Raw genomic sequence first — 57,671 nt, forward strand, 5'->3', positions numbered from 1 at the left:
GCTTGTGGGCTGCCATTGCCTGATAGTATTTTGCAGTAATACCAAGCGGACGGTTTTTGTAAAAGTCCGTAACATAAGGAACCATAACTACGCTGCAGTTTGTAATCCATGCTGGAACCTGGGACGGAGAAATACCGGGAACATAAAAGAGGTTAGGCGTCTCTTCTGCACGTTTCTGGATTTCTGCGCTGGGAAAGTTTGGAAGAACTACAATGTAATTAAAGTCCGGGCTTTCTGCAGCTGCCTTAAATAAAAGTTCCCATTCAACTTCCCATGCACCAACGTAAAGAATTGTATTTTGCTTTTTTAGAAGCTCCGGACAGTCGTAAGTCTTTGTGTAAGAGTCAATATCAACACCGTTTGAAAGCAGAACATATTTAGCCTTGCTATCAAAATCAGGTATTTTTCGGCGATAAAGTTCCAGACCGTCATTATTTACAAGAATGTTGAGGTTGGCGCCGAGCACCATACGAGTTTCATTTTCAACATAGCGGGAAAGCGCCCCGTCAAACATCATAGGGTCGCTGGGACGGTAAATCATTTTTGCCCCAGGAAAAAGTTTTCGCAATGCATCAAGATAGAGCATCCCGTCACAGGATTCAAAAACAAAAACTTCCGTGCCGGTAAACCATTTTTTTGCGAAACGTTTAAAAGAAAGGAAGGAAGCCCGCTCCAGTGCGTTCATCATCTTATTGGTAAGGATTTTGTTAGCGGCATTCGGGAGTTTGAAAGTCGGGAAGGTAACGTTTGTAAGCTTCTGTCCCGCAATTTCGTATTCAATCCCCTTAGAAAGTTCTTTTATCGACTTGTAATTATAAAGCTCCTGCTTCATAAAATAGCTGTAATAAGGCCGCGGAAAGCTGAAAAAAACAACTTCGTGTCCTGCTTTACATGCAGCCTCTGCAAATTTATGAAAGCCCCCGAGTCGATTTGATTTCCAGTTATGCCCTGTGATGAATGTGTATTTACTCATAGTTTCAACATTTCTCCCCATTCAGAATCAGTCTGAGGGTTTTCAAAGTTGAAAATACCGCTGTCAGGGGTGAAGGTAAGTTCACCAAAATAGATATCGCCGTTCAAAATATAAAAATCAACCCTTACATAAGAAAATGGAGCTGACATTTCTTTTGCAAGTTGCAGCATTTCGTCAAGTTTTTCCGGTCGAGGGTATTCATCTTTATAAACTGCATGATTATTATAGGTGATGTCAGTTTTATTCCAGTCTGGTGTATAAAAACTTAAAAAATAGTGATGGCTGTTTGGAATGCGGTCTCCAATAAGCTGACAGAATTTGGGCTGACCGTTAAAACAATGGAATTTATAATCATGAAGATTACCATCCATTTCCTGAATGAATTCCTCTGCAATAATTTTTCGTTCTATGTAAGTATAATGATTTTCGAACATTCCGTTCATTGTTGCATAATCAAGCTTTAACCAGTCATTAAGCTTTTTGATTGTTTTTTTGATATTCAGCTTGCTCTTATCTTTTACTAGGATATTCATAGCAGATCCATGATTGCATTTTAAGGCAAACTGATCTGGCAGGGCGTCAAAATCAATATCATTTGCGTCTGTCCAGACACCAAGCTGTTTTACAGTTTTTATTCTTCCTGAATATTTTTCTTGTATTATTTTTGCAGCAGCGTATTTATCAGAGAGCAGGGCTTTTTCTTTTGTTGAATCATTGAATTTAAGCCACTGAAGCTTTTCTGAAAAAGTTTTCGGATTTGTAAGATTCAAATCTTTTCCTGTGGAGTTTTTATAAAAATCACACAATTCTTTTTCTGCTTTTTCTTTTGAAAGAGAATCATAGTAATGCTGTTTATTAAGCATGAATTTTACAGGTATGTCAATTTTGAATCCGACTTTCTGTAAAGTAAAAAAGAAAGTATAGCCCAGACCAAAGCATTTTATATTTTTAACTATTCTGTTAATCATTTTTATCTCCAAGATTGTTGATTTTGATATTCTGTAAATAAAGATAGCGTTCTACCGCATAACGATGACTTTCAATCTGAATGTTATGCAGAAGTAGAGTTTCGTTTAAATCCTTTTGAAATCTGCTTCTAAAAAGATATTTTTTTGCAAAATATTTAATCAGGTTTTTTATAAAGTGATTTCGCGCATTTATGAAATTTGGAACAGCATCATAAAGTTCTTTGTAAGTAGAATTCCATAATTTTGTTACCATTTCTATAACTTTATCATTGTATTCCTCTGGATTTTTTAGAATCTCAGAGCGCTTTTCAAAAGTAGTCTTTACAGAAGCATCATTGCATAAATCAACTTTTTTGCCATCGTAATAAATAAAGTTTTCTGATGTGATTCCTGATTCTGTATCAAGGCTGACAAGAAGCCCTCTGTTCCATTCCTTATCATCAAGCTTGTTTTTATTATAGAAAGAGAAATTTCCAAGACTGTAATAAATCGACTTTCCTTTATAGACTTCTTTTCCCTGAATAATGTGAGGGTGGCTTCCAATTACAATATCTGCGCCTAAATCAATAAAGCTCTGATAGCGTTCACGCCATTCTGGAAGTGGAAGCTCTTGAAATTCAACACCGGCATGAGGAAGGACGACTACATAATAACCGTCATTTTTGCATTTTATGATTTGTCTGTCTATTTCCCTGCTGTTTATCCAGGCGTATCCGGCTTTTAGAGGAAGATTTTTATCTTTATAAACTCCAAATTCCGCATGACAGCAGTTGATGAACGCGATTTTTTGATTATTTTCTTCAATAATAAGCGGAGCATAGCAGTTCTCAAATGAAGTTCCTGCACCCAGATATTTGATATTCTCATCATTGATTTTTTTCAGACTTTCAATACAGCTTTCAGTTCCAAAATCAACAATATGATTATTTGCGAGCGTAAAACAGTTAAAGCCGCTTTCTTTCAACAGGGAAATTGCTTCGTCGCAGTTATAAACATTCGGACCGACTTTTTTTATTGGCGAAGGTGTCCTGCCTTTTATGGTGCCTTCAAAATTTATAATATTAAAATCATTAGTTTTGATAAAATCAGAAAGTGAAGGTGAAATTGAGAAATTATTTGTGGACTGAATTACTGCGTCACCGCAAAATAAAAGTTTCATATTTTTATTTTAAATAATCGGCTAAATTAATTCTAGTTGCTTTTTCCAAAGCCTGTAAGGCAAGGTCATTTCTGTTTCCTTCCTGATAATTTATATGAAAAAGTCCTGAATCCTGAGTGTTTCTAACGCTTAAATCTTTTTCATATTTTGATGGAACAAAAACTACCTTTCTGTCATTTTTTACTTCAAGATATTTAAGATAAATATCATCTGTGTTCAGGCAGGTTTCTTTAATTAAATCTGCATTAAAATCATCTTTTGTAAAAGCTTCCGGAGGATACAAAACTCCACCGCATCCTATTGCCAGCAGAGAGTGACTTGGTGTAAGAAGAGATTTATATTTGTATTCAAATTTGGCATATTCATTCAGGTTTCCATTTTCAGAAGTCAGCTTTGTAACTCTTCTTGCCTGTACGCTGTCTGGATATTTTTTATATGAATTGTATAAGTCTTTGAGAAAATCCTTGTGATACATTATATCGTCATCAACTGTAACAATAATATGTTCAGGATATTCCTGCATGGCAAAAAAATATTTTTTATGAGGTTTTATATCTTCATAACCGGTGCGGATTTCAAAATTATATTTTGTAAGATCTTTAAGTCGTTGAGGAATGTCAGAATCCTTTGTATCTGTGCCTAAATATAGAATTATTTTTTCTGCCTGTAAGGATTGTTTTAAAAGTGAACGGATAACAAAATGCAGGTTTGAAAGTCGTGCAGGGTAGGAAGTTAGTGATATTATTATCCCTTCGCTTGGTTTTTGAGGTTTTAGAAAATATAAAGGTAGTTCAGTAAAAATACGTCTTAATAATCTGGGAAAAATATTTAATATATTCATATTTATCTCCAAATTTTTTTTATATATTTTTTTGAATGCGGATAAATTTTAGGATTTATCATTGATAAAAATGTAAATAAACGTATTAAAAAGAGTCTAACAGGTGCATTATAGTTTTTCTTTACTAAAATGATTGTCGAAACCATTTGATTTAACTTAGAGAAACTTGTGTAAAATTGTAAAGGATCTTTTAGTTTATAAAGTGGGGAATCTGAAGATGCTCCTTCAAGATGTATGATTTGGGGAGTATCCAGTACATAACGTATTTTTCCAGCTCTTTGCATTTGTAATTGTAAATCTGCCTCTTCACAATACATAAAAAATCTTTCATCAAATCGCGCAAAAGAATCATTCTTTACAAAAAGTGCAGAACCTGCGATAAAATCTGTTTTTCCCCGATATGGAACTTTTTTTTCAGAATTAATATTTGTAAATGTTTTGTATTGATATTTTTTCTTTGTTTTTAATAGAGAATTTTTTGTTATTCTAAGAAAATCAATAAAGGCAATTTTTAATTTATGATTAACACTTGTAAAATTTGCGCCATAACCAAGATAGTTCATTTTAGGAGAAAATAAAGCACCACCTAAAGCACCTATATTATCTTTTTCACCATTTTCTTCAAAATAATCAAATAGAATTTTGATTGCATTATTTATAAGAATTGTATCGCTATTTAAATAGAAAACGTATTTTCCTTTTGCTAAGTCAAGTCCACGATTATTTGCAGTTCCAAAGCCAAGATTAGCATTATTTTCAATAAGTACTACTTGTGGAAAATTTGATCTTAGCATTTCTATTGAACCATCAACAGAACCGTTATCACTGACAATAATTTCAAAATTAAGATCTGTCGTCTTTTCATATATTGATTTTAAACAATCTGATAAAACATCTTTAGTATTATAATTTACAATAATAATAGAAACATCCATATAAAACCTTAAACTAATATCTTATCATTAAATAATTTTAGCTACCATACTTTTTTAGAATCTTTATAGGCCTTAAAAAAGATAGCAAAATGAGAAAAAGGGTGAATTGTATTTAAACAAAAATCTACAAAACGCATATGAATGATTTTTCTATATTTGTTTTTGTATTGAGGAAATCTTTTTTTTTCAATAAACAAATTTCTGAAAACATAATACATTCTTGTATTGTTATACCATGGATAATTTTTCTTAAATAAAGCAAAAACTCTTTTTCCAAAAAATTGATTAAGAGTAACTGTATTAAATTTTACAATTTTATATCCATTTTTAATAAGATTATGACACATATCATAGTCAACTTGTTCAATAAAAAGTTGTTCATCAAATTTTCCAACTTTTTCCCATACCGGTAGATTTATAATATTTGCGCTTGCAATAACTTCTGTAGGAAATGTGATTTCAGGAAGTGATTCTAAACTTATATGAAGCAATTTTCTTTTTAATGGACCTAAGATATGTTTTCGAAGAAGATGGGTCCAATATTTAGATTCATTTAAATCGATTATTCTAGGAGCAAATGATGCTGCATCATTTGTCGTATTAATGTATTTGTTAACCAATTGAATATAAGTTTGAATTTGCATGTCTTCAAAAAATGAATCTTGGTCCATGGTCATCGCCCATTGATATCCATCTTTAAGGGCTGCTTCACATCCAAGATTTTGAGCGCCAGCAATTCCACCTTTGTTTGAATTTAAAAGATAAACCGAATTTGAAAGATTTGAAAATAATAAAGAATTATCAGCAGGACTGTTATCAACAATATATAGCTTATCACAATATTCTTTATAACTGGTAATGTTTTGTAAAATTTTTTTAATTCCAAAATCAATTGGATTATATATGACTATAATGACAGCAATATTAATAGATATATTTTCCATATAGTTTTACCCTTTTTATTATAATTTTCTTTTTTTTGTAATATTAGAATATAAATATATGAATGACTTGTTTTTTAAAACTATAGAAATAAATAAATAAATAATCACTCCCAAAATAATATCTGATAATAACTGAAAGAGATTTGATAATGTTGTAAATCTGTTAAAAAGTTGAATTAATACTCCCATTATAAAAGCTACTATAAGAGAAGGAAGTAAGTCTTCAAGTTGTTCTTTATATGTATAATTTAAAAGTTTTTTATTTGGATAAGCATTTATAAATGAAAATAAAATATTACAAGCTGCCTGACTTGCAGCTAGTGCAAAAATACCGAATGGTGTAGCTGCAATTATAGACAGAATAGTAATAGATCTTTTTACAATTTCCAACTTCATGTATATATCACTTCTGCCAACTGCATTAATAGCAGTAAGGTTTGCTGATTGAATTGGAATAAAACCAAAGCCAATACATGCAATCTGCATAAAAATAATGCTGTCCTGCCATTTTTCGCTTAGTAAGGTTAAAACTAAAGGTTTTGCGATAGCTGCCATTCCAAATATACAAGGCAATAAAATAAATGCAGAAAGTGAAATAGATTTTCGCATTGTATTTTTTACGTATTCCTTATCATCATTTTTGTTTGATAAGGTAGGGAATAGAACGCTTTGAATTGAACCATCAAGCGTATTAGTAATAATTTGCGGAAAGTTCTGTCCTCTGTTGTAAATTCCTAATTGTGATGTACTGTAATTTTTCCCGATAATAAGACTTTGTAAATTGTTACAGAATGTTCCAATCAGATTTGATGCCAGAAGTTTCCAACTGAATAAAAAAAGTTTTTTTAATTTTGAAATAGAAAATAAAAGCTTTGGTTTCCATTCTACAATAAAACATAAAATTAGAAAAATCAGAAAACTATAACTGAGATTTTGTCCTACAAGAGCCCAAATTCCAAAATTATTGTATGCCATAATTATACCAATTAAGCCTGAAAGTGATATGGCAAAAATACTTCCAATAAAGTTTTTTTTGAAGTTCAATTTTTTTGATAAATAGGCATTTTGGATACAAACAATAGAATTAAATAGAAGAGAAATACTTAAAATTCTTATTACTTTTATAAGAATTGGAGTTTTATAAAAATGGGCAATTGGTATAGCTGCAAAAAATAAAATGATATAGAAGAGAATCGATGCAAAAATAGAAAAATAAAATACTGTTGAAAATTCTAAGTCTCCAGACTCCTTGTCCTGTATTAAAGCGGTTCCGAATCCGCTCTGAACAAAAGCATTTGCTAAATTAATGAAAACAGTAATAAGAGCAAGTACTCCGTAATCTGATGGAGTAAGCATGCGTGCAAGAATTATGGAAACAACAAATTGAATAATCTGGGCTCCGCCTTTTTCCATTGTTTTCCATATAAAAGAGGTTATTACTTTACGTTTTGTTAATTGGATTTCTGCCATAATTAATAAATAGTTGTTTCTACAAGTTCTTTAATTTTTGAATTTGCGTTTTCCTGTGTAAATTGTTGAATGAAATTATTTCCATCTTTAGCTAATTTTATACGTAAATCATTGTTTTGTATTAGTCTAAGAATATTATCAGCAAGTGCTTTTACATCATAAACAGGAGATAATAAAGCATATTTTTCATTGACGGCATAATCGGAAAAAACCCCTATCTCTGTGCATGCTAGTGCTGCGCCACATTGCATTGCTTCTGCTGGTGGTAAAGCCCAGCCTTCTCTTTCAGATGCAGCAACAAAAATAGCTGCATCATTATATATCTTGTTATGAGTTTCCTGGTCTGGTGTTTTATAATAAGAATACCATTCAGGTAAATCTTTAGGTTTATCAGGTGTACCAAATATGCTTACATGTAAATCCGGGATTTGCTTTTTTACAATATCAAGAGCCGCCATAGAGTCGCAACAACGTTTTCTTTCATCAGTGTGGTAAAGCATAGCAATTTCAGTAGGTTTTCGTTCTGAAATTGGTGTTGTCAATTTAAAATAATCAAAATTTAAGCCATTCGGAATTATTGTTGCTGTACTTCCTGCCTTTTCTACCTCTTTTTGAAGCCATTTTGAGATAACAATTTTTGTTAGAGGTAATTTATAAGAATTATAAACAAAATCATCACTCTTTCCATTCCAGTTTTCAAAATCCTGGATTAAGTAGAATTTATTTTTATCTGGTGTTTTTTTTATGTTAAATGCGTCATAAGCCGTTTGAACTGCGGTTGCAAAAATTATTGAATCTGGTGAAAATAATTTATTAATAAATTTTGGACTCAAAGAAAAAACAATATGATTTGTTATTTGATTTTTAAATTGATACCAATATGAGAAATCCAGTTGATTCCGGAAGTTTCTGTAATAAAAACCAATAAAAGTTTTTAATCTAAAAAGAAATGAATAAGTTTTATTAGATAAAAAATCACTTTTTGCATAAGGGTATACTAAATGAACTTTGTATCCCAAATTTGCAAAGAAATCTGCATATTGGTAGGCGATTTTATAACCTCCTGCGGGTGTTTTGGGAAGACTTGGAAGTAAAAAAAACAGATTTCTATTCATCATTTCTCCTAGAAATTGTAGGCAAATGTAAGATTTATAATAGCATTATGGAGCGTTTCTGTACTTGTTACTTTATTTTCGCTGTCATATGTAAAATATTTCGAATTGACTATATGTTGATAAGCAATTCCTGTTTTGATTGTAAAACTTGGAAGAAAGTAATGAAGATTTTCTAGTCCAATTATATAAAATCCTTTATATGTTTGATTTTCGTTATTCAGGTTTATGTAGGAGTATGTATTGTCAGGATTTGCTCGCTGAAGCAATATTGAAGATTTTCCTTTTGGATATATAAGTGAAAAACTTAATGTTTGTGAATTACCACCGTTTGCTAACGCTGAACCAATATATTGTCCTTTGTTTGTGTAGCCCTGAGTTACTTGATGGTGCATATTAAAGCAATAAGCAGCTTTTGCAGAAACTTTATTTCTTGCAAGTTCCATATCAGAATATTCAAATATAACTTCACCATAAATATTTTTCTTTTTAGAGAATGTTATTGATTTCTTTAAGCCTGCAGTCCAGATAAGAGTATCGAACGGGTATCGTGTAAGTCCTTCAATCCAACCACCCTGTAAATAATCATCTAGTCCAAGTTCTCCATATAATTCAAGTCCGACTCGTGGAATTATTAAGTCTATATAGCAGGACATTTTTTGATCTTCACCAATTTCTTCTCCAATTCCACTGTTTGAATCATAAAACGGATTTAGATATCTGATGTCAAATGAATTCCATTTTGATATACATACTTTTGTTACTCCAAATGAAAGACCTGGAATGAAAGATGGGTTATAAGAGAAGGTAAATCCATTAATTCTATTGTGGTCATTTGAAGAATTATTATCAAAAAAACTTGATTCTGTAAGATATCCCATCCAGATTCGACTTTCTATGTCCCCAATGTACCAGTTGCAAAATGGTAAAAATACTTTAGTTTTTCTAAGTCCAATGTCAAATTTTGGATATGTTGGCGCATTATTTGAATGTAATATCGGATTATATTGTGAAGGTCCTAACCATAGTGCTTGTGTTCCTGCTCCTAGTGAAAAACTTCTCCATGTGTAACGGAATTCTGAATCTCCCCAATCAAAAGTCCAGAAGGCAGCATCTCCAAAGCGCTGTGGTGCATCAAGACCATATCCCCAGTAATACCCATATTGATTAGGGTATACAGAAGTCATCATTTCAAAACTCAAATTCTGGCTAAAACTCAACTGCGGCTTCAATGTCACCTCAAAACCGTACATTTCAAATCTGGCGCCGCCGGTTAAACTTGAGTTATAGCCTTTTCCCTGCCAGAGAGCGCCGTCATTCTGACCGTATGGGGCTGCAGTATTATAGCTGTTGAACCATTCAGGTCCGTAAACCTTGCATTTAATGTTGTGGTCGTAGCCGCGGGTGAACCAGTTTTTACCCTGATTCTGTGACTGCCAGAGTGTGTATTTTTTTCCTAAATTGTTGTTCTGCCATGGATGTGAAGGCAGAACTTTTGTCGTTACTGGATTTCCTTCTTCATCCAAAAGAGGATTGCCGTTTTCATCAAGAACGTTGACAGTTTCTTCTATAAATTTCCATTCTGAATCACTTAGTGTGCGGTAGCCAAGAGTAGGGCGTTCAACAATACCCTGAAGCGAAAGAAAATCATAATATTCTTCTTCTGTAGATTTAAGAGCTTCCTGTGCAAAAAGTGCTGCTGAAAATAAAAAGGCAGCTGTGGCAAAAATTATTTTTTTCATAAACTATACTCTATCACAAAGCCACCTTAAGAGCAAATATCATTTTGCCCATCCTTTATTGAACTCAAGTCTAATATTCATTAAAATTAATAGACTTTGTTTTTTGGATATTAATTAATGATGTTTTTTAAACTGGCTCTTAAAAATATTATTTCGCGGAAAACTTCAATAGTTATTGTGCTTTTTATTGCTTTTTCAGTGGCTCTGCTGGTTCTTACCAACGCAATTTTTGACAGTACCGAAAACGGAATTCAGGAAACTTTTATTACAAGCTTTACCGGCGATATTGTAATCAGGCCTAAACATGAACCGGCCCTTAGTCTTTTGGGAGATGAATCACCTGTTACAGGAACTTTTACTGAAATTCCTTTGCTGACTCCATATGAAAAAATTAACAGCTATCTGAAAGAGCTTCCTGAAGTAAAACTTACTAATCCTCAGCTATTTGGAATGGTAGCCCTTGATTATAATGGTCAGAAAACGCCAGCCGCTTTGTTTGGAACTGAAACTTCTGATTATCTTAAAATGATGAGCGGAATAAAAATTGAAAAAGGGCAGGCTTATTCTGAAAATCAGAAGGGAATAATGCTTTCGACTCAGATTGCTGAACTTATCGGCGCTGATGTAGGCTCTGAACTTCAGTTTATTGTAGCTGAAGGCCTTTCCGTGCGAATCCGTTCGGCTCCTGTTACAGCAGTTTATTCTTATCCTGTTAAAAACAGAATTTTTGATGATATTATCGTAATTTCGCCTCAGACTGTTCGTGAACTTTTTGAAATCAATTCAATGTATTCTGCAGAAGATCTTGTGCTTGATAAGGGAACACAGGAACTTCTTTCTGATTATGATTTGGATTCTCTTTTTGATGAAAGTGATGATAATCTGGATGATTATATTTGTTATGAAACTGTAGATGCTGACGAAGAATGTTTTGCAGAAGATTCTTTCAATGACGCTGCAGTAATATCAGAAAACTCTGCTGATACAACCTGGAATTTTATTATCTGTAAGCTTGACCAGGAAGCATCCGTTAAAAAAACAATCAAAAAAATGAACCGCTTCTTTAAAAAATCAGGCTGGAATGTAGAAGCTGTCGGCTGGCGAAATGCTGCCGGAAACCTAGCAATGTACCTTTACTTTTTGCGCCTGATTTTCAATATTGGTATTTTTATCGTACTGTTCGCCGGATTTATCATCATCAATAATACTCTTGTTATTAATATTCTTGACCGTACTCAGGAAATCGGAACAATGCGGGCTATAGGAACTTCAAAACTTTTTGTAAGTCTTCAGTGCATGTCAGAAACTTTTATTCTTGCAGTGGCGGCTGGTATTATTGGAATGATTCTGGGCTGTATTTTCAGTAGGGCAGTTTTAGCCCTTCATATCACATTTTCTAATACATTTTTGATTCAGCTTTTCGGCGGAAATACTCTTGTAACAGTTATCAAGGCTTCAAGTCTGTTAAAATGCTTTGGCGTTTCCCTTATTTTGGGAATGGTTGCCTGGATTTATCCTGTTCATACTGCCCTTAATACAAGCCCGGTCGTAGCAATGAGAGGTGCTAAATAATGTATCAGCTTATTCTTGGATTCCGTTCACTTTTTTACCGCAAAAAGCAGTATATTTCTCTTTTCTTGATTTGCTTTTTCGGAACTGGAATTTCGCTTTTCAGTCTTTTTATAAGCAAGGGGATGATTGCTTCCCTGAATGAAAAAGCTGAAGTTTATTACGGCGGCGATTTTTGTTTTATGAGCTGTAACTGGGATGAAAGATATCTTGGCGATTACGAGAAAATTCTTGAAACTGCAAAAGCTCTTCTTCCTGAAAATGTTTCAATTTCCATCCGTTATGATTTTGATGCCCAGAATAAGGTTTCTTTCTATTATGAAGGTGAGGAAGTTCTTCAGCGTGTTATAAAAGGCGTTACATTTGATTCTGAAAAAGCGCTTTTTGATAAATTTAACTTCCTCTGCGGTAGTGCTGATATTAAAAAAGGCTCTAACGGAGTCTTAATCAGTGAGCCGATTGCAAAAAAACTTGGCGCAGGCCTTGGTGATGAAATTACCCTTTATCTTAGAAACATAAACGGTTATATCAATACAGTTCCCCTTGTAATAAAAGGCATCTTTCAGGATTCAAGCGTTTTTGGTCTTTATACAACCTATATGGATTTTGATTTTCTGCGTACAGCATATGGTCGTGATTCAAGCTTTTCAAACCGTCTTTGTGTAGATTTTCCCGGAAGAAGCGGAATTTCAAAAGAAGAACTGGAAAAGATTCAGTCTGCTTTTGAAACTGCATTTAAAATGCATCCTCTTGTAGATAATAAGCTGGATTTTTACTTTGACCCGAATAATACGCCGGATACATACGGAATTATCCCTTTGAGTGCCAACCTCAATGATGTAAATATCCTGAAAAACGCTATGAATGTTGTAATTTCTCTTATAATCGTTTTTCTTGTCCTTATTATTGTTGTTGGAATTGGAAGTACTTACCGCGTTCTTGTAATGAAGCGTATAAATGAAATTGGAATTTATATGGCAATCGGCATGAAGAAAAAGGCAATTATGGGAACTCTCCTTATTGAAAGTCTTTTCCTCTTGCTTACCGGTTGCGCCGCAGGTTTTATTCTTGCAGAAATTTTGTGCAGGGTAATTTCTGGAATTAAGTTTACCTTTATTCCGATGTTTTCAATTTTTCTTACAAAAGGATATCTGCACCCGCTTTTTGATGCAAAAGGATTTTTCATGCTTACGGGCTGTGTAATTTTTGTAACTCTTTTAGCGGTATTTTATTCTGTAAAAAAATGTGTTAATATTATGCCTTGTAACGCAATTGCGGCTAATGAATAAATGTCAACTTTGCTTGCAAAGTTGATGTTCAGCCTGTTATAACTGATAGTGGTAAGGTTGATTTTTAGGCTGAACAGGTTCTAGGTGATAGGTGATAGGGAGTTTTTTTATGAAAAAGATATTTGTATGTTTAATTTCTAGTCTAATTTTTATGGGCAGCCTGTTTTGCGAGATTTCCAGAAGTGATGCTGAAAAACTTTTGCAGAAAGCACAGGACAATACATGTTTTTATAATACTGATATGAAGGGTGATTATCAGATTGTTCACGATAAGCCTGGCAGCGGCCGCAGTATGCTTAATGCGATTCTTTATCGCCGTGATTCTCAGAAAAAGTGGACAATTTTGATTACAGGTCCTGAAAAAGACAAGGGTAAAGGCTATCTTCAGTTTGATTCTAATATCTGGTTTTATGACCCTGCAGATAAGCGCTTTACTTTCTCTTCTGCCCGAGATAAATTCCAGAATACTAATGCCAATACAAGCGATTTTACTCCTCAGCTTTATGTTTCTGATTATCAAATTGATTCCTATGAAGAAACTAAACTTGGAAAATTTGACTGCGTTCTTTTCGTACTTAAAGCATCTTCAAAAAATGTAACATACCCTGAGTTAAAATTGTGGCTTAGTAAAGACGATGGCCTTATGCGAAAACGTGAAGATTATTCACTTTCCCAGCAGCGTCTTAGAACAATTGCCGTGCCTTCCTATCAGAAAGTTATAGGTTCAGACGGAAAAGAGTATTCAATTCCTGTAAATATGGTAATTCAGGATCATCTTCGCGGTAAAAAAATCAATGATAAGATGGAATATGAAAAGACTGTAATTGGAATCAGTAACGTAGTATTTGCCCCTGTTGAAGATATCGTTTATACAAAGCCTTATCTTGAAACAATGAGTGTTAAATAATGAAAAAAATCTTTACTGCAGCTCTCTTTTCTGGACTTCTCTTTACTTCTTTTAATAATGCATTTGGTCAGGAAGATGATATAGATTCCATGTTTGATGATGCCCAGGATGTGGAAGCTGTTCAAACTGAAGCTGAAAAGCCAAGTGAAAAAGTGAATGACGGCACTTTTCCTTTGAAACTTTCTGGTCATCTGGACAGTGAAATTGGTGCTGCCTACATTTACTGCCATGATGATACAAACAAGCCTTCCGGATATTTTTCTTTTAATAATTATCTTTATCTTGATGCACGACCGACTAAGGAAAGCCTGATTCACGGTGTGGTTGGAATTGCTTTTCCTGGTTATGATTTTGGAATCAATGAATGTTATTTTGACTATATTATAAAAAACAGGCTTTATATCACTGCCGGTAAAAAATCTACAACCTGGGGATATACAAGACTTTTTTCTACTGCATCAAATGCTACTCAGACACAGCAGGATGAATCTATCGTAAAAGCTCTTGGCGCAGAAAATACTAACATTTTATACGACAGCGGAAAAGGAACGACTGTTATGTGCCGTATTCCTGCCGGAACCGGGACCCTGACAGGTTTATGCCTTTACAAGGGAACTTTGAATAAGCCTGGGATGTCTGATTTGATTTTTGCTGCTTCTGCAGAGCTTATTGTTGAAAAAACTTCCGTAAACGTTTTTGGACGCGGCGGACAGAGTGAAACTGACAGTAATGATAATGTAGTCGGCCCTTTAATCGGCTTAGAGGTAAAACGTACAATTTTAGGCGCTGATGTTTACGGACAGGGGCTCTGCCGTTTTGATTCAAATAAAAAGTTTCTGAAGGTTTTTGAATGCAATAATTTTTATGAATCATCATTTAAGACTCTTGTATTTACAGGCGGTTTTTACAAATGGTGGGATGAAATCGATTATCCTATTGGATTTAATGTTGAATATCAGGGAGTTCGTTCAATTACCAATACGGCTGATGAAAGTTATTCCGGCTCAAATACAAACAGCTTTGCTTTTGAAGGCGGAATCAGAAGGCTTGGAAAGAGGCATAATGTAAAGCTTGGAGCAGAGTGGACTCATTGTATTGAAACAAAAACAGGCTTTATAAAGCCTGGTATTATAGTAAGCGGAATATTCCCTAATGTAGACTGGAAAAACGGCGTTAAATGGGAATACGGTCAAAATCTTCCTGCCACTGGTAAATGGACGATAGGTACATATTTTACTTTGGCGCTTAATTATTAGACCGCCTTTTTATTGAATGCTTTCTTATTTTAAGATATAATTAAATAGTTATGATTTTGTTCGTTATCCTGGCTTTTTTAGTTTCTGCACTTTCAATGCCAGTTATTATAAAAATATGCAAAAAACTTTCCTTGTATGATTATATCGATTCAAGAAAAATTCATTCAGGAAATATTCCCCGTTTAGGCGGCCTTGGAATTGCATTTTCTTTTTTCCTTTTTGCAGGTCTTTATTTAAAAGCAAATAGAAATATCAGTCTTGTTGCAAACTTTCCAGTTCTTTTTGGCGCAATGATTATTTTTATCTTTGCATTTATAGATGATATTTTTAATCTTCATGCAAGTGTAAAGCTTCTGGCTCAGCTGGGAGCTTGTGCAATTGTTATGATTCATAACTTCCGTTTTACGCAGATTTTCTACTGGAATCTTCCTGATTATTTAAGTTATATTCTTACTTTTGTCTGGATTCTGGGCCTTATCAATGCCTTTAATCTTATAGACGGCATGGACGCGCTTTGCGGATCTCTTGCTTTTTTATCAGCCGTAACACTGGGAATCGTAAATGATTTATATGGAAATCAGATTTCTGGTGTTAATTATATTTTTGCAGCAGCAATTCTTGGTTTTATCGTTTTTAATAAACCGCCTGCAAAAATATTTATGGGAGACTGCGGCAGTCAGCTTATAGGATTTTTGATAGCAATTCTTCCTCTTTATCCTACAACACGTGATATCGAATTTAATAAGTTTATTATCATGGTTGCTTTAGTTTCTCTTCCTGTTTTTGATACTATTGCAGCTGTATGGCGCCGTATTCGTGATAGAAAACCTGTTATGCAGGGGGACAGCGCTCATCTTCATCATAAACTTATTCATATGAACTATTCAAAGTATAAGGCTTTGATTTTAATTGATTTAATTCAGTTCTTTATTTGTGTTTCCGTTGTTATCGCTTCTCAGCTGGAAAAACGTCTTGCAACAGCACTGCTTGCTGAGACAATTGTACTGGTAACTATGTTCTTTACAATCGTACATTTTGAGCATCGCCGCCAGTACAGAAAAATGAATCAGAATCAGGCTGAGTAAATAAAGTTTAAGTAATTTTAAGCTGAAAGAATATGTCCGTCGCTTATTTTGATAACGTGATTTGACATTTCTACAATCTTTGAATCATGAGTAGAAAACACAAAGGTTGTTTTTAATTCTTCATTAAGTTTTTTCATTAATTCAAGAATCTGGTCGCCGTTTTTTGAATCAAGGTTTGCTGTCGGTTCGTCGGCAAGAATTATCGGAGCTTTTGTTACAAGGGCACGGGCAATTGCAACTCTCTGTCTCTGTCCGCCTGAAAGTTCACTTGGCTTATGAGTTTTCCACTGGGTGAGACCGACTGTTTCAATCAGGAAATCAATCCATTCGCGTCTCTGCTGAGCATTGAGGCTGTCAGTTGCCGGAGAAGAGCCTATTTTAAGCGGAAATTCAACATTCTCGAAAACGTTAAGTACTGGAATAAGATTAAAAGTCTGAAAAATAAATCCGAGGTTTTTACGGCGCAGTTCTGTAAGGGTAACGTCAAGTTTGTGAGGAAGTCTTGTAGTTTTGGAAAGTTCCATATCTTTGTAAACATCGTTACCGTTAAGAATGATTTTTCCTCTTGTTGGAAGATCGATAAGTCCTATCATATTCAAAAGAGTTGATTTTCCAGAGCCGGAAGGACCTGAAATTGCTGCAAAATCTCCCTCCTGAATGGTAAAACTTGCCCCATCAACTGCATGAACTTCAACTTTTTCCATCTGATAGGTTTTAAATACATTCTGTAACTCTATAACTGCTGACATAAATAACAGTATATCACAAAATCAAAGCTGTTACCATACAGGGCAAAAAGTTATTTATTAATCTAAAAAAACATAATATACTATATATTATGAAATTAATTCCGATTATTCTCAGCGGTGGAGCAGGAACTCGTCTCTGGCCGCTTTCTGTAAATGATCATCCAAAACAGTTTTTACCACTTGTAACTGAAAAAACTATGATTCAGGAGACTCTTCTTCGTCTTCAGGGTCTGGAGCTTGGAAATCCTATTGTTTCCTGTGGAGAAGGACATCGCTTTCTTGTTGCCCAGCAGGTAGGCGAGGTAAGTGGGGCAAAGCCAACTATTATACTCGAACCTATGGCAAAAAATACAGCGCCTGCCATTGCAGCTGCCTGCGTCTCGGCTTTGAAACAGGATAAAGATTGTGTTGTAATTGTTCTTCCTAGTGACCATGTTATTCGTGATGTAAAGGCTTTCCAAAGGGCTGTCGAACTTGCCTCTAAAGATGCATATGAAAATAATACTCTTGTTACTTTCGGAATAGTTCCGACTTTTGCTTCAACCGGTTATGGTTATGTAAAAGCTGGAGATTCTGAGTCTAATGGCGTTTTTCAGCTTGAGCGCTTTGTAGAAAAGCCATGTCTTGAAAAGGCCCAGGAATATCTTGCAAGCGGTCAGTATTCATGGAACAGCGGAATGTTTGTATTCCGTCCTGGCATATTTCTTGAGGAACTTAAAAAACTCAGCCCGGATATGGCAGAACTTTCTATTGAATCATTTGAAAAGGCAAAAAGTGACGAAGATTTTATCCGCCTTGATGCGGCTTCTTTTAGCCAGATTAAAGGTGATTCAATTGACTATGCCGTTATGGAAAAAACAAAGCTTGGCCGCATTGTAAAGCTTGATGCCGGCTGGGATGATGTAGGTTCCTGGTCTGCTCTTTATGGAATCAGCAGCAAAGATGAAAATCAGAACGTTACAAAAGGGGATGTTATCGCTCTTAATGTAAAGAACTCTTATATTCGTGCAGAATGTGAACGACTTGTAGGAGTAATCGGTCTTGAAAATCTTGTAGTTGTAGACAGTCCTGATGGTCTTTTGATTTCTGATATTAATAAAATTCAGGATGTAAAGAAGATAGCAGAGACTTTAAAATTGAGGTATAATAAATAATTATGAAAGGAATTATTCTTGCAGGTGGAAGCGGAACCCGCCTTTATCCAATTACAAAAGCTGTAAGTAAACAGATTCTTCCGCTCTATGATAAACCAATGATTTACTATCCGCTCAGCGTTCTTATGCTGGCTGGAATCCGCGAAGTTTTGATTATTTCTACTCCACGCGATATAAAATGTTTTGAAGAGCTTTTTGGTGACGGTGCCTGGCTTGGTATGAAGTTTGAATATGCCGTTCAGGATAAACCCCGTGGTCTTGCAGACGCATTTATCGTAGGAAAAGATTTTATCGGCTCTGATGATGTTGCCTTAGTGCTTGGTGACAATATTTTCTATGGTCAGAGTTTTTCTTCAACCCTGAAAAATGCAGCAGAAAAAATCAGAACTCAGAAAGGCGCTGTAATTTTCGGGTATTACGTTGCAGATCCAACTGCCTATGGTGTCGTAGAATTTGATAAAAAGGGAAATGCTCTTGGCATCGAAGAAAAGCCTGCAAATCCAAAATCAAATTATGCTGTTCCAGGCCTTTATTTCTATGACAATTCAGTTGTGGAAATTGCCGCTAATGTAAAACCTAGCGCCCGTGGTGAAATTGAAATTACTGCCGTAAATAATGAATATCTTGCAAGAAAGCAGCTTAAAGTTGAACTTTTGGGCCGCGGTATGGCATGGCTTGATACAGGAACTTATGACGGACTTCTGGAAGCAAGTAACTTTATTGCCACAATTGAAAAACGTCAGGGACTTTATGTAAGCTGTATTGAAGAAATTGCCTATAAAAACAGCTGGCTTTCTAAAGATCAGCTTCTTGAACTTGCAAAAGGCTATAAAACTGATTATGGTCGTTATCTTGAATTTATTGCTAACAGTAAATAAGAGGAACTTATGTCATTTGAATTTAAAAAATGCGGTATAGAAGGGCTTTATGAAATTCAGCCTAAACTTTTTGGAGATAACCGCGGCTACTTTTTAGAAACTTACAGTGAAAGAGATTTTTTTGCAGCCGGACTTAAAATGAAGTTTGTTCAGGATAATCAGTCTAAATCTACAAAGAACGTTCTCCGTGGTCTTCATTTTCAGAAACAGCACCCGCAGGGAAAGCTTGTACGTGCCCTTGAAGGAAAAGTTTATGATGTTGCAGTTGATTTGCGTCTTGGAAGCGCCACTTTTGGTAAATACTATGGCGTAATCCTGGACACCGAAAAACAGAATATGTTTTATATTCCGGAAGGTTTTGCCCACGGCTTTTGTGTTCTTACAGATACAGCAACCTTTGCTTATAAGTGTACAGACTTTTACCACCCGGAAGATGAAGGCGGTCTTATGTGGAATGATCCTGCTATAGGAATTGAATGGGAAAAAATCTGTCCAGGTATTACCCGGAACGCAAACCTGAGCGAAAAAGACACCCGGCACCCAGCATTTTCTCTGGAGAATAAATATTTCGATCTGAATGGTAAGTGGATATGCCGATAATCGAAAATCCGTTATAAAATGAGCTGCGACAGCGGCTCATTTTAGGATTATCGAAAAAAACGGCTCGTGGCGAGACTAGCGAGCCACGTTTAAAGCGGATTAAACCTTTCATTTTTAATAAACTTTTCAAGGCTAACCTGCCATTCCGGAATCTTAATTTTCAATTCCTTAATAATCTTATCCTTACTAAGTACTGAATATGCCGGACGCTCAACCTTAGCTCCGTATTCTTCTGTACTACAGCCATTTACCTGACAATCCTGAGTAATTCTTCCGTATTTTTTTCCAAGTTTATAAATTTCACAGGCAAATTCATGCCAGTTTGTCTGCCCAAGATTTGTAAAGTGGTAAACTCCGTAAGAAGGTGCACTGTGTTTTCCAAAAAGCGATTTTGCCCCTTCATTCTTTTCTATCAATTTCAAGAGTGCTTCTGCCAGATCTGACGCGCAGGTTGGAGTTCCTCTCTGGTCATTTACAACCTTAATCTGGTCATGAGAGTTCATAAGCTTTGTCATAGTATAAACAAAGTTTTTACCATCAAAGCCATAAAGCCAGGCGGTACGAACTATGTAATAGGTATTCATTTCCTTTTGAATAGCGACTTCACCTGCAAGTTTTGTCTTACCGTAAACACCGAGAGGATTTTTGTGACCGTCTTCTGAGTAAGGGCTTGTGCCGGCACCCCCAAATACATAATCTGTAGATATGTGAATCAGCTTTGCCCCTATTTTTCTTGAAATCCGAGCAATGTTTCTTGGCCCGACTTCATTCAGTTTTTCTGCAAGTTCTGTTTCTTCTTCAGCTTTTTCAACATTTGTATAACCTGAACAGTTGATAATCCAGGTAATTTTTCTTTCCTTGTGAGAAATCTTTGAAGGGAAATATGCGTTTGTTTCAACCGATTCTGCAAAATTTTCAAGCGCGTCTATACTTGTAATATCAACTTCCCGGTCTGTTCCAACCCAGTTAAATTTCTTTTCTTCCAGCTGGCGGCAAACTTCCTGCCCCAGCATTCCCTTGTTTCCAATCACCCAAATCATATTTTCCCCCAGATTTAGAACTTCTTAAAGATATAATTACAGAAAGTATTGATTCTGTTCATAAAAGAACGACGGATTCTTTCTGTAAAAAAAGGAATATGAGGGGCATTTACACCACCAACAGCGTAGAAAACCCAGTTTTCTCCTTCCCTGAAAAGATATATGCAGGTAAGCATTTTTCCAGGTCCAAGACAGTCAAATTCATCTCTGTAGCGGAGTTTATTTGTATTTTTAGCAGTATAAAGAAGTACCTCTTCTCCCTTATAAATATCCATATCCTGATAAACATTAGCAAAAGGATCCATGTAAATGCGTACCTTAAGCTTTGTCATGTTTTCAGATTTATTTTCTTCAAGAATTTCTGCACTTTCATAAAGATGATACTGCCCACCGCTGCTTGTCACATAAGGAATATCAGTAAAGTCTTCTACATGATAAAGCATTTCTTCAAGAACTTGTGCGTAATTTTCATTTCCTTTATATGGTTTATACTGAATTACTTCAGCAAGATATTTTGGTTTTACGTTTTTTGTAGTATCAATAAGCATTTGCGCATCTTTTGAAAAGCCAGAAAGGCACATATTTTTGGGAGAGTCAATATTTTTTATTACAATTTCACCCTTGTTTAGGCTGTCTTTTTCTTCATCTGTAAGCTTGTCATTAAAGGGATTTGCAAAAAGTGATGATGCTGTAATAATCAAGGAAATTATAATTTTTATTTTTTTCATGCTTCTATTATAAAATAATACTAACTTCTGTTCAATTCTGTGCTATAATTATTCATCATGATTTCGAGCAACATTAAAAGTTTAGTTGAAAGTCCGTCCAGCGGTGTAATCCGCAAGATGTTTGAAGAAGGCGCTGCGCTTAAGAAGAAATTCGGTGCAGAAAATGTATATGATTTTAGTCTTGGTAACCCTGATTTAGATCCACCGGCTAAAGTTCTTAACGCAATTAAGGAAGTTTGTGCAGAAGAAACTCATCTTTGCCATGGATATATGCCGAATGCCGGTTACCCTGAGACTCGTGCCGCAATGGCTAAAAAAACTTCTCTTGAGCAGGGTGTTGAAGTTCCTTTTGAAAATGTAATTATGCAGGTTGGAGCTGCCGGCGCTTTGAATTCTACTCTTAAGGCTCTTTTGAATCCAGGTGATGAAGTAATCGTTCCTGCGCCATATTTTGTTGAATACGATCATTATATTCATAATCACGGCGGCGAAATTGTTCGTGTAAAGACAAATGATGATTTTTCGCTTAACGCGAAAAATGTAGCTGCAAGGCTTTCTGCCAAAACTGCAGCAATCATTATAAATTCTCCAAATAATCCTACTGGCCGTATATATTCTGATGCTGAAATTACGGAACTTGCCCAGGTTCTTAAAGAGCACGGTAAAAAAACAGGCCGCTATCCTTATATCATCTGTGATGAACCATATCGTGCAATTACCTATAACGGAGCAAAGGTTGCTTCAGTTTTTGATAAATACGAATACAGCGTAATCGGAACAAGTTTTGCAAAAAATTTAAGCCTTCCAGGTGAGCGAATAGGCTATGTTGCAGTAAATCCTGCCTGCCCAGAAGCAAAGGAACTTACTAGTGCCATTATTTTTGCAACCCGTATTCTTGGTTATGTAAACGCCCCGGCCTTTTTCCAGCGGGTCCTTACAAAATCCTGGGATGCTGAGTGTGATTACAGCCTTTACGAAAAACGTTCCCGCGAAATCTGCGAAGTAATGGATTATGCAGGTCTTAAATATGTAAAGCCTGAAGGAGCCTTCTACCTGTGGGTAAAGTGCCCCGACAAATGGAATGACGATGATATGGCTTTTGTAAATCACCTTAAAAGCTATAACATTCTTTGCGCCCCAGGAAGCGGATTCGGCGGAAAAGGCTGGTTTAGAATTGCCTATTGCTGCAGCGAACAGACAATTCTGAACAGTAAGGAAGCATTTAAAAAGGCTGCTAACGATAATTAAGTAAAATTGGCGCTAAGGAGCAGAGTAAGGGGCAAAAACATTCTATTTTTGTCTGCCGCGCTAGCGGCGTGTCATATAGTTTCATTACAAAAATAGCATGTAGCGCGGTACCGCGCGGTTTTGACCCTTGCTCTGTGACTGACAGCCAATTTTAGTGAAGAGATATTAGGAGGTTTATAAATGAAGATTTTAATGGTTACTTCGGAAGCTGTTCCTTTTGCAAAAACCGGCGGACTTGCCGATGCTGTTTCAGCTCTTTCATTAAACTTAAAAAAAATGGGACACGATGTTCGTATTGTCATGCCCCGATATTATAAAATTGACCGTGCCAAGCTTAAGCCTATTGAAGCCGCAATCAAGGTTCACGCAGGAACTGAGCCAACCTGGGTAAAATTCTATGAATCACTTTTACCTGACAGCAAGGTGCCTGTTTATTTTATTGACCACGAAGGCTGCTACGGACGCGACGGCATTTACGGAACAAAATGGGAGCCTGATTTTGGAGACAACCCATACCGTGCCGCAGTTCTCTGCCACGGCGCTTTTGAGCTTTGCCGCTATCTTGGCTGGTACCCTGACATTATGCATGCTCACGACTGGTTTACCTGTCTTATTCCTGTTCTCTTACGTAATGTCTGCCGTAACGGTTATTTTGCCCACACAGCTTCTGTCCTTACAATTCATAATCTTGGCTACCAGGGCGTTTATGGAAAAGATAAGTTCCCGGCCCTCGGCCTTGACTGGAATCTTTATTATGGCGCTGGTCTTGAGCACAACGGAGCCTTTAACTTCCTGCAGGCCGGTATTTCCTGCGCAGATATGATTACCACTGTTTCTCCTACCTATGCCTGGGAAATGAGTACTCCTGAAGGCGGCTTCGGACTTGACGGGCTTATCCGTGTGAGAAGTGATGCCGTTCGCGGTGTTCTTAACGGATGTGACCTTGAAACCTGGAATCCTAAAACTGATAAACTTCTTCCTGCAAATTTTGATCACAAAGATTTAAGCGGTAAGGCTATATGTAAAAAGGAACTTCAGAGCGTATTCGGACTTCCTGAAGTGCCAAATCTTCCTGTTGTTGGAATGGTTACCCGCCTTGCAGATCAGAAGGGTATTGCAGAAGTATTCGGCCCTGGCTATGGCTGTCTTTACAGTCTTTGTAATAACCTTGGCCTTCAGTTTGTTCTTCTTGGAAGCGGCGAAAAATGGTGTGAAGATGAAATTCAGGCTCTTGAAGCAAAACTTCCAAACTTTAAGGCAAAGCTTGGATATGATGAAAAACTCAGTCATTTGATAGAAGCAGGATCTGACTTCTTCCTTATGCCAAGCCGCTACGAGCCTTGCGGATTAAATCAGATGTACTCAATGCTTTACGGAACTCTGCCGATTGTCCGCAGAACCGGAGGTCTTGCCGATACAGTAGAACAGTACAACGAGCAGACAGGAGAAGGAACAGGCTTCCTCTTTGATGCTCTTACACCTGGCGCTATCTATGACACTGTGGGCTGGGCAATGTATGCCTATTACAATCAGAAAGACCACATCAAAAAGATGCAGAAAAAAGGCATGCAGAAAAACTTCAGCTGGGAACAGAGCGTAAACGGTTATTTAGACGTATACTCACAGGCACTTATGAACGGGTGTGGTATTAACACTGCAGACTGGAAATAAAATTATAGAAAAATAATTGCGTTAACAAAAACAATGCTCCCGCTATGATGCGTATTTCAAAGTGCCAGCGCAAGGTATTTGGTATTTGACTCGCTTCGCTCGCTCCTTGCGAAGCACTTTGAATCCGCATCTTCGCTCGCGCATTGTTTTTGTAAAAAAAATTATTTTTATTATACAAACAGCATGTAGCGCGGTACCGCGCGGTTTTGAAATTCCCATCTCGACTGGGAGTTTTTTTTTAATTTAAACTGCAGTTGTTTGCAAGACGCATCATAGCGAAAGCATTGTTTTTTTCTTGGTGTTAAAATTCAAACCACTGTTCATCTGAGTTTAAGTACCAGTCGGCCTGCAATACCTGGCTGGTAGGCGAACACCAGGAAATACTTCCGTTACTGTTCAAAATTACAACCTGATTCTTATTCTGGCAGATATCAACCGGAATACTTGCCGAACGGTTATATGCAAAACGTCTCTTACTGGAAATGTTATAGCAGTAAACCTTGTTCTTTCCGATATTTGTAAATAGGTTTCCGTCTTTTAAGTAAGTAAATACATCAGAATCTTCATTAGAAAAGCGAAGAATATTTGTCAGCATTTTTGATTCAATGTCAAAACTGAAAACATATGTTGTTTTTCCTGTCTCATCAGAAACAAGGTTAATTCCATATATCATATTATCTTTTATGCTGAGCGCGTATGCAACATTACCTTTAACCCCAAGAGGAACTGTTTCCAGAGTATCCGGATTTACACATAATAGCGGAACCTGGGGATTTGATGCAGCAGATTTAGCAACATAAAGATTTCCGTTTCTGGCCAGTACTGCATCCTGAATACCTGTTCCAGAGTATACCTGCTTCATGTTTTTGCTTTCAAAATTATAGATATTTACATAACTGTTGCTTTCAATTTCAACGATGTATTCTTTATCATCAATTTTAAAATATCTTACATTCTGAAGTGATGATTTTGGCGTAAATAGAGCTTCTTCTGCCTGTGTGTTCAGATTCTTTTTTATAACCGGTGAACGTGAAGATTTAGTCCAAAGAATTACATTTGATTCATCCAGCGAAATAACCTTGTTCTGTCCCTGTGTTGTACATACAGTTTCTGGAATTCCAGTTGCATAATCTGAACGATAGAGTTTTGTTTCTGTAAGGAAGAAGAAGTCTTTTCCTGTTTCTGTTATATCGTAAATCTTTTTATATTTATTTTCTGTAATCTGATTCAGGTTTTGTGTGGTTATTGTCGGTTCAATATCAGCCTTGTAAACAGAACCGTTCCTGCCGCCAAAATATAAATCAGCAAGATGTTTTGTTCCTACACAAAGAGCAGCATCCCCTCGTGGTCCTTTGAAAGTTTTAACAAGACGAGGATTTGAAAGTTTATTATCATCCTGGACTTCAAGCATCTTAAGTTCATAATTATTTCTTCCATCATATTCAAGATAATAAAAATTCCTGTCCTTTTCAGATGAAAGAATTATAGGATTCTGTGCCTGAATTGATGTAGTTGTTGTTCCCTTAAATGCATTTAAAACGTAAATCGTATTATCTTTAATTCCAGCTAGAAAGACATTGCTGTTAAACATAACAGGATTTGTCAGTCCCTGAATTACAGAAAATTTCTGTTTTAAAGTGCCGTTTAACAAATTATAGTAAGAAAGAGTTCCTGCAGGGGAATAGAATACGATTGTTTTTTCCGAATCTGAAGTATTAATATAGTTTACAATACTTGTGTTTGCCTTAATTTTATCAATAATAGTCCAGCTGGCAGTTCGGATGAAAATTGCTCCGTCTACAGTTGCTGTTCCAATAATCAAATAATTACCCTTTGAAGAAAATTTGAGGGAAGTAATGGAATCTGTGAAATTTTTCTGATATTTTCTTGATAAAGTTTTCCAGTCCCAGACACTTACCTTGTTTACAGAACCTCCGTCAGTTTCATAAACTGCAATATCGTTTCCGTTTGGAGAAACAGCAATAAGTTTAATACCAACATCACTGATCTGATAGTGTTCTCCATGATTATCTTCGCCCCAGCGGATTAAAAAACCGTCCTCTCCTGAAGTAAAATATGCCGTATCCCAGCCGCTTGTGTTTTGAACAGGCTGAATATTTGTAACCTGATCCTGATGGGACTGGCTTGAATTATGAGACTGTGAAAATCCATTTGTAAAAGTAAATGTCAGGGCAGTAATAGCAATTAGAAACTTTTTCATCTTTTCCTCTATTTTTTTGCTGTAAAATAAGAAATATCTCCTGTGAGTCCAACAAGAAATATTAAAACTATAAATACAATTCCCACTACTTGAATATAGTATTGGATTTTTGGCTTTATTTTGCGATGTGTAATAAATTCAATTAAAGCAATAAGTATGAGTCCGCCGTCCAGAACTGGAATAGGAAGCAGGTTCATAATGAATAGTGAAATACTTATGATGGCTAAAAGACTTAATGTGCTGATAATTCCAGTTTTAGCACCTTCTGAAAAACCGTCTTTTATGGTTGAACCAAGCATGTCAGTAACGCGGGCAGGGCCGCTTACCGCATTGCGGACTTCAATTCCCATAAAAAGAACCCTTAAGCTTTTTAAAGTCAGCCCTACGGCAGAAAATGCCTCTTTACAGCCTGCAATTAAAGCTCCAGGAATATTGTATTCAGGTGTCTGTACTTCTATGATATTTTTGGAATCTGCAACAACTCCGATTTTTCCGGTTCCAGTTTTTTTGTCCAAATCTGAATGAACCGTAAATGCAAGAATTGTACCGTCGCGGTCAACTTCAATATTTAAGTCTTCATCCGGGCGGGATGAAATTTCTAACAGTAAATCATTAAAATTTTCTGTCTTTTTTCCTGCAACAGAAATGATTTTGTCCCCTGTCAATAAACCTGCTTCTTTTGCTGCAGAATGCATTTCTGGATAAATTTCTGATGCAATAGTAATTTTGTTTGAATATGTGTAGTATTTATATCCGATTCCTGCAATTACGCTAAATGCGATTATGGCAAATAAAAAATTAAAGAAAGGTCCTGCAAAGCCAATCAAGGCTCTTTTTACAGGATGAACTCCGTAAAGTGAGTCAGCTTCTGCTTCAATCTGAGTAAGGTTTTCATCAATTGCCTTCTGAAAATCTTTTTCACCCTTCATGCCGCAATAGCCGCCAAGTGGAAAAAGTGAGATTCTGTAATCCGTGCCGTGAAACTTTTTATGCAGCAATACAGGTCCAAATCCAACAGAAAAACTTTCAACCTTTACGCCGAATAATTTTGCCGCAATAAAATGCCCGAACTCATGGAAGATGATTAAAAATATAAGGCAAAGGAGTCCCAAAATCCACTTCATTTACAGGCTTTCCTTTAAAAGTTCTTTTGCAAGGCTGCGGGCTTTAGTGTCTGTTTCGAATACAGCATCAAAAGTTTCTGGCGCATGAGTAAAATCCTTATCCAAAACGGCGCGTACGGTCTTTGCAATATCAAGATATCCGATTTTCTGTTCCAGAAAGGCTCCTACTGCAACTTCGTTTGCTGCATTAAAAGCAATCGTGTATCCAAGTCCCTTTCTTACACATTCAAAAGCATAATCAAGAAGAGGGAATACTTCTGTACTAGGTCTGAAGAAGGTCATTGTCTTATCAAAAAGACTGAATGGTTCAAGATATGTTTCCTTATTTTCAGGGTAGGTAAGGGCACCAAAAATAGGATGCTTCATATCAGGATCACTTATCTGGGCATAAAGCATTCCGTCTTTTGTCTGTACTAAAGAATGAATAAGACTCTGAGGATGAACTACAACCTGAATTTCATCTGCCTTTGCATCAAAAAGATATGCTGCTTCAATTACTTCAAGTCCCTTGTTTGCAAGAGTAGAAGAATCAATGGTAATCTTTTTTCCCATTTTCCAGGTCGGATGATTTAAGGCCTGCTCAAGAGTAACGTTTTTCAGCTGTTCGGCAGTATATTCGCGGAAAGGACCGCCGCTTGCAGTGATTACAATTTTTGCAATATTTTTCCGTCCGCACTGATTTACAAGATTAAAAATAGCCGAATGTTCTGAATCAACAGGAAGAAGTTTTGCCCCTGTTTTTGCTGAAAGCGCCTTGATTAAAGGGCCTGCCATTACAATTGTTTCTTTATTTGCAAGGGCCAGGTCTATTTTATTTTCAAGAACTATTTTACTTGGAAGAAGTCCAGATGCACCTGCAATGCCGTTTACAACAATATCAGGCTTTGATTGTTCAATAAGCTTTTGAAATACAGCTTCAGAATTATCTTCACATGTAAGAAGGGTCGGGCAATTATATTTTGAACCTAAAGCTTTGAGTTTTTCTTTACTTGATGCAGAATGAGCTTGTAATCCACAGATCTGAAAATCCTGCGGCATATTTTCTGCAATTTTAATTGCATTTGTTCCGATTGAGCCTGTAGAGCCTAATACTAATACCTTTTTCATTTGAATAAGAATTGAACTGCAATATAGAAAACTGGTGCAGCTGCAAGAAGTGAGTCGATGGAATCTAGTACGCCACCGCGGCCTGGAATTAAGGTTCCACTGTCTTTGCAGTCCAAACTTCTCTTAATTACAGATTCAACTAAATCTCCTATAATTGCACTCAATGATGTTATGAGAGAAATAATTATCAGATTTGCATATGAAAGGAAAAATACATCAGGGAATATAAGCTTTACAACTATTGCGCTGGCAATTGATGCTGCAATTCCTCCAATAAATCCAACAAGGCTTTTGTTAGGACTTGCTGCTAAAACGCCCCGTGTTGATTTTCCAAAAAGCACGCCAAAGAACCATGCTCCTGAATCGCACATAAAAACAATAATTAAAAAGAGAGTAAGCATAAATGAAGGTTCATTTAATGTCGTAATTCTTGAGATAAAAGTGATGAAAAATCCGCAGTAAAGAATTATAAATGCAGAGTTTGTAAATTTTTCGAAAGATGCTTCAAAGGATTTTGCCTGTAAAGCTTCAAAACCCAAAAGAATCAGGATTTCAAAAATATATGCCCAGAAAATAATTTCAAGATTTAGTTTTGTTAAAATTGCCAGATAGCAGATTTCCTGCAATAAACCGATACAGATAAGGACTAGGCTTCTTCTAAAAAGAGGCTTACCTTTTTCTGATGCCATTGTATAAAATTCATGTCCTGCAAGAACAGAAAAAATCGCAATTAATAACTGAATTACAAAGTGATTTAAATATGAAAAAGAAACTAAAAAAAGAATAAGAGGAACGCCAATAAAAAATACACACAATCTCTTAATTACTTTATTCATTTTTTAGCTTTCTCCGCACCAAATCGTCTTTCTCGCGTTGTAAATGATTCAATATGACTGATAAACTCTTCGTTCGAATAATCTGGCCAAAGTGTATCTGTGAATATCATTTCAGCATATGCAACATGCCAGAGTAAAAAATTACTTAATCTAAGATCACCGCCAGTTCTGATAAGCAAATCTACATCAGAACATTCAGGCATATCTAAATATTTTGAAAAATCAGCTTCATTAAGACTATTAAAATCTACGCCCTGTGATAAGGCATTTTTTACACCACGTAAAATTTCATCTCTTCCGCCATAATTAATAGCAAGATTTAATTTTATTTTAGTGAAATCCTTAGTATCTTCCATACATTCTTTTAAATCTTTCTGAATGTTTTTAGGAAGGGCAGACATATCTCCGATGTGATTGATTCTGATTTTATTATCTTTATAGAACTGAAGTTCACCCTTAAGGTGAGTATGAATAAGATTCATCAAAAAGCCGACTTCCTGTTCAGCGCGTTTCCAGTTTTCTGTAGAAAAAACATAAAGGGTCAAGCTTTCAATTCCTAAGTCTGCCGCAGCCTTTACAATGCGTTTTGCAGTTTTAAGGCCTTCATTATGTCCGCTTGTACGAGGAAGTTTTCTTTGTGTTGCCCAGCGTCCGTTACCATCCATTGTGATGGCAACGTGCTTTGGCAATTTACTTGAATCAATAGTCATTAGTTAGCCAAAATGTCCTTTTCTTTAGCGTCGTAAATCTTATTGATTTCTTCAATGTATTTATCTGTAAGCTTCTGAAGCTTGTCTGTTTCTGTTTTAAGTTCGTCTTCTGTAATTTCTCCACCTTTCTGCTGCTTTTTAAGAGCATCGTTTCCGTCACGGCGAAGGTTACGGATAGAAGTACGAGAGTTTTCTGCAACAGTTTTAGCCTGTTTTACAAGTTCCTTGCGGCGGTCAGCTGTAAGAGCCGGGATCTGAATACGGATAACTTTACCGTCGTTAGAAGGGTTCAAACCAAGATCACTTGCCTGAATTGCCTTTTCAATTTCCGAGATAAGAGACTTATCAAAAGGAGTAATGATTACTGAACGTGCTTCTGGAATTGCAATTGTTGCAACCTGGTTCAAAGGAGATTTTGTTCCGTAATAATCTACACGTACTTTGTCAAAAATGGCCGCACTTGCACGTCCAGTTCTGATTGTATTGAATGAATCTTTAAGAGATTCTACTGTTTTCTGCATTTTTGGTTCGATATCTGCCATTTTAAGTTTTCCTTTGATTAAATTAATTAAAAAGTTGTGACTCCCAGACATCTGAGAGTCACAATATTATTTACTTTCCAAGAACGTACAATTTAGCTGTTGCAAAGCTCAAAGAAGCTCCTACAGCTTTACCTGTTTCTGCGAGTTTAGCAGATACAGATTTTTTGTCATCCTTTACGAACATCTGATCTTCAAAACAGATTTCTGCAAGGTGCTTGTTAACTTTACCCTGAAGAATACCGTCTTTAACGTTCTGTGGTTTTGAAGCCATTTTTTCGTCCTGATCCATCTGAGCCTGGAAGATTTCTTTCTGCTCGTTGATGTAAGACTCTGGAACGTCTTTCTTTGTAAGATAAGATGGTGTGAATGCTGCAATGTGGAGACAGCAGTCTTTTGCAAATGTTTTAACGTCATCGGCATTTGAACCGTTTACTACTACAACGGCACCAGTTTTGTTGTCTGAGTGTACGTAGTAAGCACCTGCTGCATTTGCAGGAACGTCAATAACTTCTACTTTAGAAACTGACATGTTTTCGCGGAACTTTGTAGCAACTTCTGTAAGAAGATCTTTGTGTTCCTGTGTAACTTCTGTGTAACCTTTAGAAACTGTAAGGTCAAGAAGTTTTTCACCCATAGCAACAAATTCAGCGTTGTTAGCAACGAAGTCTGTTTCACTTGTCATTTCAACAACGTAGATTTTGTCTGCTGTCTGGCGCATAAACAAACGACCTTCAGAAGTAGCGCGTTCTGCACGTTTTGCTACTGCTGCAAGTCCTTTTTCTTTCAATAATTTTTCTGCTGCGTCAGCATCACCGTTACATTCTGTGAGTGCTTTTTTACACTCCATCATTCCGGCACCTGTTCTGTCGCGCAAAGCTTTTACGTCTGCTGCTGTAACTGCCATTTTTTAGTCCTTATAAATTTTGTCTTCGTCGATGAGGCTGTCTTTTTCGTCAGCTTCAATATCTTCTTCTTTCTGCTCTGTTGGCTGATAGTTAGAATAATCTACGATTTCTTCGTCTTCATCCTTCTTTGCAGCATCTGTAACGATTTCTTCGTCATCGTTAAGGTTTTCAAGAATCTTAAGTCCAGCTTCGTTGTCTGATTCAATTACTGCGTTAGCAATGATTGAAGTGAACAATGTGATAGCGCGGATAGCGTCATCGTTACCAGGAATAGGGAAGTCGATTCCTTCTGGGTTACAGTTTGTATCAACAACAGCGATGATTGGGATACCCATTCTGCGTGCTTCTGCAACTGCAATCTGTTCTTTGTGTGTATCGATTACAAAAAGAGCACCTGGAAGTTCTTTCATTTCTTTAATACCACCAAGGTTCTTTTCGAGTTTAGCCTTTTCCTTCTGGAGAGAAGCTACTTCTTTCTTTGTAAGGTTTTCGAATGTGCCGTCAATTTCCATCTTTTCGATTTTCTTGAGGCGCTGAAGTGATTTTTTGATTGTAGAGAAGTTTGTAAGCATACCACCAAGCCAGCGGTTGTTTACATAGAACATGCCGCATCGTTCTGCTTCTTTCTGAACTGCCTGCTGAGCCTGTTTTTTAGTTCCGACGAACAGGATAGATTTTCCTGCAGCTGTTACTTTACGAACTTCGTCGTATCCGTCTTTAATTGCAGCGATTGTTTTCTGCAAATCGATGATGTGGATTCCATTGCGTTCTGCGAAGATGTACTTCTTCATACGTGGATCCCAGCGTTTTACCTGATGTCCGAAGTGAACTCCAGATTCCAACAGGTTTTTCATTGTTACTACTGCCATGAGTAACGCTCCTTCACGGGGGATGATTTCTTTGTCGATTTTGTTACGGCAAAATCCCCACCAAACTCTGTTTCTCGATGCTCAACACCTTTCGGTTTGAGTACGGAAGATTGTGATAAACTTCTGTTTATCACAACTCGTGCGTTTGTCAAGGTTTTAAGCGTAAGCGTGCCTTGACGAATGCGTATAATATCGGTTCAACGAACCTATCAGTCTACTCTAAAAGCGAATATCCTTGTTCTTTTAATATATCGTAAAGTTCAAAAATAGGCAATCCTATTACGTTGCTGTATGAACCTTCGATTTTCTTGATAAAGATAGATGCAAGACTCTGGATTCTATATCCGCCTGCAGCTCCGTGCCACTCACCGGTATCAACATACCATTGAATCTCTTCGTCGCTCATCGCATTGAATGTAACTTTAGTCTTGCAGATTCTTGTAGTGATGTTTTTTGTGCGTCCGTTATAAAGGGCCAGGGCTGTTATTGTAGTATGTGTGTTATCCTGAAAAAGTTTAAGGAACTCAATAGCCTGTTCAACGCTCTGAGGTTTTCCAAAAATTTTACCGTTCTGAGTTACGATTGTGTCTGCTCCCAATACCCATGGAATTTCCTGTTTTGGAGGAAGTGCGTGAATTACTTCAGTAATTTTCTGTCTTGCCAAAAGTTCTGGTACCTGTTCAGTATCAATTGCAGAAAGTACTGTTTCATCAATGTTTGGAATTATTACCCTGAAAGGAATCTTAAGCATCTTAAGAATTTCCTGTCTTCTTGGAGATGAAGAAGCTAAAATAATTGGTTCCATACTTTTTTATTTCCTTTATTACTTTTTAATTAATTATAAGTATAAAAAAAACGCTGTCAATGCGATGACAGCGTTCTGTTTCCTATTAAATCTTCAATTAGTTAGATTTATTTTCTGAATCGTCTTTCTTGCTGCTATCTTTATCTTTTTTACTTTCCTGAGAAAGTTTCTTAAGAAGCTTGTATGCCTTCTGACGAACTGGAGTTACATAATGATAATCTGTAGAAATACGGGCTACTGAATCAATCATAGATTTTTTGTTTTCTGTTGTTTCTGCAAGTGCCTCGTAAGCATTCAAAACCTCCATAGCAAGAGAACTTGTAGGATTCAAGGTTTGATTCTTGCGGTTAGCAAAAGCAATTGCTTCTACTGTTTCATCATTATTATTAATTCCAATTTTACCAAGTGACTGAACGGCAGCTGCCATTACCATTGGTTCATTGTCATTAAGCGCGATATTAATCAAAGTATTCTTTGAGTGTTCTGAAGGAACTTTAGCAAGTAAAAGGCAGGCTTCCCGGCGAACAGAAGAGAAGTTATTTGTAAGACGTCCGTTTGTTCTTGACTGAGTATTGATACCTTCACCAGCAAGATGATCAAGAGCTGCAATTACAGCAGGAGAAGTGTTACCTCCCTCGATAGCGCTTTCCAGATATTGAAGAGCAACTAATTTATTTTCAAAATCATCTGATTCTGCAAGGGTTGTAATAATATCTCCGTCAACATCAGTCAAATATTCATTTTCAACAGATGTCTCATCCTGTGCATATGCAAAACTAAGAGCAGAAATCAATGCTATAGCTGCCAGAACTTTCTTAGAAAGCTTCATTATTTTTCCTCCTGGAAAACTGTTTTATTCAAACATCTAATCATTAGAATTATATAGTATATTTCAATTATCGGCAAGTTTTCTTTTAAAGAGTAGGAATATTTACCTTCCATTTGCCATCTTCACGAATAAAATTGTAGTAAACTACAGTTGAATTATTCGGAAGAACCTGAACAGCCTTTACTTCAGATTTATTGATGTAGCGGATTTCATCTACCTTGCTTGCTTTGCGTGAAGGAATGAAAATGTATTTGAAATAATCTTCAAGTCCTTTAAGAACAATTGTCTTATCCGGCAGGCGTTTATTTGCCTTTCTGATATTTACCGGGCTTGAGTAGTACTGAATTGAAGCGCGAGAAATATATGGAAGCCAGGCCTGATAATCCTGTTTATCCATAATCTTCTGAAGTTCTTTAATGATATTTATGATTTCAGTTTTATCTTGAATAAATTCTTCTTTCGATACCTCTGAAATTTGTCCGATAGAACGTTTATATTCTTCGTCAGACTGCTGCTTTTCGATTTTTGTTTCTGTTTTTTCAACAGGTTTCTCTGTCTGCTGAGGAACAGAACCGCAGGAAATCAAACCAAATAATGATGTAAAAATAGTAAATGCAATAATGATAGTTCTTTTCATATCTTTAATTTTAATTCTATTGTATGTTTTCGTCAAATAATATAATTTGAAAATATGGTAAAAGCTGTATTTGCAGGGTCTTTTGATCCAATCACTAACGGACATCTTGATATTATTCAGAGGGCTGCAAAACTTTTTGGAAGTCTTGATGTTGTAATTTCTGAAAACCCGGAAAAAAAATATATGTTTACGGAAGATGAACGACGTAAAATGGTAGAAGAACTGACTTCTGACCTTGATAATGTTACGGTTCATGTTTATACAGGACTTGTCGTAAATTACGCAAAAAAAATCGGAGCAAACGTACTTATCCGAGGTGTTCGTTCAACAAACGATTTTGCCTATGAGTTTGATCTGGCCCTTATGAACAGAAAGCTCAATCCTGATATTGAAACTGTATTCCTTCAGTCTAAAGAAAAGAATGTTGTAATCAAATCAAGTTCAATCAAAGAACTTGCCATGTTTGACGGCGACATCAGCAGGATGGTTCCGCCATTGGTAGAGAAGGCTGTAAAACAGAAGTTTGGCAAAATCTAATATTTTTAAATGACATTTTTTTAAATTTTGTTTGACAAACTTTTATTTTTAGCTATAATGAATTGACACGCTGATAGGAATTGTTATATTATTACTTACATTTTTATCAGATTAAAGTGAGGTTATATATATGGCAGTACCTAGATCGAAAACATCAAAGGCAGTAACAAAAAGACGCCAGACAATCAATATGAGATTGACAGCTCCTCAGCTTGTTGAATGCAACAACTGCGGTAACCTTGTTCAGTCACATCACGTTTGCCCTAAATGCGGTTTCTACCGTGGTCGTCAAGTAATTACACCTGAAACAAAAGCTTAAGTCTTAGGAGAAAAAAATGGACGAATTGTTTGAGAAAATCCAGAAATTGATCGCTGACAAGTTGGAAATTGATGAAAGCAAAATCACTCTTGATTCTTCTTTCAGAAATGATCTTGGAGCAGATAGCCTTGATACTTATGAATTGGTATACGCTATCGAAGAAGAATTGGGAGTTTCTATTCCTGATGAGAAAGCTAATGAATTTGAAACAGTTCGTGACGCTTATGACTTTATCAAATCTGAACAGGGTAAATAAGTTTTACATCTAAAACAGATTGTGAAAAGCAGTTACTTGATTGTAACTGCTTTTTTTTTTGCCCGAATAATTCTATAATAAAATCATGAAAAAGGATCAACTTCTTACTGATAAAAGAAAAGCACAGCTTTTACAATTTTGTAAAACTGTAGATATAAAATTCAAAAATATTGAACTTCTGGAACAGGCTTTTCATCACCGTTCCCTTACAAACGAAAAAAAAGTAAAGAATAATGAGCGTCTGGAGTTTTTAGGCGACTCCGTTCTTGGAATGGTAACTGCTGCATATCTTTACAGCTCACTGGATAACCCTGAAGGCGATCTTGCAAAGATTAAGTCTGCCGTTGTTTCTGAAAAATCTCTGGCTCCCATAGCGCTTAGGCTTGGCATTGACAGCTTGCTTGAAATGGGTAAGGGGGAAGAAATGACTGGCGGACGAACAAAGCCTGCAATTCTTGCAGACTGTATGGAAGCCATTATCGGCGCCTACTACCTGGATTCAGGCTATAAGGCGTCTGAAAAATATGTTCTTTCTTTTATCGTGCCGGAGATTGAAAAGGTACTGGCGGGCGGCATGAAGGATTTTAAGACCCAGCTACAGGAACTTTACCAGAAGACAAGCAAGGAATGTCCTGTTTACGAACTTGTTTCAAAAAGCGGCCCGGACCACGACCAGATTTTTACAGTCTGTGTTCATCTTGGAAATAAGGTATACGGCCCTTGCCACGGAAAAACAAAAAAGGCTGCAGAACAGGCAGCGGCTAAACTTGCAATTGAAGAAGGCTTTAATAAATAAAAAAAAAGCAACCGGTGTAAAAATCGGTTGCTTTTTTTATCCCTGAATCTTTGTTTTAGAACAAAATAATTATAAGTTTTGCAGCAAGTACAATTGATACAAGTGCAAATGGGTATGTTGCTACGTAAGCAGATGCTACTTCATCAGTGCCTGCTGTTGCAATTAAAGTTCCAAGAGCAGGTGTTGAAGTCATACCACCAGTAATTGAACCAAGATTGTTCAAAATAGAAAGTTTGAATACGTAACGTGCAAAGATATAACCAACAATCATCGGAACCGTTGTCATTACAGCACCATAAATAAAGTATGACCAGCGGAACTTGTCAATAAAGTTTACTCCACCAGGAACACCTGCACCAATAAGGAACAGAACAAGTCCAAGTTCTCTCATAAATACAAGAGATTCTTTTTTAATGCGGCAGTCAATGTTTCCTATGTGTGCAAAGTGACCAACAATAAGACCACCAATAAGACATCCGCCTGAATTACCAAGAGAGAAGTTGATTCCAGGAATCTTGATTGCACCAATAAGGCATCCCAAAGCAACTGCTACAAAGAATGCAAAAAATCCGAGTGGATCAAGTTCTGTAAGGTTTCCTTTTAATTCAGGAATCTTAATTGTATTTGCGGCATGGAAATTTTCTACTTCATTTTTCATGTCGATTTTAAGGATTTTTGGAACAATCTGAACAAAAAGAACTACGCCAAGAACACCGTAAAGATAAGCAATACCGTATCCTGCTGTTACATCTGTTTCAATTGCCTGCTCAACTTCTTTTCCGGCGCTAAAACCTGGAGTAGAAGTAAGACCACCTGTAAGAAGTCCTACAGCCATAGAAGATGTACAGTCTTTATCAATAAGGGTAAAGAAAATTGCTGTCAAAGAACCGATTGCAATAATAATTACACCAAGAAGAATGTATGCAAGTGTGCTTTTATTAAAAGAACGGAAGAATCTAGGACCAGCAATAAGACCGACTGCTGTTACAAAAAGAGCAGTTCCAATGCTTGAAACAACACCAAAGTTGCCCTTAATTTTGTCGCTGAAAAGGAAAATTGTTTTTTCATCTATTTTGAAAGATGGAATAAAGTGTGTTAAAACACCGTAAAGAAGAGCTACAAGAAGAACACCTGCAGTTCCAAGTTCAATTCCTTTAACTTTAATGCCACCAACAAGGTATCCCAAGGCACCGATGGCAAAAACAATGAAAATAAATGACAGGGCTGAAGAACATACCCCGGCTAAGTAAGCAGTCATTTTTTTAACCTCTTATCCACTAATAATAAATAATAATCAAATTATATTAATATGAGCATTTTTCTGCAATAAGTGTTGTTTTATGAAAATATTGCATGTTATAAATAAAAAAACCGCCGGCCATAGAGGTCAGCGGCTTTTGTAAACTGATTAAATCAGCTTATTTTGTGGCACCTGGGATTTCCTTTCCTTCGAATTCAGGATTTCCGTGGTGGTAAGTTGGGAGGAGTTTTGGTGATACTGCGTCACCCTTAATTCCTGCCTTTTCGCGCTCTGCTTCGAAGTCTTTTACGTGCTTCAAAGAAAGTTTTGATGTATCAGCCAGCTTGATGTCCTTGAACATCTTTCCGGCTTCGATTCCGGCTTCGCGTCCGAATACAACTACGTCGAGGAGTGAGTTACCCATAAGACGGTTTGTACCGTGAACACCACCAGAAGCTTCACCAGCTACCAGGAGGTTTCCAACGTTAGTGTGGCAAGTCTTGTCGATTTCAACACCACCATTCTGATAGTGTAGGGTTGGGTAAACAAGGATTGGTTCCTTGCGGATATCAATTCCGTATTTGATGAACATGTTGTACATAGCAGGAATTGATTTAAGGATTGTTCCTTCACCGTGAATCATTTCGATCATTGGAGTATCAAGCCATACAGCTGTCTGAACACCGTTTTCTACACCGCGGCCTTCCTTTACTTCACGGATAATACCAGAAGCGTTTACGTCGCGGGTTTCAAGAGGGTGAATGTAAACTGTACCGTCTTTGTTGATAAGTTTTGCACCAAGAGAGCGAACCTTTTCTGTTACCAGTTTACCAAGAATCTGGCTTGGGTAAGCAGCTCCTGTAGGGTGATACTGCAAAGAATCCTGGTAAAGGAGTTTTGCACCGGCACGGTATGCCATTACAAGACCGTCGGCTGTAGCACCATAGTGGTTAGATGTTGGGAATCCCTGATAGTGCATACGTCCGGCACCACCAGTAGCGATGATTACAACCTTTGCCTTAGCAATGCGGATTTCGTTTGTTTCCATGTTCATCAAAACAGCACCGCAGGCATTTCCCTTATCGTCCTTGATGATTTCAATTGCAGATGTGAAGTCTACAACAGTGATTGAATCTGCGCGGTTGAAAGTTTCGTCGCGGAGAGTACGCATGATTTCTGCACCAGAGTAGTCCTTACATGCATGCATACGCTTGCGGCTTGTTCCACCACCGTGAGTTGTTACCATTGTACCGTCCGGCATCTTGTCGAATTCAACACCAAGGTCGTTTAACCATTTGATTACAGATGGAGCCTTGTTTACAAGTGTATAAACAAGTTCAGGTTTTCCGTCAAAGTGACCGCCACCAAAAGCGTCAAGATAGTGCTGAGCAGGGGAGTCATTTGGCTTGTCTGCAGCCTGAATACCACCTTCAGCCATCATTGTGTTAGCATCACCAACGCGGAGTTTTGTTACGAGCAAAACTTTTGCTCCGGCTTCAGAAGCCATAATAGCAGCTGAAGTACCAGCTCCACCACCACCAATTACGAGTACATCTGATTCGTAGTCGATGTGTGAAAGGTCGATTTTTTCTGGTTCAATGCGAGGCTTAGCCTGAAGCATTTCCAGAAGCTCAAGCGGAGCTTTCTGTCCCTTGTTAGGACCAATTTTGATTTCTGCAAACTGCTCAGGAATGCGGTCCGGATGGAACTTCTTAAGAAGATCATCTTTTTCATCAGCAGTAAGGCGTGCGTGTTCAAACTTCAAATTTTCTTCGCGTTTTGCTGCAACGATTTTTGCAGCTTCATCCAATTGATTTCCGTACATTATTTTCCTCCTATACTGCCTTATTTTTCAATCTCGCGGTTATTGTACAGGTTTTTAATCTGTTCTTTGTCGCCTGTAGACATTTCTACAAACTTCTTGATTGCTTCTTCGCACTTACCAGCGTCGATTTCTGCAACACGGTCAAGAAGGTGCTGTGTCTGTGGCTGCAAGTATTTACCGTTGATACGGCGTGCAAGTTCAGCAACCTGTGGGTGGCTGATACCTGCAGGACAGCGTGAAGAACAGCATCCGCACATAATACAGTCGAAAGAAGCGTCTGCACATGCTGCAAAATCACCACGCTGAGCGTAAGCGATGTACTGCATAGTGTTCAGGCTCTGTGGACATGCACGTGTACAAGCGTTACATCCTACACAAGAGTAAATCTCAGGGTAGAGCTGCATCATAACAGCCTGCTCTGGTTTTATCTTGTTGATGTCGTAAATCTGTTTTACGAGTGGGAAGAAAGGAAGAGTTGCGATATACATATCGTTTTCTACTTTCTGTGAACAAGCAAGACAAGTCTTGAGCTGGTTCTGTCCCTTAATACGGTAGATAGTAGCACATGCACCACAGAAACCGTTACGGCATCCGCAGCCACGTTTAAGCTGATATCCAGCGTATTCCATAGCATTCATTACTGTAAGTTCAGCAGGTACTTCATATTTTTTGCCGAACAGATATATTGTTGCCATTTCTTTATTATCTGACATATTTGCTCCTAATGTTAGCACCCCTAAAGGGGTGCGTACTATTAATACTCTGGTGGTAACTCACCAAGCTGGTCAAAGCTGAATACCGGACCGTCTTTGCAGACAAATTTATCACCGATATTACATCTTCCACATTTACCGATACCGCACTTCATGCGCATTTCCATTGTTGTGAAAATCTGTTCGTCCTTGAAACCAAGGTCTTTAAGGATTTTCAGAGACATGTGGATAAGGATTGGAGGTCCACACATGATTACAGTCATACCGGCATCCGGCTTGAGCTCTGTGATGAATGGAGGAACAAAGCCTACATGGCCGTTCCAGCCTTCTTCTGCACGGTCGATTGTGATATCGATAGAACAGTTAGGCTGTTTCATCCATACATTCTGCATTTCGTCCAGGCGGACAAGGTCTGCCTTTGAACGTGCACCGTAAATTACCTGGATTTTACCGTAGTTTTCACGGTGATCCATCATGTAATTTACTACAGAGTGTACAGGAGCAATACCAATACCTCCGGCAATTACAAGAATGTCTTTACCTTTAAGAGCTCCTTCTACAGGGAATCCGTTTCCAACAGGGCCGCGGAGACAAATCTGCTGACCAACTTCTGCGTTATGCAGCCATTCAGTTACACAACCACATTTTTTGATTGAGAATTCCATGTGGCTTTCAAGAGTAGGTGAAGAAGTGATGGAAATCATTGACTCACCAACGCCCGGAACGATGAGCATAGCACACTGTCCAGGAATATGGTTGAAGAGTTTTTTTCCGTCAAGTCCAACGACACTGAAAGTTTTAACATCAGGAGTTTCCTGTTTAATGTCAATAATTTTACCAATGTAAGGGATAAATGATTCTTTAGCTTCCATTATTTATCTCCTCCAATATCATCTGTTTCCTGTACAAGTTTAATAACTTTTACGATGTTCATGTTTACAGGACAGCTTTCCAGACAGCGGCCACAACCTACGCAAGAGAAGAGACCTTCATGTGCCATAGGGTAGTACATAAGTTTGTGCATAAAGCGCTGGCGGCTTCTTTCCTTCTGTGTGTGACGTGGGTTTTCTGCAGCCATCTGTGTGAAGTCGTTGTACATGCAGGAATCCCAGCAGCGAACCTGACGGATTCCCTTTCCTGTATCAAAGTCACGTACGTCAAAGCACATACAGGTAGGGCAGATGTAAGTACAAGTACCACAACCTACACAAGCTTCTGCAACTTTATCCCAAATCTTAGAGTTGAAAATCTTAAGCATATCCTTGCCCTGGAATTTTGAAAGGTCAAGGTGTGCAAATGGAAGTTTTTCAACTTTTGCTGCGATGTCTTTCTTTGCAGCGTCAACAGCCTTTGAATCAGCTTCTGCAAGGGCAGCTTTAGCCTTTTCTACAAAAGCCTTTCCTTTTTCTGTGTTAGCTTCAAAGAAGTATTTTCCGTCTGCCAGCCAGCAGCTTACATCACCTTTAGAACCGTTTTTGTCATTTGCCAAAGATGCATCAATTCCATATGTAGAACAGAAGCAGGTCTTTGCAGGCTCATTACAAGCCAGAGTGATTACAGTTCCATGGTCGCGGCGGTTCTTGTAGTAAGAATCAACCGGCTGCATGTTAAGGTAAACGTTATCGATTACGCTGAATCCTACAGCATCGCATGGGCGTACACCAAAGATTACAAAATCTTCTACGTCTTTGCGAGGATCTTCCATTGTGATTTCTTTACCGTTCATCTGGTAGCTTACCATGTGTTCGGTCTTAGGGAAGAAGAAGTCCTTTGCTGAGCGGACTGTTTTAAGTGCAGAAGAAAGCTTTACGCCCTTTTCCCATTTTGCAAAGTCTGCCTTTCCTGACTTGTTGTCTACAGGCAGGTACAGAGGCTGTTTTGAGCCGATAAGCTCAAATAATGAATCAATTTTATCAGATGAAATAGAAAGCATTATTCTTCACCTCCGTCTTTAGATCTTGAATAAACAATTGTGGTTTCAGGATCCTTTTCTGCATCAAAAGTAAGCATTGCAGGTTTAGATTCCATATCTGCACCAGCCTGATATTCACCGTAGATTTCGTTGATATCTTTGATGAATTTGCGGTTAAGCAGATAGAGAGGAATGTTCTGAGGACAAACTCGTGAACATTCTCCGCAGTCTGTACAGCGGCCGGCAACATGCCATGCACGGATAATGTGGAAAAGATTTTCCTCAAAGTTTGTTTCTGCAACTTTCTGAGTTGTGTAAAGAGCGTTGTTATCAAATACACATTTTTCGCAGGTACAAGCCGGACATACGTTACGGCATGCATTACAGCGGATACAGCGTGACATTTCGCCGCGCCAGAATTCAAAGCGCTGGTCTGGAGTCATAGCTTCAAGCTTTGCAACCATTTCCATGCGTTCTGTGTTTGGAGTAACTTCTTCATCTTCTTTTACACCAAGAAGTTCGTCACAAGAAACGTGTTTTTTGCCTTTGCATGAATCGCATACAGCTCCGCCGTCAAGAGTATCCTGGCAAGGAACTCCGATTGCATAAACATCAGAGCGGGTAATGCGGTTTTCTTTCAAAAGCTGAGTGAAAGAAAGTGAATCAGAAGGCTTTAAGAATACAAGAACAACTTCCTGAGGAATTGGGGCTTCAGCGGCATTTGGATCACGCTGTTTAGCCATTGTGTTGTTCATTCTTGTAGTGCTCTTCTTTACTTCAATTTCACGAGTAATTCTTACAAGATATTTAGAAAGATTTGCCTTACAGTCTTTGTTGAAAACAAATCCTTTATCAAGTTCTTCTGCAGAAGTGAATACGGCAGGAGTAATATCGTCTTCAAAAAGACCTTTCTGCCAGCCAACAACTTTCTGGACTTTTCCTTCTGCAAGTAATTCTTTTGCGCGAGCGATTAATTTGTCTTGCATCGTAAATCCTCCAGACGTTTATTTTCACCAAGGGCTTTAATCTGTGCTACGAAATCGTTCATGATTCCGGCAAAGCGTACACCTTCGGCAGCAGAACACCATTCAACGCGTGTACGTTTCTTTTCAATACCAAGATAGTCCAGCATAGAGAAAAGAAGAGTCATACGACGGCGTGCAAAATAGTTTCCTGTAGAGTAGTGGCAGTCACCAGGGTGACATCCACAAAGGATAACTCCGTCAGCACCGCGCTGGAATGCACGAAGAATGAACATAGGGTTCAAGCGGCAAGAGCACGGAATGCGGATAATTTTTACGTTAGAAGGGTACTCAAGACGGTTATTACCGGCAAGGTCAGCACCCGCATAGGAACACCAGTTACAGCAGAAAGCTACAATCTTTGGCGTCCATTCTTTATTAGTGTTTTCACTCATAAATCATTTCTTCAGTTATTAGAGAACTGAATCAACCTCCGCCAAGATTTGTTTGTTGCTGAATCCAAGAAGATCCATAGCACCAGAAGGGCAGGCAACTGTACAAGCACCACAACCATGACACATAGCAGTATTTACCTGTGATACATGACGAGTGATTGTAGTTCTGTTTGGACCACGGAAATCCTTATCAACATAAGAGATTGCACCGTAAGGACAAACGTTAGCACACTGACCGCATCCGTTACACATGTTTTCATTTGGATTTGCAGTACATGGATTGTTCTTAAGCTTATCTTTAACCAGAAGACAGATTGCCTTAGCAGCAGCTCCCGAAGACTGAGCTACAGTTTCAGGAATATCTTTTGGACCCTGACAGCATCCTGCAAGGAAGATACCGGCTGTAGGAGATTCTACAGGACGGAGTTTTGCATGTGCTTCAAGGAAGAAGTCGTTGTTATCCATAGATGTTGTAAGCATAGTTGCCAGTGGGCGGGCAGACTTGTCTGCTTCAATAGAAGCTGCAAGAACTACCATATCAGCCTTGATGTGAACCTGTTTGTTCAAAATCAAATCTGAGCCCTGAACATCTAATGTACCGTCAGAAAGCGGAGTAACTTTTCCTACCTGACCCTTGATGTAGTGAACTCCGTACTGTTCAACGGCACGGCGGTAGAATTCATCAAAGTTTTTACCAGGAGTACGAACATCAATATAGAATACAGTGATGTTTGTATCAGGGTAATGATCGCGGGTAAGAATTGCGTGTTTTGCTGTGTACATACAGCAGATTTTAGAGCAGTATTCGTGACCTTTTGTTGAATCTGCAGAGCAGCGTGAACCTACACACTGTACGAATACAATGTTCTTTGGTTCTTTTCCGTCTGATGGGCGGAGAAGGTGACCGTTTGTAGGACCAGATGCGTTACAAAGGCGTTCAAATTCAAGTGAAGAAACAACATCAGGACTCTGGCTGTAAGCATATTCATCGAATTTTTCGAGAGAAATAGGATTATAACCAGTTGCTACGATGATTGCACCGTATTTTTCTGTAAGAGTTGTTTCCTTCTGGTTGAAGTTAATAGCTCCGGCTGCACAAGCCTTTTCACAGAAACCACAAACATTGTCTTTTCCGTTTTTAAGACCCTTCATGTGCAGACAGTAATCGGCGCTGATAGCTGCAACCTTTGGAACTGCCTGAGCAAAAGGAATATCGATTGCTTTTCTTGTATTAAGATTAAGGTTAAAGCTGTTTGGAACCTTTTTGTTAGGACATTTTTCGATACATGCACCACAACCTGTACATTTGTCTTCATCAACAAAGCGAGGGTGACGTTTAATGTCTACTTCAAAGTTTCCGATATAACCGCGTACACCACAAACTTCTGAGTAAGAAAGAATGCGGATGTTAGGGTTCTGGCTTACTTCTGTCATCTTAGGTGTTACGATACAAGAAGCACAGTCAAGGGTTGGGAAAGTTTTATCAAGCTTAGCCATTTTACCGCCGACTGTGTAATCTTTTTCTACGATATCAACAGGGAAGCCTGCATCAGCAATGTCCAATGCAGCAGTAATACCTGCAATACCGCCACCGATTACCAAAGCGCGCTTTGTCATCGGAGTTTCACCTTCGATAAGAGGTGTATCCAGAATTGTTTTTGCAATTGCAGCTTTACCAAGTGCGATTGCTTTTTCTGTTGCGTCGCCCATATCTTTCATAACCCATGAACACTGTTCACGGATGTTGGCAACTTCAACTTTATAAGGGTTCAAACCTGCACGTTCAGCACATGAACGGAAGGTTTTTTCATGCATACGTGGAGAACAAGAACACAAAACTACACCTGTAAGGCCAAGTTCGTGAATCTTGTCTTCAATCATTTTCTGTCCGGCAGAAGAACACATGTATGTGTAGTTTGTAGAGTAAACAACACCGTTTACTTTTCCAAGCTCTTCTGCAACTTTTGCTACGTCAACTGTACCGGCAATATTAGTACCGCAGTGACATACGAAAACACCAATTTTTTCCATTTTCTATGCCACTCCTATTTCTTATATTTTCTGAATGCGCTCATTACAGCCTGCTGAGGCATATCGTCATCCAGATAATTAGGTACATCCTCAGCTTCAAGGTGATGAGGACCGCGCTGACGCTCAACAAAAAGACGTACAGCTTCAATAAGTTTTGCAGGTTCAACCTGACGTGGACAGCGTTCAAGACAGGCAAAGCAAGAAAGACAAGCGTACATTGACTTCGACTTCAAAAGTGGTTCAATTTCGCCGTTTTCTACCATCTGAACAAACTGATGTGGATGATATTCCATAGAATCATAGTTAGGGCAGGTGCCTGAACACTTACCGCAAACCATACATTTCTTTGGGTTTACACCGCTGATTGAAAGAATGCTTTTTTTAGCTGCTTCGATTTCTGAAGGTAACATTATTCAGCCTCCTTTAATCCAAGAGCTTCAGCAAGCAGTTCTGTAAAGTAAATTACATCGAGTTTGCTATTGCCTTTGTTTTTTGTAAGATTGTATTTACAAAGCGGGCAGCTTGTTACAAGGAAGTCTGCTCCCATATCCTCTGCGTTAGCAAGAATTTTTTCTGTGCGTGACTTTGGAATAGAAGCGTCTTCGAACATTGTGTAAGCGCCGCAACATTCGTTTCTCTGTGAGTAAATGACAGGAGTTCCACCGATAGCCTTGATAAAATCTTCAAGAAGCTGTGGATTCTCCGGATCATCAAGCTGAAGAACTTTGCCGGGACGTAAAAGAAGACATCCGTAATAAGCACCAATTTTTTTGCCAGTAAATGGCTTTTTAACTGCTGCCTTTACCTTGTCCCAGCCGATGACGTCGCGAAGAACTTCAAGATAATGAAGAACTTTTGTTTCTCCATGATACTCGATTTCGTCGTGAGCCAGATAATTGTTCACCTTGAGAATAACGTTTTCATCATTCTGCATGTCATCGTTAACCTGTTTGATAACGTTGTAGCATGCAGAACAAAGTGTAACTAAATCCTGTTTAGCATCGCGGGCATTTGCCAGAGCGCGAACCGAAGGAAGCTTTGTAGCTATTTCGTCTTTTGCAAGCGGATATTCACCGCCGCAGCACTGCCATTCAGGAATTTCTTCAAGTGTGAAACCCAATGCTTCCGCAGATGCACGTGCATATTTATCAAGGTCAATAGCCTTGTTTTTCAGCGTACATCCAGGAAAATATGAATAATTCATACTTGCTCCTATAAATGTATAAAACTATTTAATTTGCTCTAATTAGGCCGTATAAAAATACGGCCGTGATAATTTAGATAGGTAAACCTAAAAATTGCTCCCGCAATTTTCTTAACGGTTTGCTATCAATCAAGAAAAAACTAGTTTTTTCTCTCACCCTGTGGATAAGCCATGCTCTCAGGCTTAAATACTTCATCAAACTTTTCAGCTGTGAGGAAGCCTAAACCTACGCAGGCATCTTTAAGGGAAATGTTTTCATCAAAAGCCTTGTGAGCTGTCTTTGCAGCGTTCTCATAACCAATGTATGGGTTCAATGCAGTAACAAGCATCAAAGAGTTGTAGAGGTTGTGGTGCATCTTTTCTTTGTTTGCTTTGATACCAACAGCACAGTTCTTGTTAAATGAGAGCATAGCCTCTGCCAGAAGGCGTGCAGACTGAATGAAGTTGTAAGCAATCACAGGCATGAATACGTTCAATTCAAAGTTACCCTGTGATGCAGCAAAGCCTACAGCTGCGTCGTTACCCATTACCTGAACTGCAACCATTGTTACAGCTTCACACTGAGTTGGATTTACTTTACCAGGCATGATAGAAGAACCCGGTTCATTTTCTGGAATGTGGATTTCTCCAAGACCGTCACGAGGACCAGATGCAAGCCAGCGGACATCGTTAGCGATTTTCATCATATCTGCTGCAAGAGCCTTGATGGCACCGTGAGCGAATACGAGTTCATCTTTTGATGTAAGGGCGTGGAACTTGTTAGGAGCTGTAATAAAATCCTTGCCAGTCAATTTTGATACAGCTTCTGCAACTTTTGAATCGAAGCCTTTTGGAGCATTCAATCCTGTACCAACTGCAGTTCCGCCTAAAGCCAGCTGCTTAAGATATGGAAGTGAAGAAGCCAGCATTTCCTTGTCACGTTCAAGTGAAGTTCTCCATCCGCTGATTTCCTGGTCAAAGGAAATAGGAACTGCATCCTGAAGGTGAGTACGTCCAGATTTAACGATGCCTTCGTTTTCTTTTTCAAGCTTTTTGAAGGTAGCCACCAGAGTATCAATTGCAGGGAAGAGCTTGTCTTCGATTACGCTTACAGCAGAGATGTGCAGTGCTGTAGGGAATGTGTCGTTAGATGACTGGCTCATATTGATATCATCATTAGGATGACACAATTTTTTGCCGGCAATCTCGTTGGCACGGTTTGCAATTACTTCATTGGCATTCATGTTAGACTGTGTACCGGAACCTGTCTGCCATACAACAAGAGGGAAGTGATCATTGAGGCTGCCTGAAATTACTTCGTCACAAGCCTGAGAAATTGCCTTGAGTTTTTCATCAGTCATTTTCTCTGGTTTGAGGGCGTTGTTAGCAATTGCAGCAGCCTTCTTAAGATAGCCGAATGCCTTTGTAATCTCGCGAGGCATTGTTTCAATTCCTACGCCGATTTCAAAGTTTTCATGGCTACGCTCAGTCTGAGCTCCCCAGTACTTGTCTGCAGGAACTTTGACTTCTCCCATTGAATCGTGTTCAATTTTGTATTCCATATATTTTTAATCCTTTAAAAGAAAATGCACCCTTGAGTGCATTTTCAGTTTTTACAAGTTAGAATTTCAGCTGCTTGATAACGTCTTTAAGACAGTCAGCACTGTGTTTGAGTGATGCAATTTCTGCATCTGTAATTGGTGCTACGATGTGTGAAGCAACGCCTTTTCTTCCAACGATACATGGAATAGAAAGACATACATCACTGATTCCATATTCACCATTAAGCATTGTAGAAACAGTAAGCATAGAATCTGTTTCATAATCCAATGCTTCACACAAAGTTGCAGTTGTAATACCAATTGCGTAGTTTGTGCATTTTTTAGCAGCGATGATGATTCCGCCTGATTTACGGATGTAATCTTCAACATCGTCTTTATTGAAATCAGAAAGGGAAAGTCCCTGAGCTGATTTTGCAAAAGTTTCTACAGGTACAGAACCGATGTTTGCAAGTGACCAAGGAACAAAAGATGAATCTCCGTGTTCACCGAATACGTATCCGTGAACGTTTTCCTGAGCTACTTTGTAAGTTTCTGCGATGCGGGCACGGAAGCGGGCTGTATCAAGCATAGTACCAGTACCAATGATGTGGTCAGCAGGAATGCCTGAAGTTTTTACAAACTGATATGTAAGAATATCAACAGGGTTTGCTACGATAACGTAAAGAGCGTTAGGAGCAGCCTTTGTGATTTCAGGAATAATTGATTTAGTGATGTCAACATTTGTCTGGGCAAGATCAAGGCGCGACTGACCAGGCTTTCTTGCTACACCAGAAGTAAGAACTACGATGTCTGAACCTTTTGCATCATTATAATCACCATCGTGAATATAAACAGGTCCGATAAATGGTGTACCCTGACGGATATCCATTGCTTCACCCATAGCGCGGTCTTTAGCGATATCAATGAGTACAATCTCAGAAGCAAGCTGTCTTAAAGTCAATGCGTAAGCAATTGTAGAACCAACCTGTCCTGCGCCAATAATAGTAATCTTGTTTGACATATGCATGTCTCCTTAAACAAAAATATGATTAAACCAATATTAATTCGATTTGAGTATTGTTTAAAAAAAATCGCAATTTTTCCCACAATACTATTGAAATATAATAAACCCTTTTGTGGATTTTGTGAATAAGAAACTTCCTTTTTTATATTTGAATTTATAGAAGATATGATAAAAATATTTGTTAGCCAGAGCGGATGAAGACAAAATGCAATATGTTAAAATAAAAAAGCTTCCTTATTCAGGAAGCTCTGTTTTAAGAGCGGATGAAGGGAGTCGAACCCTCGTCATCAGCTTGGAAGGCTGAGATAATAAGCCGTTATATGACATCCGCAAAAGTTATCAGTGACTTACTGTCGCTTGATGTTTAATATATTATATTTTTGACGAATTTTGGTCAATAGGGAAAGGGCAAAAATTTTGAATTTTTTGCCCTTTTTTTTTACACCTTAAACTGGTCTATCTGGGTGCCGATCTGAGTAATTGAAGAGCGCATTTTTTCTGCAATAGAGGAAAGGGCTGCACCGGTTTCATTGATTTTCTTTGCGCCGATTGCCATTTCTTCCATACTGGCCTTCATTACAGTTGTTGCATTCTGAAGGTTTTTAACTTCATCAAGAATCTGCTTGTTTCCGATTGACATTTCTTCTGAGGCTGTTCGGACTTCAATTGTACTGTCGTTCATAGCATGAAGGGAATCTGTAATCTGTTTAGAACCTTCCTGCTGTTCTTCCATTGCAGATTTAATCTGGCGGACAATCTGGTCGGTTTCCTGAATTTTTTCAGTAACAGAATTGAAGGCTTCACTTGATTCCTGAGAAGCTGTAACTACAGAATTAATGGAATCCTTAATGCTTGAAAGCTGTTCACCGATTGTCTTTGACTGGTCGGTTGAGGTCTCAGAAAGCTTTCGGATTTCATCGGCAACAACGGCAAATCCTTTTCCGGCTTCTCCTGCGTGTGCTGCTTCAATTGCCGCATTCATGGCAAGAAGGTTAGTCTGTTCAGCAATGGCTGCAATTGCGGCATTTGCTTCCTGAAGCATCTGAGACTGTTCTTCAATCTGATGAATTCTTTCGTTTACATGAATCTGCTTCTGGGCTCCGCTCTTTGCATTTTCAGAAAGAATATCAAAAGATTCTGCCATTTTATCAACAGAATTGTTTACAGAGGCAATGTTTCCAATCATCTGCTCGACTGCGCTTGAAGCATTGCTTACTCCCTGAGATTGTTTTGCAATCATTCTCTCAAGAGATTCGATATTCGATGCAATTTCATTTACTGCCCCGGCAGTTTGAGAAACGCTGTCACCCTGATTGCTGATCTGATTATGAACGCTGGAAATATTTGCAATGATTTCTGTAATGGAAGCGCTTGTATCCTGCATGCTGGCATCAAGATCAAGGCCGGCTGCTGAAAGCATTTCTTTTGAATCTTTGACATCAGAGACAATTGTATGAAGCTTTTCTGTAAAGCGGTTGAAGCCTTTTACAACGCCACCGATTTCATTGTTTATCTGTTCGCTTTTTCCTGTGATTCGCTTTGTCAAATCAGCTTTTCCAGATGCAATTTCATCAATAGAAGACTGTACTTCCTGAAGAGGCTTTAATGAATAATAGATTCCAAAGCCAATTCCAAGAACGAGGGCAAGACCAAGTACGATTCCCGCAATGACAAGTGTGATGGAAATTTCATTTGCAGTTGCGTAAACCTGGCTTTCATCAATCATAAATACAAATCCCCAGTCTGCATTTTCTACAGGCTGATAAGTTATGTATTTATTTCCAAGTTTAGAGAAGCTGATCCATTCTTCGCCGCTTCGTTTTTCTGAAAGAGCCTGAGTAACAGGTTTCATTCCTTCAAGGATGATTTTTGTATTTTCTTCATTATCATCCGGGGCAGAGGAGGCGATAATTTCTCCTTCACTGTTAAAAAGGAAGGCATAACCGGTTTTTCCGATCCGGATTCCGCTTACAAATTCCTTTAATTTATTTACGCCTACAACGGCGCTGTAAAAGCCGATTGTTTTGCCATTTACCTTTACCGCCTTTGAAACGTGAATAATCGTATCGCCGGTTGATTTTGACGTTACAGGGTCATCGATATTTGTGTCGTTTCCCTGTTCCATAATTGCCTTAAAGTAAATACGGTCTTTTACATTTGTGATTTTATTCTGGTCGTTATAAAAATCACCTTTTGCATCAATAAAACCGATTCGATCAAAATCTGGAGTTCTTGAAGATGTATGAGAAACAAGCCATTTCTGAATTTCAACAGGATCTTCTGTCTTATTAATATCAGCTTCTGTGTACATCCTCATCTGCTTGATGTATTCACTAAGCCTGATAGAAACAACATCAGCATAGGCATCTGTAATCTTTCTGCAGTCTTCCTCGTAAGAATCTGCAACAGATTTACGGGTACGCATTTTTACAAATTCAATCTGAAAAACTGATAAGCCGGCTACAATAAGAATTGTGATTGCAAGAATGTAATAAACAAGCTTGCCCTGTCTTTTAGTTTTTTCTTTAGACATCAGATCCTCCTGAATAAATAGAGTTTGTCTTAGAAAGCTTTTTTTACAATAATTTCAACCTTTTTTTCCTGAACTCCAACAAGGACATCATCAGCAAGTTGAGCAATTATTGATTTTTCAAGTTCATCCCATTCTTCTTCATTGGCTTTTTCAACCTTGTTTTTGTAGTTATTTAAAGACCAGAGAGAAGTATCAATAGAAATACCATTATCAAAGCCAAATGAATAAAAGCCTGAACTTACAGTACTTACATATTCATAATCAATCAGCATGAATTGAGTTGCAAGTTTAATCTTTGTCAGGATTCCCTTTGCCGCTGCATTTTTTTTGTCAGTTGACAGGGCAATAAGATTTTCACGTTTTTCCATTGTAAGGGAGGAGTTAGGACTCAGAGATACGTGGATTTCAAATTTCTTATTGTCACTTTCAATCCAGAATTTTCCTTCTGAATAATCCAGAATTTCCGGCAGCATGCAGACAAGTTCTTCTGAAAGTAATCGAAGTCTGAGAGCTTCTTTTTTTGAGAGATTTACATATGATGCCGCTTTTGTTGTTTCGGATAAAAGTGTATTTAAGGATTCATTATCTTTTGAGAGTATGCAGATGTCAGATGTCATTATTTACCGCCTTTAATGTTAAGAATGTCTGAAAATCCCGTAATTTCAAAAACTTCACGAACAGTTTCATTTACATTAATGATTGTCATTCCGCCTCTGTTGGTGAATTCTTTATGTGTAGAAAGCAAAACTCTGAGGCCTGCAGATGAAATGTAGTCAAGTTTTTCAAAGTCAATAGTGAGTTCATTTGCGACAGTCAGGCTTTTTATTTCCTTTTCCAAATCCGGAGCGCTTACTGTATCCAGACGACCTTCAACTTTAAGAGTTACCTCAGGTCCATTTTCATTTTTAGTAATTGTCATAATGTGCACCTCTAAATAAATTATAACATACCTTTTTTAATTTAAAAGAAAAAAATGCACGAATATAACTTTAAGTTTTAATTACACCAGTTACTAATTATATAGAAAAATGTTTTTCGTTTTCTTCAAAGAGTTTTTTGACTCTGTCCTGATTTTTTGTAAAAATATCAACAATCACAGGATCAAAATGACTTCCGGCCCCTTCTCGGATAATATCCATTGCTTTATCAAAAGAGAAAGGTTCCTTATAACTTCTTTTTGAAACAAGGGCATCAAAAACATCACTTACTGCCATAATTCGAGCAGAAAGCGGGATTTCTTCCCCCTTAAGTCCCATAGGATAGCCTGTTCCGTTCCATTTTTCGTGATGATAGGTTGCAAGATTTGATGCTTCCTTTAAATAACCTGGATCTGTCGTCAGCTGCATTGCGCTTTCAATTACTTCTTTTCCGGCAAGAGTATGAGACTTCATTATTTCAAATTCTTGGTCAGTAAGTTTTCCGGGTTTATTTAAGATGACGTCAGAAACCTTGATTTTTCCCACATCATGGAGTGGAGCTGATGAACAGACATCTTTAATGTATTCGTCTGTAAGGACATCAGAGAAAAGATGATTTTCTTTAAGAAGCTGAAGGATAAGCTTTACATATGCGGCTGTTTTTCTTACGTGGTCGCCTGTGCATTTATCTCGGCTTTCTACAAGGTCTGCCATGATGTAAATAAGGCCGTTCTGCATGTGGGCAATTTCATCACCTTTTTTCTGAACGTCATTTATATAATCAACGGTTTCTGAAATTGTATGGGTCAGGGACTTGTAGAGATTTTCGATTTCATCACCGGTTGCAATTTCAAGAGACTTCATTCTTTCAAGTCCGATTTCAATATCTTCTTCACTGTCATAGGCAAAGGCTTCTGAAGCAAAGGACATTGCACCAATCGGATAAGTAAGGTGATAATTTGTGAGCCAGAGGCAGAGGGTAAGTATAAAGATGAAAAAGCCCATAAAAAGGGAAAGGATTTTTGCGATAAAACTGATGCCTTCCATATGGGCCTGAACTACGCTAATTCCTGAAACACTCAGGGCAGATTTTACGTATAAAACATAACTGATGGCTGTCGTAACAAAGGCAACAAAAATCATGATTACGGCAATAATCAGGGTGATTTTTGTGCGAAGGGGAAGCTGTCTGGTTTTTGTTTCCCTTGCATAGATGCGTTCATTAAGATTAAGGGGAGTCTGCTTCCAGTCTGTGAGCATAAGTGTTTTGCTGAATTTTTCAGGAATTATGCGAAGAAGAATTAAAACTCCAAAAACCGTAAGCGCCTTATCGATAATATCGATAATCATGTCGGAAATAAGCTGGGCCCAGAAAACATTGAGGGTGCCCTGTTCAAGAAGGCTTCTAACAAAAGGAGCTGATATTCCTTCACCGACTCCAAAGCCGTAAATGCAGTAGGTGAGTATTGAACCGATTCCACCGCCAATAACAGCAAAAACTGGAATTGTAATCAGGGCTTTTTTAAAGGATGTGAAATAACCTCGTCTTGCAAAAAAGGCACCGGCTACGGCAATAAGAACACTGATTCCTGCGTAATAGGAATTTGTTAAATCTGTAAGGGTAGAGTTAATGATATTTGTAAGATACCCGACTATAACTCCCGGAAGATAGCCTCCAAGAATTGCTGCTGACAAAGTTCCTATGTTGTCTAAAAAAAGAGGAACTCCGATATATCCCATCAGACGGTTAATTGAGATATTCAAGAAAATGAAAAGACAATAAAAAATTATCTGTTTAACTCGGTTCTTCATCTTACTGAATAATTATAGCAGTGTTTTTTCTATGTTGCAAAAAATCTGTAAAAAATGCAAAATCATTCTATTAATAAAAGTTTTTATAAGGAGGATTTTTATTATGGAAAGGTTCTTTAAATTAAAAGAACGTGGAACAACCGTTAGCAAAGAAGTTATCGGTGGTATTACAACATTCCTTGCAATGGCATATATCCTTGCAGTAAACCCTGGAATTCTTTCAGGCTCTGGAATGGCATTCAATGCAGTTTTCACTGCAACAGCAATTTCTGCTTGTATTGCAACTTTAGTTATGGCATTCCTTGCAAACCTTCCAGTTGCACTTGCACCTGGTCTTGGTCTTAATGCCTTCTTTACATACTCAGTTGTACTTGGAATGGGATGTACATGGCAGTTTGCTTTGACAGCTGTATTTGTTGAAGGTATTGTTTTTATCCTTCTTTCTATTTTTGGAATTCGTGAAGCAATCATCAATTCCATTCCTTCAACACTTAAAAAAGCAGTTTCTGTTGGTATCGGCTTGTTCATTACAATTATTGGTCTTGTAAACGCAGGTATCTGTACTGGTGATACAGGAACAATCATTGGATTTGTAAACCTTGATTTTAATCATGCTACTGCTCTTGTTGCTGGTCTTGGTCTTTTGATTACTATCATTCTCTTTATTTTGAACGTTCCTGGAAACATTCTTCTTGGTGTAATAATTACAACTATCATTGGTATTCCTTTTGGTGTTACAAAAGTTCCTGAGAACTTCTCACCATTCTCAACTCCTGCTGCTCCATATCTTTTCCAGTTTGAATGGGCAAATGCACTTTCATTGAAGTTTGTAGTTGTTCTCATCACCTTCCTCTTTACAGATATGTTCGATACACTCGGAACTTTGATGGGTGTTGCTGAACAGTCAAATCTTAAAGACAGCGATGGAAATATCCAGAACGTAAAAGGCGCATTGATGGCTGACTCAGTTGGTACTGTTGTTGGTGCTTGTCTTGGTACTTCTACTGTAACTTCATTCGTTGAATCAACTTCTGGTGTTGCTGCCGGTGCAAAAACAGGTCTTGCTTCTGTTGTAACAGGTCTTTTGTTCCTCGTAGCTCTCTTCCTCAATCCTTTGTTCGCATTGGTTCCAGCTGCGGCTACAGCTCCAGCTTTGATTTTCGTTGGCTATTTGATGATGAAAAACGTAAAATCAATTGAATTCTCTGATGTTTCAGAAGGAATTCCTGCATTCATTACAATTATGGTTATGCCTTTTGCTTACTCAATTTCTAAGGGTATTGTATGGGGTATTCTTTCATTTGTAATCTGTAAGACGGCTGCAAAGAAGGCTAAGGAAGTTCCTCTTGTTACATGGATTCTTGCATTGGTATTCCTTGCTGACTTGATTTTTGAAAGCGTAAAAGCGTAATATCGAAGAAGCGTAAAAAAAATCCCGATGTTTTATGACACCGGGATTTTTTTTGAGTCGCAGGCATAGCCTGCTCTGAGATTCTATCGATGAAGCTAAAAGTCGCTGTATGCAGCTTAATAAGTTCTTCGAACTTACGACCCGCTTTCGCAGCTCGTTTTTTAACGCTTCTTCGATTATCATCTAATATTTAGAATCAGCGTAGCCGATCCAGCCTTCCTTTTCTACCAATGCTTTTTCAAAGTCATCAAGGTTGAAAGGATAGCTTTTAGAAAGGCTTCCTGCAATCAATTTTACTTTTGCAGTGCCGTCATCATTGATAACGATTTTACACTCAGTTTCTTTATCTGCGAATGTCTTGAACATATCTGCAATTGACTTGCGGTCAATTTCGATTGCCATCATGCCGCAGTTAAACATGTTCTGGCGGAAAATGCGGGCAAAGTTTGGAGCTACAACAACGTAGATTCCGTTTACTTCAAGTGCCCATGGTGCGTGTTCGCGTGATGAACCGCAGCCGAAGTTTTCTCTTGTTATGATTACTTTTTTACCGGCAACGTCAGTCTTTGGATTAAAGCCTTCGAGCTTCAAGTCTTCCAAAAGGTAAGGCTGCAATGCCTGCTTAGAAATTTCTGTAAGATATTTTGCTGGAATAATTTCGTCAGTGTTGATATCTGACCGATCCAAAAAGAGTACTGGACCTCCGAACTGTTTCATATTAACCTCTTCGTTATTTTATAAAGATAAAAATCTTTACCTTATTATTTAATGATAACACTATTTGAAAAAAAAGTGTACCTCAAATTATTACAAATAAAAAAGCTTCCGCATGGAACCGTAATTTGCTCTGCCGAGAAGGCTCGCCGCAAGCTGCGCTTGCTCTGTATGAACCGTATTTAATCACCTCATCGCCTTCAATGCGCCGCAAATCACGAACCCATGCTCCGCATTTTTCCTTACAATCGTAAGTTTTTTTTTATTTATAAAGTTCCGAATTACAGATTGTCCCTTTAATAGCTGTAGCTGCCGCAGAAGCAGGGCTCATCAAATGAACCATTCCGCCTTTACCCATGCGGCCGTTGAAGTTACGGTTTGTTGTAGAAGCACAAACTTCGCCTTCTGCCATAACACCGTTACTCATACCAAGGCAGGCACCGCAGGTCGGGTTTGTTACACAGAAGCCGGCATCCATAAAGATGTCGATGATTCCTTCTTCCAAAGCCATTTTGTAGATTTTTGGTGTAGCAGGAGAAACGATTCCGCGAACTCCGTCTGCAAGGTGGTGTCCTTTAAGAACTTTT

The 57,671-nt window shown here is 37.8% G+C and carries 56 protein-coding genes and 1 tRNA gene (2 of these 57 cut by a window edge); 15 read left to right on the top strand and 42 right to left on the bottom strand.

Going from position 1 to position 57,671, the window contains the following annotated elements; all coding sequences use genetic code 11:
* The 9 genes in view from T530_RS0101520 to T530_RS13225 are tightly spaced (at most 41 nt apart) and all read right to left on the bottom strand, a layout consistent with a single transcriptional unit that may run on beyond the window.
* On the bottom strand, positions 1 to 973 hold the 5' portion of the coding sequence (locus tag T530_RS0101520) for a hypothetical protein (RefSeq protein WP_027727488.1). 191 nt of this gene lie to the left of the window's left edge; only the first 973 of its 1,164 coding nucleotides appear in the window; the start codon lies at positions 971 to 973; its stop codon lies off the left edge, out of view.
* On the bottom strand, positions 970 to 1,941 hold the full coding sequence (locus T530_RS0101525; RefSeq protein WP_051537727.1) for an ATP-grasp fold amidoligase family protein: 972 nt from the start codon (positions 1,939 to 1,941) through the stop codon (positions 970 to 972). The genes T530_RS0101520 and T530_RS0101525 overlap by 4 nt, the downstream gene beginning before the upstream one ends.
* Positions 1,934 to 3,100, bottom strand: coding sequence for a CapA family protein (locus T530_RS0101530; RefSeq protein WP_027727490.1), 1,167 nt, complete (start codon positions 3,098 to 3,100; stop codon positions 1,934 to 1,936). The genes T530_RS0101525 and T530_RS0101530 overlap by 8 nt, the downstream gene beginning before the upstream one ends.
* A 4-nt stretch (positions 3,101 to 3,104) precedes the next feature.
* Complete coding sequence (locus T530_RS0101535; protein ID WP_051537729.1) at positions 3,105 to 3,941, bottom strand: hypothetical protein; 837 nt, start codon at positions 3,939 to 3,941, stop codon at positions 3,105 to 3,107.
* A 2-nt stretch (positions 3,942 to 3,943) separates the two neighbouring features.
* Positions 3,944 to 4,876, bottom strand: coding sequence for a glycosyltransferase family 2 protein (locus T530_RS13220; protein WP_051537731.1), 933 nt, complete (start codon positions 4,874 to 4,876; stop codon positions 3,944 to 3,946).
* A 41-nt stretch (positions 4,877 to 4,917) separates the two neighbouring features.
* Entirely contained in the window at positions 4,918 to 5,820 is a 903-nt protein-coding gene (locus tag T530_RS0101545; RefSeq protein ID WP_027727492.1) for a glycosyltransferase, read from the bottom strand.
* Positions 5,821 to 5,838: 18 nt separating this feature from the next.
* Complete coding sequence (locus T530_RS0101550; RefSeq protein WP_027727493.1) at positions 5,839 to 7,290, bottom strand: lipopolysaccharide biosynthesis protein; 1,452 nt, start codon at positions 7,288 to 7,290, stop codon at positions 5,839 to 5,841.
* Positions 7,291 to 7,292: 2 nt separating this feature from the next.
* Complete coding sequence (locus T530_RS0101555) at positions 7,293 to 8,408, bottom strand: glycosyltransferase family 4 protein (protein ID WP_027727494.1); 1,116 nt, start codon at positions 8,406 to 8,408, stop codon at positions 7,293 to 7,295.
* A gap of 5 nt (positions 8,409 to 8,413) precedes the next feature.
* Positions 8,414 to 10,144 carry a hypothetical protein gene (locus T530_RS13225; RefSeq protein ID WP_051537735.1) on the bottom strand — a complete coding sequence of 577 codons (1,731 nt, stop codon included), beginning with the start codon at positions 10,142 to 10,144 and terminating at the stop codon, positions 8,414 to 8,416.
* A 117-nt stretch (positions 10,145 to 10,261) separates the two neighbouring features.
* On the opposite strand from T530_RS13225, the gene T530_RS0101565 reads away from it, so the two are divergent.
* From T530_RS0101565 to T530_RS0101585, 5 genes are all read left to right on the top strand, one after another.
* The gene (locus T530_RS0101565) at positions 10,262 to 11,716 is read left to right on the top strand and encodes an ABC transporter permease (RefSeq protein WP_027727495.1); all 1,455 of its coding nucleotides are present in this window, start codon (positions 10,262 to 10,264) and stop codon (positions 11,714 to 11,716) included.
* A complete protein-coding gene (locus T530_RS0101570; protein WP_027727496.1) occupies positions 11,716 to 13,002 on the top strand; it encodes an ABC transporter permease in 1,287 nt (428 codons plus the stop codon). Before T530_RS0101565 ends, T530_RS0101570 begins: the two co-directional genes overlap by 1 nt.
* Positions 13,003 to 13,153: 151 nt before the next feature.
* A complete protein-coding gene (locus tag T530_RS0101575; protein WP_252507344.1) occupies positions 13,154 to 13,909 on the top strand; it encodes an outer membrane lipoprotein-sorting protein in 756 nt (251 codons plus the stop codon).
* Positions 13,909 to 15,165 (top strand): hypothetical protein, encoded by a 1,257-nt coding sequence (locus T530_RS0101580; protein ID WP_027727498.1) that lies wholly within the window; start codon positions 13,909 to 13,911, stop codon positions 15,163 to 15,165. Before T530_RS0101575 ends, T530_RS0101580 begins: the two co-directional genes overlap by 1 nt.
* A 50-nt stretch (positions 15,166 to 15,215) precedes the next feature.
* Complete coding sequence (locus T530_RS0101585; protein WP_027727499.1) at positions 15,216 to 16,250, top strand: MraY family glycosyltransferase; 1,035 nt, start codon at positions 15,216 to 15,218, stop codon at positions 16,248 to 16,250.
* 17 nt (positions 16,251 to 16,267) lie between these two features.
* Here T530_RS0101585 and T530_RS0101590 read toward each other — a convergent pair whose 3' ends face one another.
* Positions 16,268 to 16,999 carry an ABC transporter ATP-binding protein gene (locus T530_RS0101590; RefSeq protein WP_027727500.1) on the bottom strand — a complete coding sequence of 244 codons (732 nt, stop codon included), beginning with the start codon at positions 16,997 to 16,999 and terminating at the stop codon, positions 16,268 to 16,270.
* 89 nt (positions 17,000 to 17,088) lie between these two features.
* Here T530_RS0101590 and T530_RS13230 point away from each other — a divergent pair, with 89 nt between their 5' ends.
* The 3 genes from T530_RS13230 to rfbC are packed head-to-tail and all read left to right on the top strand — an operon-like array spanning position 17,089 to position 19,631.
* Positions 17,089 to 18,153 carry a mannose-1-phosphate guanylyltransferase/mannose-6-phosphate isomerase gene (locus tag T530_RS13230; RefSeq protein ID WP_051537737.1) on the top strand — a complete coding sequence of 355 codons (1,065 nt, stop codon included), beginning with the start codon at positions 17,089 to 17,091 and terminating at the stop codon, positions 18,151 to 18,153.
* 2 nt (positions 18,154 to 18,155) lie between these two features.
* A complete protein-coding gene (rfbA, locus tag T530_RS0101600) occupies positions 18,156 to 19,031 on the top strand; it encodes a glucose-1-phosphate thymidylyltransferase RfbA (RefSeq protein ID WP_027727501.1) in 876 nt (291 codons plus the stop codon).
* A 9-nt stretch (positions 19,032 to 19,040) separates the two neighbouring features.
* Positions 19,041 to 19,631, top strand: a complete 591-nt coding sequence (rfbC, locus tag T530_RS0101605) for a dTDP-4-dehydrorhamnose 3,5-epimerase (RefSeq protein ID WP_027727502.1) — start codon at positions 19,041 to 19,043, stop codon at positions 19,629 to 19,631.
* A gap of 89 nt (positions 19,632 to 19,720) precedes the next feature.
* Here rfbC and rfbD read toward each other — a convergent pair whose 3' ends face one another.
* Positions 19,721 to 20,671, bottom strand: coding sequence for a dTDP-4-dehydrorhamnose reductase (rfbD, locus tag T530_RS0101610; RefSeq protein ID WP_027727503.1), 951 nt, complete (start codon positions 20,669 to 20,671; stop codon positions 19,721 to 19,723).
* Between the two features lie 14 nt (positions 20,672 to 20,685).
* Positions 20,686 to 21,399, bottom strand: a complete 714-nt coding sequence (locus T530_RS0101615) for a DUF6675 family protein (RefSeq protein ID WP_027727504.1) — start codon at positions 21,397 to 21,399, stop codon at positions 20,686 to 20,688.
* Between the two features lie 57 nt (positions 21,400 to 21,456).
* Here T530_RS0101615 and T530_RS0101620 point away from each other — a divergent pair, with 57 nt between their 5' ends.
* The gene (locus tag T530_RS0101620; RefSeq protein ID WP_038073257.1) at positions 21,457 to 22,647 is read left to right on the top strand and encodes a pyridoxal phosphate-dependent aminotransferase; all 1,191 of its coding nucleotides are present in this window, start codon (positions 21,457 to 21,459) and stop codon (positions 22,645 to 22,647) included.
* A gap of 180 nt (positions 22,648 to 22,827) precedes the next feature.
* On the top strand, positions 22,828 to 24,318 hold the full coding sequence (locus T530_RS0101625; protein ID WP_027727506.1) for a glycogen synthase: 1,491 nt from the start codon (positions 22,828 to 22,830) through the stop codon (positions 24,316 to 24,318).
* 301 nt (positions 24,319 to 24,619) lie between these two features.
* On the opposite strand, the gene T530_RS0101630 is transcribed toward T530_RS0101625, so the two are convergent.
* The 11 genes from T530_RS0101630 to T530_RS0101680 all read right to left on the bottom strand — a co-directional run bounded on the left by T530_RS0101630 (position 24,620) and on the right by T530_RS0101680 (position 34,903).
* Positions 24,620 to 26,539: a WD40 repeat domain-containing protein gene (locus T530_RS0101630; RefSeq protein WP_027727507.1), complete on the bottom strand. Its 1,920-nt coding sequence runs from the start codon at positions 26,537 to 26,539 to the stop codon at positions 24,620 to 24,622.
* 8 nt (positions 26,540 to 26,547) lie between these two features.
* Positions 26,548 to 27,663 carry an RIP metalloprotease gene (locus tag T530_RS0101635; RefSeq protein ID WP_027727508.1) on the bottom strand — a complete coding sequence of 372 codons (1,116 nt, stop codon included), beginning with the start codon at positions 27,661 to 27,663 and terminating at the stop codon, positions 26,548 to 26,550.
* Entirely contained in the window at positions 27,664 to 28,770 is a 1,107-nt protein-coding gene (gene dxr, locus T530_RS0101640; protein ID WP_027727509.1) for a 1-deoxy-D-xylulose-5-phosphate reductoisomerase, read from the bottom strand.
* A complete protein-coding gene (locus T530_RS0101645) occupies positions 28,767 to 29,606 on the bottom strand; it encodes a CDP-archaeol synthase (protein ID WP_027727510.1) in 840 nt (279 codons plus the stop codon). The genes dxr and T530_RS0101645 overlap by 4 nt, the downstream gene beginning before the upstream one ends.
* Entirely contained in the window at positions 29,603 to 30,316 is a 714-nt protein-coding gene (uppS, locus tag T530_RS0101650; RefSeq protein ID WP_027727511.1) for a polyprenyl diphosphate synthase, read from the bottom strand. The genes T530_RS0101645 and uppS overlap by 4 nt, the downstream gene beginning before the upstream one ends.
* On the bottom strand, positions 30,316 to 30,858 hold the full coding sequence (gene frr, locus T530_RS0101655; protein ID WP_027727512.1) for a ribosome recycling factor: 543 nt from the start codon (positions 30,856 to 30,858) through the stop codon (positions 30,316 to 30,318). The genes uppS and frr overlap by 1 nt, the downstream gene beginning before the upstream one ends.
* Before the next feature lie 70 nt (positions 30,859 to 30,928).
* Positions 30,929 to 31,762: a translation elongation factor Ts gene (gene tsf, locus T530_RS0101660; RefSeq protein ID WP_027727513.1), complete on the bottom strand. Its 834-nt coding sequence runs from the start codon at positions 31,760 to 31,762 to the stop codon at positions 30,929 to 30,931.
* A 3-nt stretch (positions 31,763 to 31,765) separates the two neighbouring features.
* Positions 31,766 to 32,632 (bottom strand): 30S ribosomal protein S2, encoded by an 867-nt coding sequence (gene rpsB / locus T530_RS0101665; RefSeq protein ID WP_027727514.1) that lies wholly within the window; start codon positions 32,630 to 32,632, stop codon positions 31,766 to 31,768.
* Between the two features lie 214 nt (positions 32,633 to 32,846).
* The gene (locus tag T530_RS0101670; RefSeq protein ID WP_027727515.1) at positions 32,847 to 33,437 is read right to left on the bottom strand and encodes a nucleoside triphosphate pyrophosphatase; all 591 of its coding nucleotides are present in this window, start codon (positions 33,435 to 33,437) and stop codon (positions 32,847 to 32,849) included.
* A gap of 97 nt (positions 33,438 to 33,534) precedes the next feature.
* A complete protein-coding gene (locus T530_RS0101675; protein WP_027727516.1) occupies positions 33,535 to 34,266 on the bottom strand; it encodes a HEAT repeat domain-containing protein in 732 nt (243 codons plus the stop codon).
* Between the two features lie 85 nt (positions 34,267 to 34,351).
* A complete protein-coding gene (locus T530_RS0101680) occupies positions 34,352 to 34,903 on the bottom strand; it encodes a hypothetical protein (RefSeq protein WP_051537739.1) in 552 nt (183 codons plus the stop codon).
* Positions 34,904 to 34,957: 54 nt separating this feature from the next.
* On the opposite strand from T530_RS0101680, the gene coaD reads away from it, so the two are divergent.
* The 4 genes from coaD to rnc all read left to right on the top strand — a co-directional run bounded on the left by coaD (position 34,958) and on the right by rnc (position 36,811).
* Positions 34,958 to 35,440: a pantetheine-phosphate adenylyltransferase gene (gene coaD / locus T530_RS0101685; RefSeq protein WP_027727518.1), complete on the top strand. Its 483-nt coding sequence runs from the start codon at positions 34,958 to 34,960 to the stop codon at positions 35,438 to 35,440.
* Between the two features lie 130 nt (positions 35,441 to 35,570).
* Positions 35,571 to 35,759 (top strand): 50S ribosomal protein L32, encoded by a 189-nt coding sequence (gene rpmF / locus T530_RS0101690; RefSeq protein ID WP_009106328.1) that lies wholly within the window; start codon positions 35,571 to 35,573, stop codon positions 35,757 to 35,759.
* 16 nt (positions 35,760 to 35,775) lie between these two features.
* A complete protein-coding gene (gene acpP, locus T530_RS0101695; protein WP_009106331.1) occupies positions 35,776 to 36,015 on the top strand; it encodes an acyl carrier protein in 240 nt (79 codons plus the stop codon).
* An 85-nt stretch (positions 36,016 to 36,100) separates the two neighbouring features.
* Positions 36,101 to 36,811 (top strand): ribonuclease III, encoded by a 711-nt coding sequence (gene rnc, locus T530_RS0101700; RefSeq protein ID WP_027727519.1) that lies wholly within the window; start codon positions 36,101 to 36,103, stop codon positions 36,809 to 36,811.
* A 55-nt stretch (positions 36,812 to 36,866) separates the two neighbouring features.
* On the opposite strand, the gene T530_RS0101705 is transcribed toward rnc, so the two are convergent.
* The 17 genes from T530_RS0101705 to T530_RS14520 all read right to left on the bottom strand — a co-directional run bounded on the left by T530_RS0101705 (position 36,867) and on the right by T530_RS14520 (position 54,959).
* Positions 36,867 to 38,069, bottom strand: a complete 1,203-nt coding sequence (locus T530_RS0101705; protein ID WP_027727520.1) for a YidE/YbjL duplication — start codon at positions 38,067 to 38,069, stop codon at positions 36,867 to 36,869.
* Between the two features lie 160 nt (positions 38,070 to 38,229).
* Entirely contained in the window at positions 38,230 to 39,876 is a 1,647-nt protein-coding gene (locus tag T530_RS0101710) for an FAD-dependent oxidoreductase (RefSeq protein ID WP_027727521.1), read from the bottom strand.
* A 20-nt stretch (positions 39,877 to 39,896) separates the two neighbouring features.
* Positions 39,897 to 40,589 carry a 4Fe-4S dicluster domain-containing protein gene (locus T530_RS0101715; RefSeq protein WP_027727522.1) on the bottom strand — a complete coding sequence of 231 codons (693 nt, stop codon included), beginning with the start codon at positions 40,587 to 40,589 and terminating at the stop codon, positions 39,897 to 39,899.
* 41 nt (positions 40,590 to 40,630) lie between these two features.
* Positions 40,631 to 41,461 (bottom strand): FAD/NAD(P)-binding protein, encoded by an 831-nt coding sequence (locus T530_RS0101720; protein WP_027727523.1) that lies wholly within the window; start codon positions 41,459 to 41,461, stop codon positions 40,631 to 40,633.
* Positions 41,461 to 42,522: a 4Fe-4S dicluster domain-containing protein gene (locus T530_RS0101725; RefSeq protein ID WP_027727524.1), complete on the bottom strand. Its 1,062-nt coding sequence runs from the start codon at positions 42,520 to 42,522 to the stop codon at positions 41,461 to 41,463. The genes T530_RS0101720 and T530_RS0101725 overlap by 1 nt, the downstream gene beginning before the upstream one ends.
* A complete protein-coding gene (locus tag T530_RS0101730) occupies positions 42,522 to 43,487 on the bottom strand; it encodes a 4Fe-4S dicluster domain-containing protein (RefSeq protein WP_027727525.1) in 966 nt (321 codons plus the stop codon). Before T530_RS0101730 ends, T530_RS0101725 begins: the two co-directional genes overlap by 1 nt.
* Complete coding sequence (locus T530_RS0101735; RefSeq protein WP_009106348.1) at positions 43,472 to 43,918, bottom strand: hydrogenase iron-sulfur subunit; 447 nt, start codon at positions 43,916 to 43,918, stop codon at positions 43,472 to 43,474. The genes T530_RS0101730 and T530_RS0101735 overlap by 16 nt, the downstream gene beginning before the upstream one ends.
* A gap of 18 nt (positions 43,919 to 43,936) precedes the next feature.
* Positions 43,937 to 45,949 (bottom strand): CoB--CoM heterodisulfide reductase iron-sulfur subunit A family protein, encoded by a 2,013-nt coding sequence (locus T530_RS0101740; RefSeq protein WP_027727526.1) that lies wholly within the window; start codon positions 45,947 to 45,949, stop codon positions 43,937 to 43,939.
* A gap of 14 nt (positions 45,950 to 45,963) precedes the next feature.
* Positions 45,964 to 46,359 (bottom strand): 4Fe-4S dicluster domain-containing protein, encoded by a 396-nt coding sequence (locus T530_RS0101745; RefSeq protein ID WP_027727527.1) that lies wholly within the window; start codon positions 46,357 to 46,359, stop codon positions 45,964 to 45,966.
* Positions 46,359 to 47,153 (bottom strand): CoB--CoM heterodisulfide reductase iron-sulfur subunit B family protein, encoded by a 795-nt coding sequence (locus T530_RS0101750; RefSeq protein ID WP_027727528.1) that lies wholly within the window; start codon positions 47,151 to 47,153, stop codon positions 46,359 to 46,361. The genes T530_RS0101745 and T530_RS0101750 overlap by 1 nt, the downstream gene beginning before the upstream one ends.
* Before the next feature lie 140 nt (positions 47,154 to 47,293).
* Positions 47,294 to 48,694: a class II fumarate hydratase gene (gene fumC, locus T530_RS0101755; protein ID WP_027727529.1), complete on the bottom strand. Its 1,401-nt coding sequence runs from the start codon at positions 48,692 to 48,694 to the stop codon at positions 47,294 to 47,296.
* A 58-nt stretch (positions 48,695 to 48,752) separates the two neighbouring features.
* Positions 48,753 to 49,694 carry an L-lactate dehydrogenase gene (locus T530_RS0101760; RefSeq protein WP_027727530.1) on the bottom strand — a complete coding sequence of 314 codons (942 nt, stop codon included), beginning with the start codon at positions 49,692 to 49,694 and terminating at the stop codon, positions 48,753 to 48,755.
* A 261-nt stretch (positions 49,695 to 49,955) separates the two neighbouring features.
* Positions 49,956 to 50,028 (bottom strand) — tRNA-Gly (locus T530_RS0101765).
* A gap of 108 nt (positions 50,029 to 50,136) precedes the next feature.
* Positions 50,137 to 52,230: a methyl-accepting chemotaxis protein gene (locus tag T530_RS0101770; RefSeq protein WP_038073262.1), complete on the bottom strand. Its 2,094-nt coding sequence runs from the start codon at positions 52,228 to 52,230 to the stop codon at positions 50,137 to 50,139.
* Positions 52,231 to 52,259: 29 nt separating this feature from the next.
* A complete protein-coding gene (locus T530_RS0101775) occupies positions 52,260 to 52,847 on the bottom strand; it encodes a hypothetical protein (RefSeq protein WP_027727532.1) in 588 nt (195 codons plus the stop codon).
* Complete coding sequence (locus tag T530_RS0101780; RefSeq protein WP_027727533.1) at positions 52,847 to 53,149, bottom strand: STAS domain-containing protein; 303 nt, start codon at positions 53,147 to 53,149, stop codon at positions 52,847 to 52,849. The genes T530_RS0101775 and T530_RS0101780 overlap by 1 nt, the downstream gene beginning before the upstream one ends.
* 97 nt (positions 53,150 to 53,246) lie before the next feature.
* Positions 53,247 to 54,959, bottom strand: a complete 1,713-nt coding sequence (locus T530_RS14520) for an HD-GYP domain-containing protein (protein WP_051537740.1) — start codon at positions 54,957 to 54,959, stop codon at positions 53,247 to 53,249.
* Between the two features lie 103 nt (positions 54,960 to 55,062).
* Here T530_RS14520 and T530_RS0101790 point away from each other — a divergent pair, with 103 nt between their 5' ends.
* On the top strand, positions 55,063 to 56,370 hold the full coding sequence (locus T530_RS0101790; protein WP_027727534.1) for an NCS2 family permease: 1,308 nt from the start codon (positions 55,063 to 55,065) through the stop codon (positions 56,368 to 56,370).
* A 183-nt stretch (positions 56,371 to 56,553) separates the two neighbouring features.
* Here T530_RS0101790 and T530_RS0101795 read toward each other — a convergent pair whose 3' ends face one another.
* Positions 56,554 to 57,087: a 3-isopropylmalate dehydratase small subunit 2 gene (locus T530_RS0101795; protein WP_027727535.1), complete on the bottom strand. Its 534-nt coding sequence runs from the start codon at positions 57,085 to 57,087 to the stop codon at positions 56,554 to 56,556.
* A 259-nt stretch (positions 57,088 to 57,346) separates the two neighbouring features.
* Positions 57,347 to 57,671: the final stretch of a 3-isopropylmalate dehydratase large subunit gene (locus T530_RS0101800; protein ID WP_027727536.1), read on the bottom strand. Its footprint extends 959 nt past the window's final position; 325 of the gene's 1,284 nt are visible here — the last part of the coding sequence; the start codon falls outside the window, past its right edge — the gene reads right to left on this strand; the stop codon is at positions 57,347 to 57,349.

Source organism: Treponema sp. C6A8, assembly GCF_000619925.1.
In the GTDB taxonomy this organism is placed as follows: domain Bacteria; phylum Spirochaetota; class Spirochaetia; order Treponematales; family Treponemataceae; genus Treponema_D.

Excerpts from the sequence above, each read along its gene's own strand:
- rnc (WP_027727519.1), top strand. The coding sequence starts at position 36,101 with ATGAAAAAGGATCAACTTCTTACTGATAAAAGAAAAGCACAGCTTTTA.
- T530_RS0101545 (WP_027727492.1), bottom strand. The coding sequence starts at position 5,820 with ATGGAAAATATATCTATTAATATTGCTGTCATTATAGTCATATATAAT.
- T530_RS0101645 (WP_027727510.1), bottom strand. The coding sequence starts at position 29,606 with ATGAATAAAGTAATTAAGAGATTGTGTGTATTTTTTATTGGCGTTCCT.
- frr (WP_027727512.1), bottom strand. The coding sequence starts at position 30,858 with ATGGCAGATATCGAACCAAAAATGCAGAAAACAGTAGAATCTCTTAAA.
- T530_RS0101720 (WP_027727523.1), bottom strand. The coding sequence starts at position 41,461 with ATGGAAGCTAAAGAATCATTTATCCCTTACATTGGTAAAATTATTGAC.
- T530_RS0101620 (WP_038073257.1), top strand. The coding sequence starts at position 21,457 with ATGATTTCGAGCAACATTAAAAGTTTAGTTGAAAGTCCGTCCAGCGGT.
- T530_RS0101565 (WP_027727495.1), top strand. The coding sequence starts at position 10,262 with ATGATGTTTTTTAAACTGGCTCTTAAAAATATTATTTCGCGGAAAACT.
- T530_RS13230 (WP_051537737.1), top strand. The coding sequence starts at position 17,089 with ATGAAATTAATTCCGATTATTCTCAGCGGTGGAGCAGGAACTCGTCTC.
- tsf (WP_027727513.1), bottom strand. The coding sequence starts at position 31,762 with ATGGCAGTTACAGCAGCAGACGTAAAAGCTTTGCGCGACAGAACAGGT.
- T530_RS0101760 (WP_027727530.1), bottom strand. The coding sequence starts at position 49,694 with ATGTCAAACAAGATTACTATTATTGGCGCAGGACAGGTTGGTTCTACA.
- T530_RS0101535 (WP_051537729.1), bottom strand. The coding sequence starts at position 3,941 with ATGAATATATTAAATATTTTTCCCAGATTATTAAGACGTATTTTTACT.
- T530_RS0101725 (WP_027727524.1), bottom strand. The coding sequence starts at position 42,522 with ATGCTTTCTATTTCATCTGATAAAATTGATTCATTATTTGAGCTTATC.
- T530_RS0101635 (WP_027727508.1), bottom strand. The coding sequence starts at position 27,663 with ATGAAGTGGATTTTGGGACTCCTTTGCCTTATATTTTTAATCATCTTC.
- T530_RS0101705 (WP_027727520.1), bottom strand. The coding sequence starts at position 38,069 with ATGACTGCTTACTTAGCCGGGGTATGTTCTTCAGCCCTGTCATTTATT.
- T530_RS0101615 (WP_027727504.1), bottom strand. The coding sequence starts at position 21,399 with ATGAAAAAAATAAAAATTATAATTTCCTTGATTATTACAGCATCATCA.
- T530_RS13225 (WP_051537735.1), bottom strand. The coding sequence starts at position 10,144 with ATGAAAAAAATAATTTTTGCCACAGCTGCCTTTTTATTTTCAGCAGCA.
- acpP (WP_009106331.1), top strand. The coding sequence starts at position 35,776 with ATGGACGAATTGTTTGAGAAAATCCAGAAATTGATCGCTGACAAGTTG.
- T530_RS0101740 (WP_027727526.1), bottom strand. The coding sequence starts at position 45,949 with ATGGAAAAAATTGGTGTTTTCGTATGTCACTGCGGTACTAATATTGCC.
- rfbD (WP_027727503.1), bottom strand. The coding sequence starts at position 20,671 with ATGATTTGGGTGATTGGAAACAAGGGAATGCTGGGGCAGGAAGTTTGC.
- T530_RS0101630 (WP_027727507.1), bottom strand. The coding sequence starts at position 26,539 with ATGAAAAAGTTTCTAATTGCTATTACTGCCCTGACATTTACTTTTACA.
- T530_RS0101670 (WP_027727515.1), bottom strand. The coding sequence starts at position 33,437 with ATGGAACCAATTATTTTAGCTTCTTCATCTCCAAGAAGACAGGAAATT.
- T530_RS14520 (WP_051537740.1), bottom strand. The coding sequence starts at position 54,959 with ATGAAGAACCGAGTTAAACAGATAATTTTTTATTGTCTTTTCATTTTC.
- T530_RS0101580 (WP_027727498.1), top strand. The coding sequence starts at position 13,909 with ATGAAAAAAATCTTTACTGCAGCTCTCTTTTCTGGACTTCTCTTTACT.
- uppS (WP_027727511.1), bottom strand. The coding sequence starts at position 30,316 with ATGACTATTGATTCAAGTAAATTGCCAAAGCACGTTGCCATCACAATG.
- T530_RS0101590 (WP_027727500.1), bottom strand. The coding sequence starts at position 16,999 with ATGTCAGCAGTTATAGAGTTACAGAATGTATTTAAAACCTATCAGATG.
- T530_RS0101775 (WP_027727532.1), bottom strand. The coding sequence starts at position 52,847 with ATGACATCTGACATCTGCATACTCTCAAAAGATAATGAATCCTTAAAT.
- T530_RS0101675 (WP_027727516.1), bottom strand. The coding sequence starts at position 34,266 with ATGAAGCTTTCTAAGAAAGTTCTGGCAGCTATAGCATTGATTTCTGCT.
- T530_RS0101570 (WP_027727496.1), top strand. The coding sequence starts at position 11,716 with ATGTATCAGCTTATTCTTGGATTCCGTTCACTTTTTTACCGCAAAAAG.
- T530_RS0101715 (WP_027727522.1), bottom strand. The coding sequence starts at position 40,589 with ATGTCAGATAATAAAGAAATGGCAACAATATATCTGTTCGGCAAAAAA.
- rpmF (WP_009106328.1), top strand. The coding sequence starts at position 35,571 with ATGGCAGTACCTAGATCGAAAACATCAAAGGCAGTAACAAAAAGACGC.
- T530_RS0101735 (WP_009106348.1), bottom strand. The coding sequence starts at position 43,918 with ATGAGTGAAAACACTAATAAAGAATGGACGCCAAAGATTGTAGCTTTC.
- T530_RS0101525 (WP_051537727.1), bottom strand. The coding sequence starts at position 1,941 with ATGATTAACAGAATAGTTAAAAATATAAAATGCTTTGGTCTGGGCTAT.
- T530_RS0101790 (WP_027727534.1), top strand. The coding sequence starts at position 55,063 with ATGGAAAGGTTCTTTAAATTAAAAGAACGTGGAACAACCGTTAGCAAA.
- T530_RS0101780 (WP_027727533.1), bottom strand. The coding sequence starts at position 53,149 with ATGACAATTACTAAAAATGAAAATGGACCTGAGGTAACTCTTAAAGTT.
- T530_RS0101770 (WP_038073262.1), bottom strand. The coding sequence starts at position 52,230 with ATGTCTAAAGAAAAAACTAAAAGACAGGGCAAGCTTGTTTATTACATT.
- T530_RS0101795 (WP_027727535.1), bottom strand. The coding sequence starts at position 57,087 with ATGAAACAGTTCGGAGGTCCAGTACTCTTTTTGGATCGGTCAGATATC.
- T530_RS0101625 (WP_027727506.1), top strand. The coding sequence starts at position 22,828 with ATGAAGATTTTAATGGTTACTTCGGAAGCTGTTCCTTTTGCAAAAACC.
- T530_RS13220 (WP_051537731.1), bottom strand. The coding sequence starts at position 4,876 with ATGGATGTTTCTATTATTATTGTAAATTATAATACTAAAGATGTTTTA.
- dxr (WP_027727509.1), bottom strand. The coding sequence starts at position 28,770 with ATGAAAAAGGTATTAGTATTAGGCTCTACAGGCTCAATCGGAACAAAT.
- T530_RS0101555 (WP_027727494.1), bottom strand. The coding sequence starts at position 8,408 with ATGATGAATAGAAATCTGTTTTTTTTACTTCCAAGTCTTCCCAAAACA.
- rfbA (WP_027727501.1), top strand. The coding sequence starts at position 18,156 with ATGAAAGGAATTATTCTTGCAGGTGGAAGCGGAACCCGCCTTTATCCA.
- T530_RS0101750 (WP_027727528.1), bottom strand. The coding sequence starts at position 47,153 with ATGAATTATTCATATTTTCCTGGATGTACGCTGAAAAACAAGGCTATT.
- T530_RS0101530 (WP_027727490.1), bottom strand. The coding sequence starts at position 3,100 with ATGAAACTTTTATTTTGCGGTGACGCAGTAATTCAGTCCACAAATAAT.
- T530_RS0101710 (WP_027727521.1), bottom strand. The coding sequence starts at position 39,876 with ATGTACGGAAATCAATTGGATGAAGCTGCAAAAATCGTTGCAGCAAAA.
- T530_RS0101575 (WP_252507344.1), top strand. The coding sequence starts at position 13,154 with ATGGGCAGCCTGTTTTGCGAGATTTCCAGAAGTGATGCTGAAAAACTT.
- T530_RS0101550 (WP_027727493.1), bottom strand. The coding sequence starts at position 7,290 with ATGGCAGAAATCCAATTAACAAAACGTAAAGTAATAACCTCTTTTATA.
- rfbC (WP_027727502.1), top strand. The coding sequence starts at position 19,041 with ATGTCATTTGAATTTAAAAAATGCGGTATAGAAGGGCTTTATGAAATT.
- T530_RS0101680 (WP_051537739.1), bottom strand. The coding sequence starts at position 34,903 with ATGAAAAGAACTATCATTATTGCATTTACTATTTTTACATCATTATTT.
- T530_RS0101585 (WP_027727499.1), top strand. The coding sequence starts at position 15,216 with ATGATTTTGTTCGTTATCCTGGCTTTTTTAGTTTCTGCACTTTCAATG.
- T530_RS0101730 (WP_027727525.1), bottom strand. The coding sequence starts at position 43,487 with ATGCAAGACAAATTAATCGCTCGCGCAAAAGAATTACTTGCAGAAGGA.
- rpsB (WP_027727514.1), bottom strand. The coding sequence starts at position 32,632 with ATGGCAGTAGTAACAATGAAAAACCTGTTGGAATCTGGAGTTCACTTC.
- coaD (WP_027727518.1), top strand. The coding sequence starts at position 34,958 with ATGGTAAAAGCTGTATTTGCAGGGTCTTTTGATCCAATCACTAACGGA.
- T530_RS0101745 (WP_027727527.1), bottom strand. The coding sequence starts at position 46,359 with ATGTTACCTTCAGAAATCGAAGCAGCTAAAAAAAGCATTCTTTCAATC.
- fumC (WP_027727529.1), bottom strand. The coding sequence starts at position 48,694 with ATGGAATACAAAATTGAACACGATTCAATGGGAGAAGTCAAAGTTCCT.